The 50812-nt window shown below is 68.5% G+C and carries 51 protein-coding genes and 2 tRNA genes (1 of these 53 cut by a window edge); 29 read left to right on the forward strand and 24 right to left on the reverse strand.

What is annotated here, in order from left to right; all coding sequences use genetic code 11:
• From mobF to G1H10_RS27100, 3 genes are all read left to right on the forward strand, one after another.
• Positions 1–396 carry the end of a MobF family relaxase gene (gene mobF / locus G1H10_RS27090; RefSeq protein ID WP_163743855.1) on the forward strand. Its footprint begins 3153 nt before the window's first position, so only the last 396 of its 3549 coding nucleotides appear in the window; the start codon falls outside the window, past its left edge; its stop codon occupies positions 394–396.
• A 302-nt stretch (positions 397–698) separates the two neighbouring features.
• The gene (locus tag G1H10_RS27095; RefSeq protein ID WP_163743856.1) at positions 699–1022 is read left to right on the forward strand and encodes a hypothetical protein; all 324 of its coding nucleotides are present in this window, start codon (positions 699–701) and stop codon (positions 1020–1022) included.
• Positions 1022–1789 carry a nucleotidyl transferase AbiEii/AbiGii toxin family protein gene (locus tag G1H10_RS27100; protein WP_163743858.1) on the forward strand — a complete coding sequence of 256 codons (768 nt, stop codon included), beginning with the start codon at positions 1022–1024 and terminating at the stop codon, positions 1787–1789. Before G1H10_RS27095 ends, G1H10_RS27100 begins: the two co-directional genes overlap by 1 nt.
• Positions 1790–1821: 32 nt before the next feature.
• Here G1H10_RS27100 and G1H10_RS27105 read toward each other — a convergent pair whose 3' ends face one another.
• Complete coding sequence (locus G1H10_RS27105; RefSeq protein WP_163743860.1) at positions 1822–2061, reverse strand: hypothetical protein; 240 nt, start codon at positions 2059–2061, stop codon at positions 1822–1824.
• A 239-nt stretch (positions 2062–2300) separates the two neighbouring features.
• Between G1H10_RS27105 and G1H10_RS27110 the strand changes: the two genes are divergently transcribed.
• The 5 genes from G1H10_RS27110 to G1H10_RS27130 all read left to right on the forward strand — a co-directional run bounded on the left by G1H10_RS27110 (position 2301) and on the right by G1H10_RS27130 (position 4719).
• Positions 2301–2609 (forward strand): hypothetical protein, encoded by a 309-nt coding sequence (locus G1H10_RS27110; protein ID WP_163743862.1) that lies wholly within the window; start codon positions 2301–2303, stop codon positions 2607–2609.
• Positions 2606–2746, forward strand: coding sequence for a hypothetical protein (locus G1H10_RS27115; protein WP_163743864.1), 141 nt, complete (start codon positions 2606–2608; stop codon positions 2744–2746). The genes G1H10_RS27110 and G1H10_RS27115 overlap by 4 nt, the downstream gene beginning before the upstream one ends.
• Positions 2743–3045, forward strand: a complete 303-nt coding sequence (locus G1H10_RS27120; protein ID WP_163743866.1) for a winged helix-turn-helix domain-containing protein — start codon at positions 2743–2745, stop codon at positions 3043–3045. Before G1H10_RS27115 ends, G1H10_RS27120 begins: the two co-directional genes overlap by 4 nt.
• Positions 3042–3503, forward strand: coding sequence for a hypothetical protein (locus tag G1H10_RS27125; RefSeq protein WP_163743868.1), 462 nt, complete (start codon positions 3042–3044; stop codon positions 3501–3503). The genes G1H10_RS27120 and G1H10_RS27125 overlap by 4 nt, the downstream gene beginning before the upstream one ends.
• A gap of 73 nt (positions 3504–3576) precedes the next feature.
• Entirely contained in the window at positions 3577–4719 is a 1143-nt protein-coding gene (locus G1H10_RS27130) for a tyrosine-type recombinase/integrase (protein WP_163743870.1), read from the forward strand.
• Positions 4720–4889: 170 nt separating this feature from the next.
• Here G1H10_RS27130 and G1H10_RS27135 read toward each other — a convergent pair whose 3' ends face one another.
• The 5 genes from G1H10_RS27135 to G1H10_RS27155 form a co-directional block, all read right to left on the reverse strand.
• Positions 4890–5357: a hypothetical protein gene (locus G1H10_RS27135; protein WP_163743872.1), complete on the reverse strand. Its 468-nt coding sequence runs from the start codon at positions 5355–5357 to the stop codon at positions 4890–4892.
• A 4-nt stretch (positions 5358–5361) separates the two neighbouring features.
• Positions 5362–6297, reverse strand: coding sequence for a TIR domain-containing protein (locus G1H10_RS27140; RefSeq protein WP_163743874.1), 936 nt, complete (start codon positions 6295–6297; stop codon positions 5362–5364).
• Positions 6298–6525: 228 nt separating this feature from the next.
• Positions 6526–6603: transfer RNA gene (locus G1H10_RS27145), tRNA-Asp, on the reverse strand.
• A gap of 57 nt (positions 6604–6660) precedes the next feature.
• Positions 6661–6733: transfer RNA gene (locus G1H10_RS27150), tRNA-Glu, on the reverse strand.
• A 133-nt stretch (positions 6734–6866) separates the two neighbouring features.
• A complete protein-coding gene (locus tag G1H10_RS27155; protein ID WP_163743876.1) occupies positions 6867–8486 on the reverse strand; it encodes a metallophosphoesterase in 1620 nt (539 codons plus the stop codon).
• A gap of 38 nt (positions 8487–8524) precedes the next feature.
• On the opposite strand from G1H10_RS27155, the gene G1H10_RS27160 reads away from it, so the two are divergent.
• Positions 8525–8899 (forward strand): metallopeptidase family protein, encoded by a 375-nt coding sequence (locus tag G1H10_RS27160; RefSeq protein WP_174264705.1) that lies wholly within the window; start codon positions 8525–8527, stop codon positions 8897–8899.
• 233 nt (positions 8900–9132) lie between these two features.
• On the opposite strand, the gene G1H10_RS27165 is transcribed toward G1H10_RS27160, so the two are convergent.
• The 3 genes from G1H10_RS27165 to G1H10_RS27175 all read right to left on the reverse strand — a co-directional run bounded on the left by G1H10_RS27165 (position 9133) and on the right by G1H10_RS27175 (position 11147).
• Positions 9133–9762 carry a hypothetical protein gene (locus G1H10_RS27165; protein ID WP_163743880.1) on the reverse strand — a complete coding sequence of 210 codons (630 nt, stop codon included), beginning with the start codon at positions 9760–9762 and terminating at the stop codon, positions 9133–9135.
• A 33-nt stretch (positions 9763–9795) separates the two neighbouring features.
• The gene (locus G1H10_RS27170; protein ID WP_163743882.1) at positions 9796–10425 is read right to left on the reverse strand and encodes an MBL fold metallo-hydrolase; all 630 of its coding nucleotides are present in this window, start codon (positions 10423–10425) and stop codon (positions 9796–9798) included.
• 107 nt (positions 10426–10532) lie between these two features.
• The gene (locus tag G1H10_RS27175) at positions 10533–11147 is read right to left on the reverse strand and encodes a cob(I)yrinic acid a,c-diamide adenosyltransferase (RefSeq protein WP_163743884.1); all 615 of its coding nucleotides are present in this window, start codon (positions 11145–11147) and stop codon (positions 10533–10535) included.
• 106 nt (positions 11148–11253) lie between these two features.
• Here G1H10_RS27175 and G1H10_RS27180 point away from each other — a divergent pair, with 106 nt between their 5' ends.
• The 4 genes from G1H10_RS27180 to G1H10_RS27195 all read left to right on the forward strand — a co-directional run bounded on the left by G1H10_RS27180 (position 11254) and on the right by G1H10_RS27195 (position 14225).
• Entirely contained in the window at positions 11254–11778 is a 525-nt protein-coding gene (locus G1H10_RS27180; protein WP_216853706.1) for a hypothetical protein, read from the forward strand.
• 171 nt (positions 11779–11949) lie between these two features.
• Positions 11950–12711, forward strand: coding sequence for a YcnI family copper-binding membrane protein (locus tag G1H10_RS27185; RefSeq protein ID WP_216853707.1), 762 nt, complete (start codon positions 11950–11952; stop codon positions 12709–12711).
• Positions 12712–12889: 178 nt separating this feature from the next.
• Complete coding sequence (locus G1H10_RS27190; RefSeq protein WP_163743887.1) at positions 12890–13426, forward strand: VOC family protein; 537 nt, start codon at positions 12890–12892, stop codon at positions 13424–13426.
• Complete coding sequence (locus tag G1H10_RS27195; RefSeq protein WP_163743889.1) at positions 13419–14225, forward strand: MerR family transcriptional regulator; 807 nt, start codon at positions 13419–13421, stop codon at positions 14223–14225. The genes G1H10_RS27190 and G1H10_RS27195 overlap by 8 nt, the downstream gene beginning before the upstream one ends.
• 115 nt (positions 14226–14340) lie before the next feature.
• On the opposite strand, the gene G1H10_RS27200 is transcribed toward G1H10_RS27195, so the two are convergent.
• From G1H10_RS27200 to G1H10_RS27240, 9 genes are all read right to left on the reverse strand, one after another.
• Positions 14341–16248 (reverse strand): IucA/IucC family protein, encoded by a 1908-nt coding sequence (locus G1H10_RS27200; protein ID WP_163743891.1) that lies wholly within the window; start codon positions 16246–16248, stop codon positions 14341–14343.
• Positions 16249–16368: 120 nt separating this feature from the next.
• Positions 16369–17823, reverse strand: a complete 1455-nt coding sequence (locus G1H10_RS27205; protein WP_163743893.1) for a lysine N(6)-hydroxylase/L-ornithine N(5)-oxygenase family protein — start codon at positions 17821–17823, stop codon at positions 16369–16371.
• A gap of 339 nt (positions 17824–18162) precedes the next feature.
• Positions 18163–18789, reverse strand: a complete 627-nt coding sequence (locus tag G1H10_RS27210) for a GNAT family N-acetyltransferase (RefSeq protein WP_163743895.1) — start codon at positions 18787–18789, stop codon at positions 18163–18165.
• On the reverse strand, positions 18786–20639 hold the full coding sequence (locus G1H10_RS27215) for an IucA/IucC family protein (RefSeq protein ID WP_163743896.1): 1854 nt from the start codon (positions 20637–20639) through the stop codon (positions 18786–18788). The genes G1H10_RS27210 and G1H10_RS27215 overlap by 4 nt, the downstream gene beginning before the upstream one ends.
• Before the next feature lie 2 nt (positions 20640–20641).
• The gene (locus tag G1H10_RS27220; protein WP_163743898.1) at positions 20642–22333 is read right to left on the reverse strand and encodes a pyridoxal phosphate-dependent decarboxylase family protein; all 1692 of its coding nucleotides are present in this window, start codon (positions 22331–22333) and stop codon (positions 20642–20644) included.
• Positions 22330–23781, reverse strand: coding sequence for a diaminobutyrate--2-oxoglutarate transaminase family protein (locus tag G1H10_RS27225; RefSeq protein WP_163743900.1), 1452 nt, complete (start codon positions 23779–23781; stop codon positions 22330–22332). Before G1H10_RS27225 ends, G1H10_RS27220 begins: the two co-directional genes overlap by 4 nt.
• A gap of 180 nt (positions 23782–23961) precedes the next feature.
• A complete protein-coding gene (locus G1H10_RS27230) occupies positions 23962–25194 on the reverse strand; it encodes a class I SAM-dependent methyltransferase (RefSeq protein WP_163743902.1) in 1233 nt (410 codons plus the stop codon).
• Complete coding sequence (locus G1H10_RS27235; protein WP_163743904.1) at positions 25194–26396, reverse strand: M20 metallopeptidase family protein; 1203 nt, start codon at positions 26394–26396, stop codon at positions 25194–25196. The genes G1H10_RS27230 and G1H10_RS27235 overlap by 1 nt, the downstream gene beginning before the upstream one ends.
• Positions 26397–26480: 84 nt before the next feature.
• Entirely contained in the window at positions 26481–28304 is a 1824-nt protein-coding gene (locus tag G1H10_RS27240) for a serine/threonine-protein kinase (protein ID WP_163743906.1), read from the reverse strand.
• Between the two features lie 415 nt (positions 28305–28719).
• Between G1H10_RS27240 and groES the strand changes: the two genes are divergently transcribed.
• The 8 genes from groES to G1H10_RS27280 all read left to right on the forward strand — a co-directional run bounded on the left by groES (position 28720) and on the right by G1H10_RS27280 (position 36099).
• Entirely contained in the window at positions 28720–29019 is a 300-nt protein-coding gene (groES, locus tag G1H10_RS27245; protein ID WP_129668963.1) for a co-chaperone GroES, read from the forward strand.
• Positions 29020–29146: 127 nt separating this feature from the next.
• A complete protein-coding gene (gene groL, locus G1H10_RS27250) occupies positions 29147–30766 on the forward strand; it encodes a chaperonin GroEL (RefSeq protein ID WP_163743908.1) in 1620 nt (539 codons plus the stop codon).
• 255 nt (positions 30767–31021) lie between these two features.
• Positions 31022–32038: a TIGR03557 family F420-dependent LLM class oxidoreductase gene (locus tag G1H10_RS27255; RefSeq protein ID WP_216853708.1), complete on the forward strand. Its 1017-nt coding sequence runs from the start codon at positions 31022–31024 to the stop codon at positions 32036–32038.
• Between the two features lie 98 nt (positions 32039–32136).
• Positions 32137–33105, forward strand: a complete 969-nt coding sequence (locus G1H10_RS27260) for a quinone oxidoreductase family protein (RefSeq protein ID WP_163743910.1) — start codon at positions 32137–32139, stop codon at positions 33103–33105.
• A gap of 135 nt (positions 33106–33240) precedes the next feature.
• A complete protein-coding gene (gene ulaA / locus G1H10_RS27265) occupies positions 33241–34677 on the forward strand; it encodes a PTS ascorbate transporter subunit IIC (protein ID WP_163743912.1) in 1437 nt (478 codons plus the stop codon).
• An 80-nt stretch (positions 34678–34757) separates the two neighbouring features.
• Entirely contained in the window at positions 34758–35066 is a 309-nt protein-coding gene (locus tag G1H10_RS27270) for a PTS sugar transporter subunit IIB (RefSeq protein ID WP_163743913.1), read from the forward strand.
• 1 nt (position 35067) lies between these two features.
• The gene (locus tag G1H10_RS27275) at positions 35068–35541 is read left to right on the forward strand and encodes a PTS sugar transporter subunit IIA (protein WP_163743915.1); all 474 of its coding nucleotides are present in this window, start codon (positions 35068–35070) and stop codon (positions 35539–35541) included.
• Positions 35542–35628: 87 nt separating this feature from the next.
• Positions 35629–36099 carry a nitroreductase/quinone reductase family protein gene (locus tag G1H10_RS27280; RefSeq protein WP_163743918.1) on the forward strand — a complete coding sequence of 157 codons (471 nt, stop codon included), beginning with the start codon at positions 35629–35631 and terminating at the stop codon, positions 36097–36099.
• A 43-nt stretch (positions 36100–36142) separates the two neighbouring features.
• Here the strand turns inward: G1H10_RS27280 and G1H10_RS27285 are convergent, their stop codons facing one another.
• The 3 genes from G1H10_RS27285 to G1H10_RS27295 are packed head-to-tail and all read right to left on the reverse strand — an operon-like array spanning position 36143 to position 39275.
• On the reverse strand, positions 36143–37018 hold the full coding sequence (locus tag G1H10_RS27285; RefSeq protein ID WP_163743920.1) for an ABC transporter ATP-binding protein: 876 nt from the start codon (positions 37016–37018) through the stop codon (positions 36143–36145).
• The gene (locus G1H10_RS27290) at positions 37015–38151 is read right to left on the reverse strand and encodes a putative F420-0 ABC transporter permease subunit (RefSeq protein ID WP_174264706.1); all 1137 of its coding nucleotides are present in this window, start codon (positions 38149–38151) and stop codon (positions 37015–37017) included. The genes G1H10_RS27285 and G1H10_RS27290 overlap by 4 nt, the downstream gene beginning before the upstream one ends.
• An 11-nt stretch (positions 38152–38162) precedes the next feature.
• Complete coding sequence (locus G1H10_RS27295; RefSeq protein WP_163743922.1) at positions 38163–39275, reverse strand: putative F420-0 ABC transporter substrate-binding protein; 1113 nt, start codon at positions 39273–39275, stop codon at positions 38163–38165.
• 383 nt (positions 39276–39658) lie between these two features.
• Between G1H10_RS27295 and G1H10_RS27300 the strand changes: the two genes are divergently transcribed.
• Entirely contained in the window at positions 39659–40882 is a 1224-nt protein-coding gene (locus G1H10_RS27300; RefSeq protein ID WP_163743923.1) for a pyridoxal phosphate-dependent aminotransferase, read from the forward strand.
• Between the two features lie 29 nt (positions 40883–40911).
• Here the strand turns inward: G1H10_RS27300 and G1H10_RS27305 are convergent, their stop codons facing one another.
• Positions 40912–41871 carry a hypothetical protein gene (locus G1H10_RS27305; protein ID WP_163743925.1) on the reverse strand — a complete coding sequence of 320 codons (960 nt, stop codon included), beginning with the start codon at positions 41869–41871 and terminating at the stop codon, positions 40912–40914.
• A gap of 237 nt (positions 41872–42108) precedes the next feature.
• Between G1H10_RS27305 and guaB the strand changes: the two genes are divergently transcribed.
• From guaB to G1H10_RS27330, 5 genes are all read left to right on the forward strand, one after another.
• A complete protein-coding gene (gene guaB, locus G1H10_RS27310; RefSeq protein ID WP_163743926.1) occupies positions 42109–43632 on the forward strand; it encodes an IMP dehydrogenase in 1524 nt (507 codons plus the stop codon).
• A 181-nt stretch (positions 43633–43813) separates the two neighbouring features.
• Positions 43814–44923 carry a GuaB3 family IMP dehydrogenase-related protein gene (locus tag G1H10_RS27315; RefSeq protein ID WP_163743928.1) on the forward strand — a complete coding sequence of 370 codons (1110 nt, stop codon included), beginning with the start codon at positions 43814–43816 and terminating at the stop codon, positions 44921–44923.
• A 126-nt stretch (positions 44924–45049) separates the two neighbouring features.
• A complete protein-coding gene (locus tag G1H10_RS27320; RefSeq protein WP_174264707.1) occupies positions 45050–45832 on the forward strand; it encodes an enoyl-CoA hydratase/isomerase family protein in 783 nt (260 codons plus the stop codon).
• Positions 45833–45864: 32 nt separating this feature from the next.
• Complete coding sequence (locus G1H10_RS27325; RefSeq protein ID WP_163743930.1) at positions 45865–46785, forward strand: hydroxymethylglutaryl-CoA lyase; 921 nt, start codon at positions 45865–45867, stop codon at positions 46783–46785.
• Between the two features lie 223 nt (positions 46786–47008).
• Positions 47009–47998, forward strand: coding sequence for a cation diffusion facilitator family transporter (locus tag G1H10_RS27330; protein ID WP_163743932.1), 990 nt, complete (start codon positions 47009–47011; stop codon positions 47996–47998).
• 105 nt (positions 47999–48103) lie between these two features.
• Here the strand turns inward: G1H10_RS27330 and G1H10_RS27335 are convergent, their stop codons facing one another.
• Complete coding sequence (locus G1H10_RS27335; RefSeq protein WP_216853709.1) at positions 48104–48664, reverse strand: GtrA family protein; 561 nt, start codon at positions 48662–48664, stop codon at positions 48104–48106.
• A 198-nt stretch (positions 48665–48862) separates the two neighbouring features.
• Here G1H10_RS27335 and G1H10_RS27340 point away from each other — a divergent pair, with 198 nt between their 5' ends.
• Both G1H10_RS27340 and purE read left to right on the forward strand, forming a co-directional pair.
• A complete protein-coding gene (locus G1H10_RS27340) occupies positions 48863–50017 on the forward strand; it encodes a 5-(carboxyamino)imidazole ribonucleotide synthase (RefSeq protein ID WP_216853710.1) in 1155 nt (384 codons plus the stop codon).
• On the forward strand, positions 50010–50537 hold the full coding sequence (purE, locus tag G1H10_RS27345; protein ID WP_163743936.1) for a 5-(carboxyamino)imidazole ribonucleotide mutase: 528 nt from the start codon (positions 50010–50012) through the stop codon (positions 50535–50537). The genes G1H10_RS27340 and purE overlap by 8 nt, the downstream gene beginning before the upstream one ends.
• An 84-nt stretch (positions 50538–50621) precedes the next feature.
• On the opposite strand, the gene G1H10_RS27350 is transcribed toward purE, so the two are convergent.
• Positions 50622–50812, reverse strand: a 191-nt coding sequence (locus G1H10_RS27350) for a CoA-binding protein (RefSeq protein WP_174264708.1), incomplete at its 5' end; no start/stop codon positions are given.

Raw genomic sequence — 50812 nt, forward strand, 5'->3', positions numbered from 1 at the left:
ATCCCGCGCGCCACGGGAGCAATGACCGACGAGATGCGAACCGCGCTACTCGAACGCGAACACCTCATCGAACAACGCGCCCGCTTCCTTGCAGAGAACGCCATCCGTCGCCGCGAACCCTGGACACGACACCTCGGCCCGCCCCCTCTCGGCGGCCAGCAGCGCAACGCGTGGCTGGACGCGGTCACCACAATCGCGGCCTACCGAGACCGACACGCCATCACCGAACCGTTGCCCCTCGGCCCGACCGGGACCGACGACCACCGGCACATCGACACCGCCTATGCCCGGGCCGCACTCGACGACCTACGCCGACTCGCCAACACCCACCAACCGACGTCGACAGAGCCGATCTCCCGGCCGCAACCCGATCGAACCATCGGACCAAGCCTGTGAACCAGATGCAGCGGTGCTTGTCTCCGACGTCTTGCCCGTTCCCCTCAGTCGCCCCATTCTCGGCCTCCGCTGTGCGCGTCAAGAGCGCTCGCTGGGCTCGCGTCACTCACGTGATGATCTTCGATCACCCTTGACCCGCTTCGCTCCGGCCTACAAATGGCAGCGATCAGGGAACGTCTCAGAGTGGCCATCGTGCGTCATCGATACACGCCCCCCGCGTTCCTCGAGCGTCTCGCACCCACGATGGATGCACACCAACGCGTCTTGTGGTCATCGGCATCGTTGTGGGGCAGACTAGAGGTATGAGCCAGGCCATGAGACGGTTCACACGGCCTTACGTTGCCGCGGAAGCGCTGGACGAGCTGCGCGGGCCGACGCGTGGCATACTCACCTTGCCTCGCCGCATGGACTGGGGACCACAGCGTCCGTTCGATCTCAGCAACGATCGCCACTTGGTGATCATGTACGAGACAGTGCTGAACGAGGCACGCCAGATCGGCGACGTTCGGCAATACATTAACGGCGAGACCCTGGTACGGCTCTGGGACCGCCTCACGCTTCCGCCAGATGTTCGCCGTCTGTGGGAAGAGCGCATACCCGAGTTGCGTAAGCGCTTCGCCGCGTAATGGATGCGTTCCACCGCAGGCTGATCGAGATCGGTCTGAGCGCCGCCGCCCAGCACGGCTTTGCCCTGGCCGGCGGATACGCCGTGCAAGCGCATGACGTCGTCGACCGAGTCAGCGAAGACGTCGATCTCTTTGCTCCGTACGAGCGTCGTGCAGAGATGAACGAGGCGGCAGAGCACACGATCCAGGCGTATCGAGCCGCCGGATTGACGGTGGACACAGAGGTCAACACCGAGACCTACGTCAGGTTGTGGATATCGGACCCCACGACGAATCCCACGGCCGACCCGGAGTACGCGACCAAAGTGGAGCTTGTCGCCACACCGTTGGTTCATGCCCCCGTGCAGCTGAGTATCGGCCCGGTTCTTCACCGCGACGACATCGCCACTGGGAAGATGGGCGCGCTGTACACGCGCGCCGCAGCACGCGACTACATCGACGTCGCGTCGTTGCTGATCGGCGGGCACTACACGGCCCAGGAATTGATCGATCTCGCCACCGCTGATGACGTCGGCTTCGACAAGACCTACTTCGCCCAGATGCTGGCACGCATCACACGCTTCGACGACGAAGACTTTCTGCGATACCAGATCACACCCGCGTACCTGCACGACGTGCGAACCCAAATCGCGGCCTGGCACCGAGATCTGACGGAGGGCAATCACGACGGCCGGCCTCGCACCAGTCAACTGCGACACAACGTCTCACCCAGCGCCCAGCCACCTCAGCACCCACCGTCATCCATGCCCGGGCCAAGCCTGACCTGATTCGAGGACGCCAGGCCCGATGACGGTCGCCTTCAGCGCGACCTTCCCTCGGCAATCTGCTGGACCCTGTTTCGATGCAATCCGAGAGCCTGTCCGATCTCGCCGTAAGAGTTGCCACGTTCGCGTAGCTGGAGCACGGCCTCGCGACGCAACCGGAGAAGCTCCTCTTCCAGGCCGACGACGTCGTTCAACATCTTTGCGATCTCTATCGCGCGTTCCAACGGGTCCTCAAGGGCCTTGAGGCGTTCAAGATCAGACTCCGGATTCTCCACGCAGCGAGCCTAATCGCTCACCAAAGTGTAGCGGCCCCTTGTCGTGCGCGATGGAGCGCGCTACATTGTTCCGCGTAGCGGGGCCGCTACAATCCGACCCGACTTCGGTGCAAACTCCGACCGCGGGGCTCACGCATCCAGACAGGAGGGTCGACCTATTGCCAGGCGGGACCGTCACGGAGGTGCAACTCCGTGACGATCCCTTGATCCCCTCACTGAACACAGCAGGAGGAGACCCGATGAGCAGAATATCGGTGACCACACTCGACGACCGGATCAGCGACACGATCAAGCTCGATGCACTCCAGCAACGGCTGGTCTCGGACCTGATCGCCTGGGACGGCGGGCGATTCGACCCGGAATGCCGCCGCCAGCGCGACGCAGCATCAGAAGCCGTCGAGACGATCGACACCATGCGGCGCAAGCTCGATCAGCTGCGCACCGAGCTTGTCACCGAGATCCGCCGGTACGACGACGAATCAGCTCGGCGCACCGACGAGCTGCTCGCCCGTGTGCGCGCCGAGCGGAACGCGCGGGTGCCTCGATGAGTGACCCACAGATCCGCGAGCAGGTCGAACGCATCGGCGAAACGTACGCCGAGGTGAAGAACGCCATGGCAGACCTCGACCGAGAAATGGTCCGGCTGGAAATCCTGCTCTCCCCGTGGGGTGGCGATAAGCCATGACGGCGAACACCTTCGACCCCAACGCCGGGGGACCAGGCTACATCTACCTGAAGCTCGCCGACCACGTCGTCGCCCTGATCGACGCAGGCCGACTACGGCCTGGTGCCCAACTGTGGCCCGAGCGGCAGATGGCCACCCGATTCCGCGTGTCCATCGGGACCGCTCGCCGCGCCACCGAAGAACTTCGCCAGCGCGGACTCGTCGTCACCCTGCCCGCCAAAGGAACCTACATCACGTGCCCGGCCGGACCCACCGAGCCGGACCCGGAGCAACCGAGCAACGGGCAGGGCTCACGATGACCGAGACCGACGTCGACGGGACGGCTCTTGTGTCCGGCGACGAGCAGGCCCGACGGGTGTTCACGTGTACCCCGGAGCGCGACGGCGATCACTGGCTGGTCCGGTGTGATCAGTACCCGGGCGTCTGTACCCGAACACGAGCCCTCGCCCAAGCGATCGACAATCAGCGACGAAGCCTCGCAGCCATTCTCGATGTCCCACCGGAACACATTGCCGTCGAACTGCGACCGAGACTCCCGGGCGACGCCGCTGAACACGTGAGTAGGGCACGCGAGCTACGCAGCACCGCCGCCTGGGCCAACCACGCCGCCGCACAAGAGATCCGCGCCGCCGCCCGCATCCTGGCCGAGGCCGAACTGTCGCTGCGCGACATCGGCACCATCCTCGGCATCTCCTACCAGCGCGCCCACCAATTGGTCCACAACCGGAAAGCACTGCACAAGCGCAGGCGGTGTTGATGGCGCCCCAGCCGAGGGCTCGTCCTGCGTACCTACGAGATGCGACCCGCATCCGGCGAATGGTGAGCTGTCCATGTCCAGTATTAAGAAACGATCGAACGGTAAGTGGCGGGCACGCTACCGCGATCCCGCAGGCAAGGAGCACGCACGCCATTTTGACCGCAAGGTCGATGCGCAGCGCTGGCTCGACGGGGTCACGACGAGCCTGGTGACCTCTACCTACGTCGATCCCAAACTCGGCGGTATCACCGTGGCGGAGTGGGCTGAGCGCTGGTTGACCACGAAGGTCAACATTGCCAAGTCCACGGTCGACCGATACCAGGGCATCGTGGCCACGCACATTTCGCCTATCTGGGGTGAGGCCAAGATTGCGGACGTGACTCATGACGGCGTCCAGCGGTGGGTTTCCGACCTTTCTGCGGCCGGGCAGTCTCCGGCATCGGTCGTCAAGATTCACCGAGTGTTCAGCCAGCTTCTCAAGTACGCCGTGAAGTCAAAGCGACTCACCGCGAATCCGGCGGAGGGGGTGAATCTGCCCAGAGTCACTGTCCCTGAGAAGCGTTACCTCAGCGCCGTTCAGGTAGACGCATTGGCTCGGGCGGTGGTCGCGATTCGTCCTGAAAGTGGCAGGGCTATAGAGCCGCGAGTACAGCGTGGGCGTGCCACGATGGTTTATGTTCTCGCGTACTGCGGACTCCGATGGGGTGAACTTGCCGCGCTCCGAGTATCGCGTACTGACCTGTCCAGGCGGCGCCTGCATGTCGCTGAGAACGTCGTCGAGATCGAAGGTGGCAAGCTCGATTGGAAGCTCCCCAAGGGCAACGAACGTCGCTGGGTACCGATTCCACAATTCCTAGTACCTCTCATCACGGAGCAGCTGGACGGCAAGGACCCCGGTGATTTAGTCTTCACTTCGACTGAAGGCGCGGTCCTGCGAGTGGGCGGTGCGCGTCGATCGTGGTTCGACCGAGCCGTTGTCGAGTCTTCCGCACCCCACGGTTTCCACCCTCATGAACTACGCCACACGTCGGCGTCCCTGGCCGTCTCCGCGGGAGCGAACGTCAAGGCGCTGCAGCGGATGCTCGGCCACGCGAAGGCGTCGATGACCCTCGACGTTTACGCCGACCTGTTTGACGACGACCTCGAAGCTTTGGCCGAGCAGCTCGACGCGATCGCTCGACGGTCCGCCGAGACTGGTGGTTGGACATCCTGCTGAGTACGCCAGATACGAGACGACACTCACCTGAACCACCGAGCCTTGATCGCAAAGCACCAGAGAGATGTCATAGCGCAATGCACGATATGTCGAAGCTGGTCCACGATTGGGTGAACCTTCACCCACGACCGTTACTGCTGGTTGGTGACCTTCAGCCAAGTGTCCTATATTCAGGCCGCGAACGGCTCGCCGCATATAAGGCAGTGGATGTGGCCGGTTGAGTCTTCGGGCACCTTGACCGGCTCATTGGGATGGCACGGCGGTTCGACGATGACCATGTCATCGGGTTCGTGGAGAGGTTCGGGCGTGGGCAAGTCGAGGCTGAAGTTGCGGTTTGGCTTGAACTCGATGTTCTTCGCCCCCTTGAACATGTCCGCCATAGAGTCCTGGACGATCTGATCGATCTGTGGACCAGCCATCCCTTGGGCGTGATCTAGCTGCGCCGGTGTCCACCACGAGTCCGTATCCGCAGATACGCCACACAACGGGCAGAAATACTGGTCCGCCAATTCAGCATCCGTGTCGCCCTCATCGTGGCTGAACCACTTGAACTCTCTTTCGCATGTCGGGCACTCTCGGCGCAGGAAGCCGTCCGAGTCGAGGGGAAGGCTTACAGATACCCGGATCTCGTCATCCATCGGATCATCCGTTCACATCGAGGAACACATCTTGCGAGAATCGCTCGCCGCTCTCTGTGCGGGCAGTGATCGTCAGGTCGAAGGCACTCTTGAGATGAGATCCCCCGAAGAACCGGTTCTGATTCATGGCATCAACGGTCACGTACTTGCCTTCGCCGGGGATTTTGTCAATGACGTCAACTCGTTGGAGGTCGAGGGCTGTTTCAGCGGGCGCGGACAGGGCGACCTCGTAAGCCGTCTCAGTTCCTCGGTTGATGATCTGGAGCTTTCCCAGCTTGTTGCCGCCCTGATCCAGGTACTTGACATCGAAGTCGATCGCTGACCGCGTACGGCCCGTGCTCGGCACACGTCGACCAAGTGGTAGCCCATCGCCCGGCGGCGGTGGAGCGGTGAAATCCCCTGTGGACTGCCAATCGGTGCCGTTCAAGTCGACGGGGCATCCGGCCGTCTTTAGCCGGGCGGCCAGAGCCTGACGCTGGGCAACGTTGTCGGACAGGCGTACGGTGTGCCGGCCAGCCACGTCGCTGAAGGGGCGGACAGTTCCTACTTCGACCAGGACGGTTCGGTCGGGACTTCGTCCCAGCGCCATACCCGCTTCGAAGAGCACGTTCGGACGAGCCTGTGCCGCCGCATGAATGTCTGGATCATCCTCGCCGTGCCCGTAGCGGGGCTGGAGGTATGCCACCTCGTCAGGAGTCATAAGGACAACAACAGCCTGTGCATGAGTGAACGCCGCATCGAGGATCTCGCCGATGTACGGAGAGCCTTTTCCGGTGAGTTCGACGGCGCGTGTCCACTCCATCGGCTTGAGATCGATGCTGCGGAGGAAGTCGAACAGTGCTTTCCTCAGCGCTTCATTGCGTCCGTGAACCACGAAAACGCTCCGCTTGTCGATCTTCGTGATCAGTTCAGCGGCTGTGCCGTCGTTGGTAGTGGCCATGTCTTCGCTTCCGTCGAGAGATCGCCCGTGTTGGTCTCGCGATGAGACCGCAACAACCATAGCTGTCGGCCCCGACAGAATTGTGGCGACCGATATCGGCTGCCTCTGATACCACGGCGGACGGCGTGCGAATGTAGACCGCTGGGCATCTTGCGGACTGTGTGCGGACTGCGGCGGATATGAGGAGAGGCCCATCGGAATCGATGAGCCTCTGACCTGCGGTGATGCTGGCGGTCCTGACGGGACTTGAACCCGCGACCTCCGCCTTGACAGGGCGGCGAGCACTCCAGACTGCTCCACAGGACCTTGCTTGCATGCATGTGACTGCCGCCCCAGTATGTCATGCCACTGAGAGGCACCCAGCATCCCCAACGGGATTCGAACCCGCGTTGCCGCCTTGAAAGGGCGGAGTCCTAGGCCGCTAGACGATGGGGACTAGCCCATTGACGATGTGGCCCTTGGCTCATCGCCGTCGGGGACTCATGAATCATAGGATGCCGAGGCGCGGAAATCCAAACCGACAGCGTACGGGCCTGCGACCAGGGATTTCGCCTGTTCAGCGGCTCGGCTCACGGGCTGGGGTCCGGGTTCGGCTCGGTCGTGTTCTCGGCTTGGTCCTCGTTCGGCGTCGGAGTCGGGGTCGGGGTCGGGAGCTCGAGGTCCTCCTCCTGCTCGTCGTCGCCGGTCTCCTCATCGGCACCGTGGCGTTCGATCTGCGCCGTCGTCAAGCCCAGCCCGCCCAGCGTGATGTCGTCCCATGCGACGAGCTCCTTCGACTCCCGGTTGAAATAGAGGACGCTGAGCATCACCGGCGTCGGCTCCTCGCCTGCCACGCCTCGCAGCCCGGCACCGCCGGTCGAGCCCTGCATCATGACCCGGGTGCCCTCGTCGAGCACGTAGGTGTTGCGGCGATGGCCGTGACCCGACAGCACCAGCGGCGCCACGCCGTCCAGGAGCTGTGCATGCGACGGGTCGTGGTAAACGAGGACATCCGCCGGGGGATCGAGGTCGCGCGCGAGTTCGGCGAACTCCTCCGTGCCGGTGAGGATGTCCTGGGAGGCGGTACCGCGCGTCTCCTGGTCCGGCGTGAAACGCGGGTCTGGCGCGCCGAAGAAGCGCAGGCCGGCCACCTCGACCGGCTCTCCATCGAGCACGATCGCGTTGGGCTGCGCGGCGACAGCGGCCGCCGTCGTGACCGAGTCGTGGTTTCCCTTGACGAAGATGTACGGCCGGTCCAGGTTGCCGATCGGGCGGACGTAGCTGTTCTCCAGCGGCGTCCCGTGGTCGGCGATGTCACCGGCGTCGACGATGACGTCGACGTCGTACTGCTCGGCCACGGAGTCGATGATGCTCCACGCCGTTGCACTCAAGTGCAGGTCAGCGACGTGAAGGACGCGGATGGAGTCGTCGTTGGGGGCGAACGTCGGCAGCGACAGCGTGGTGTTGTACAGGGCGCTGACATTCGTCACCAGCGCCGCCAACTGCTCAGCGTAGGCGTCCACGTTGGCGGCGATGAACTCGGCGTTCTCCACCAACCCAGGCGCAGCCGTGATCAGGCCGGTGTAGGTCGGCGTGCGGGCGGCTTCAGCGTCGAACGTCGCCGCAGCCAGGCCGTACGACCCGCCCACGGCGCCGAGCGCGACCGCTCCGGCCAGCAGCGCGCGGCGGACCGAGCGCATCACCAACGCCACGCCGACGGTGGCGCCGATCATCGCGACGATCGCTCCCCGGATGCCGGCGGCGATGATGACGCCTTGCAGGTCATCGACGACTTCCTCGTCCAAGGACGCGAACGTCGTCGGATTGTCGATGATCTTCCGGAGCCCGGTCTCCTCCACTGCGCGGACGCTGATGTCCAAGGTGAGCGGCGCGCTGTGCGAATCGATGTGCAACGCGCCGATCGGGTTGACCCGCACGATCGACTTGCCGTCGAACGACGGCTCGATCGACGCATCGACGACGAGCGGCCCCACCACACCCTGCGCCGTTCCGGCGACCGCGAGCGCGATCCAGGCGCCGCTGAACGCCAGCACGATCGTCACCAATGTCGCGCCGTGCCGCTGGAGGAATGGGGGTATCGGCGGGCGACGGAGGTGCGGGTGCAAGCGCTCCCATTGCTCGCGCCACCTCCGAAGGCGGCTGCGCTCCTGGGGAGGCACCTGCCGCTCGTCTTCGGCAACCACGTCCACGGTACCGTGGTAGCACATGCCAGCACGTATCTACACTGATGCAGTTCAGACGGGGTTGTTCGAGGGTGCTTGAGCTGACCGAGGATGAGTTCGAGGCGCTGGTAGCCGATGCCCTCGATGAGATCCCAGCCGAGCTTTCCCAGGTCATGGACAATGTCGTCATCATGGTGGAAGACGAGGCGCCTGACGAGGAGCCGGAACTGCTCGGGCTCTATGAGGGCACGCCGCTGACCGACCGCGGCGATTACACGGGCGTGCTGCCGGACGTCATCCGGCTGTTCCGTCTCCCGATCCTGCGGATCTGCGAAACCCACGAGGATGTGCTCGACGAGATCGCGATCACGGTGGTGCACGAGATCGCCCACCACTTCGGGATCGACGACGACCGTCTGCACGAACTCGGCTGGGCGTGACCACGCAGCTCACGCATCACGAATGGACACGCCGGCCGGGAGAAGAATGGTACGGACGCCGGACCGGGAACGCCTCTCGGCGCAAAGGCCGCTCGTAGCGGCTAATAAGTGGGACCCGGGGTTACCACGGTCCGACGCCCAGCGAGGGCCCGAAGGCTGTCGCCATCAACGAAGTTACCCGATTCGCCCGGCGATCTCGAAATCGAAGCGGACCCGTCTCGCTGGGTGAGCCTTCAGTGCAGTTCGTCTCTGCGCCACAGTTTCGCTGCATGCTCCAGCTCTTCGGCCATGCGCAGGTTGCCTCCCGCCAGCCGCACCTGACGGTCCCGCTCGTCGTGGTCCGTGGCGTCGTCGGCGACGTGCGCCCGGCCGGTCGCCACCACGCGGCAGAAGGCTCCGGCGCGCTCTAGCGCCACGGCGAAATCACCGTCGAACGCGCGGCTCAGGACGGTGTCGCCGAGGGTGGCGACCTCGCGCGGTCCCGGGGGTTGTTCCACCCCCGCCACCGCCATCGACACCTCGGCGGTGAGCTGCCCGGCCGTGAACAGTCGGGCGGCCTCTTCCCCGTTCCGGTGCACCCAGCTGCGCAGTAGATACAGCGACCACAACGTCCCCGGCAGGGTGGCCGGGCCAGACTCCCGCCACAGTTCGGCGAGCTCGTCCAGTCCGACCTGATCGGCCAGCCTTACCAGTCGCTCGGTGGTGCCCGGGCTGGCGTCCTGCGCGCGGCCGGCGTTCAGCACCGCAGCGGCGGTGGCATGGGCCAACGCGATCCGGTCGGCGGGGTCGGGGTCGCCGGGCAGATTGGGCATGTCGCCGCGCAGCGACGGGCGACGGGGCTGCCGGTAATCGTCATTGTTCATATCGCGTCGCAGATATCGGATCGAGGGCGGCCGTCAGAGCGTGACCGTGTCTGCCGTCTCGAGCAGGCGGAGCTCCGTCCGTTCCGGCCCGAGCCGCTGGAAATGCCCGTAATACAGCTCAGGCTTGGCGAGGATCGCCTGGTGGATCGGGATGGCCACGGCCGGTGACACGGCGCGGAGGAAGTCGATCGCCTCGGAGAGCTTCTGCCACGGTGCCGCGGTCGGCAGGCCGAGGATCTCCACGTCCACCGGTGGCGGAGTGAATGAGTCGCCCGGGTGGAAGAACCGCCCGTCGAACAGGTAACCGACGTTCGGCACAACGGGGATCTCCGGGTGGATGACGGCGTGCTGCTCGCCGTGGACGTCGACACCGACACCCAGGTCGAGGTGGTCCCCGGCCTGCACGGTGGTGGCCTCGATGTGCATGCCGGCGAGGACCTCGGCCGTGCCTGGGTCGGTGTACAGGGCGGCGTCCGGGTTGCGGTCCAGCACCTGTGGGAGCCGCTCGACGTCCAGGTGGTCCGGGTGCTGATGGGTGACGAGCACCGCCGTCAGCCCTGTGAGCTCCTCGAAACCGTGCGAGAAATTGCCCGGGTCGACCAGCACGCGTGCGTCACCGTGCTCGACGAGAACGCAGGAATGCTCGTACTTCGTCAGCTTCATTCCCTCGAGTCTATGGCCCACCGGGGACACTGACGACGGGTCGCCGCCGCCGATCGACGGCACGGCCGGCCATCCGGTCCGCCCGCCGGAGAGCCGCGGTCGGGTGATCACTCCGCGTCGCGGCCGCCTCCCGGCTGCCACAGCACGTCGCCCGCGTGCCGGTTCGCGTAGCGGGCCATGATGAACAACAGGTCCGACAACCGGTTGAGATACTTCGCGGTCAACGGGTTGACCCCGCCGTCGTCGCCGTCGCCGTAGGTCTGCAGGGCGTGCCAGGCGGAGCGCTCGGCCCGCCGTACCGTCGTCGTAGCGACGTGCAGGTGCGTGGCCGTGACGGTTCCACCGGGGAGGATGAACGAGCGCAGCTTGGGCAGGTCGGCGTTGAAACGGTCACAGTCGGCTTCGAGTTCGTCGATCCACTCGGAGTGAACCCGCAGCGGCGGGTGTTCGTAGCTGGGCTTCAGCGGCAGGCACAAGTCTGCTCCGACGTCGAACAGGTCGTTCTGCACCCGGGTGAGCGACGCGAGCGCGTCCTCGCCCAGCTCACCGCCGCCGCTGCCGCTGCGTTCGGCCGCGACCGCCACCCCGATGGTGGCGTTGGCCTCGTTGGTGTCCGCGTACGCCGCCAGGCGCGGGTCGGTCTTGCTGGTGCGGCTGAAATCGCCGAGGCCGGTGGTGCCGTCGTCTCCGGTGCGCGTGTAGATCTTCGTCAGGTTGACCACACCACTCACACTACGACTGCTCCGGTGAGCATCAAGCGTTGAACGGACGATGACCGGGCCAACTGTTGATGATCACGCGACCGGGCGGGTGGTACGCTCGCCAGCTGTGATGGGTCCCGGTCAGGGTGTGGCGCGCGTGGCGCGTGGCTCCGTCCTGGCCGTGTGCTGCCTCGCGATGTCCCTGGTAGCGCACGCGGCCGCCGGCGGCGCCGTCCACGTCACGTCCGGTACCGTCGTCGGCGGGTTGGCGTTGTCAGGTATGTGCATCGCCGCCGCAGACGCCCGGCGCTCGTTCGGTGGCATCCTCACCGTGGTGCTGCTCTCCCAGATCGGTCTTCACCTGTTCGCGGGTGCGGGCGGCCACCACGTCGAGTCGTCCGGCTACGGATGGAGCCCGGGCATGGTGGCCTCGCACGCCGTTGCCGCTGTCGCGGTCAGCGTGCTGCTGGCCCACGCCGAGCGCCTGGTGTGGGCGTTGTGGAGCCTCACCCGGTTGCCCCGCGTGCCGTTGCTCGGTGATCCGGCGCCGGCGCTGAACAGTCTGATCATCGTCCGCAGCTATCGGCCGAAGCCAGTCGCCTGCAGTGCGCTCTGGCTCGGCGGTCCGGGAACGCGCGGACCTCCTCGTTGACAGCGCGCCCGACGGGCCACTGCGGCGACATCGCTGCGGTGCGCTTGCCGGGCCGTTCTTGCGTTACCGCCGCGCCACCGGTGCGCCGTCGACGAGTGCCGCCGCTCGGTCCGCGCTCGGCGGTGCGCGTATCCGATCGCGCGATCAACCTGTCTTTCGAGGAGCATCTCCATGTCTATCTCCATGTCCACCCGCGCCCGCCGCACGGCCCTCGCCCTCGCCGGAGCCTCTGCACTGGTGTTCGGCGGAGCCGCCATCGCCGGTGCCCACGTCACCGTCAGCCCAGAGGAAGCGTCGGCCGGGTCTTATACGGTGCTGACCTTCTCGGTGCCGCACGGCTGTGACGGTTCGGCGACGACGGAGGTCGCCATCGACATCCCGGACGCCGTGGCGGGCGTTACGCCGACGCTCAACCCGAACTGGGATGTCGAACTGTTGAAGGATGACGGGTCACCGGCCGAGGGTGAACCCGCGTCCCGGATCGTCTACACCGCACACGAGCCGCTTCCGGACGACTTGCGGGACGCCTTCGAGCTGTCCGTCGCCATGCCGGACCAGGCCGGTGAGACCCTGGCGTTTCCGGTGATCCAGACCTGCGAGCAGGGCCAGACCGCCTGGGACGAAATCCCCGAGGACGGTCAGGACCCGCACGAGCTGGAACGACCGGCGCCCACCGTCGTCGTGGTCGAGGCCGAGGACGACGGGCACGGGGGCGCTTCCGACGGTTCCGGCCACGGCGGCGACGGCTCCGGGGGCGACGGTCAGACCGACGAAGGAACGGCCGACGACGTCGCCGCGGGCGACGGAACCGCGGGCGACGGATCGGACACCGACGCGCTGAGCGTGGCGGGTCTAGGTGCAGGCGTCGTCGGCATCGTGCTCGGCGGCGCCGCGCTCCTCTACGCGCGCCAGCGCATCCGCGCCCAGCACTGATCCGGCCGCGGTCCCGGCCGGGGCCCGCCTGTGTGCGGACGTGACCGGGGCCTGCCTGTGTGCGGACCTGGCCGGGGCCTGCCTGTGTGCGGTCCCGGCCGGGCCTGTCCGCGTTTCCGTCCAAGCTTGACGGTGCCGGCTTGACCCTCACGCTGCGTGAGGCCCGAGAGTGGGATGCGTGAGTGACTACTACAACGCGTTTGACATGAGTCCCGTGCCCGCTCCCGGCCCAGATGCGGTCCCGCCGGAGCCGTTCCGTGGCATCTACGGGATGCCCGCGTTCGTGACGATCCCCACGCGCGATATGGAGGCGTCGGCGGACTTCTGGATTCGTGGGTTCGGGTTCATCGAACTGTTCAGCATCCCCGGCAGGCTCGTACATCTGCGCCGGTGGGCGTTCCAAGACGTGCTCCTCGTCCAGGGGGCGAGCGTTCCGGAGCAGGCACCGGCGCTGAGTGTCAGTTTCGCGTGCGTGCTGAGCCAGATCGATTCCCTGGTCGAGAACTGTCGTGCGTTGAATCCGGAGTTGGTCGAAGGCCCAACGGACACCCCCTGGAACACGCGTGATGTGGAGGTGATCACACCCGAGAACGCGCGCATCGTGTTCACTGCGGCGAAGCCGTTTGATCCGGCGAGCCAGGAGGCGCGAAATCTCGAAGCCATCGGGATCGCCCCGCCGGGCGTCGGTCGCGGCGACAATGAGGAGCATGCCTGATCTCACTGACGATGATGGCTTGACCGTCGGTCAGGTCTCGACGCGTCTGGGCGTGACGGTCCGTGCGCTGCATCACTGGGATGAGGTTGGCCTGGCACGACCGTCACTGCGCACGGCTGCCGGATACCGGCTCTATACCGTTGCTGATGTGGAACGCTTGTACCGCGTCGTCGTCTATCGTGAGCTCGGTCTCGGACTGGACCGGATTCGGGCGATTCTGGATGACGCGGACACAGATGTGCCCGATGCGTTGCGTGCGCAGCGCACCCAGGTTGCTGAACGGATCAACCGCCTCCAGCAGCTCAGTGCCGGACTGGACCGGATGATCGACGCCCACGAGCGCGGCTTGCTGCTGACCGCCGAGCAGCAGGCCTCGATCTTCGGCTCTCATTGGAACCCGGACTGGCCTGCCCGAGCCCGTCAGCGCTACGGAGACACGACGCAGTGGCGGCAGTACGCCGAACGCTCCGCCTCTCGCAGTCCGGAGGAATGGCAGGCCATCGCCGACGCCGTTGCCGGCCTCGAACGTGTCCTCGGAGATGCGATGGACTCCGGAGTCATACCTGGTAGCCCAGAAGCGAATCAACTCGTCGAGCGGCATCGCGAGATGTTCTCGTCGTCGTACTTTCCGCTCACCAGGCAGATGCAGGTCTGTCTCGGCCGCATGTATGAGTCCGATCCGGCATTTGCGGCCCACTACGACGGCATCCGCGCCGGCCTTGCCACGTGGTTGCGTCGCAGCATCGACGCCAGCGCACGCGCCCACAGCATCGATCCCGACGCTGCGACCTGGCAGTAGAGCGCGGCCCGACGGCAACCGACTGTAGAGCACCCGATGCGGCGTACTTCCCCGGCGCTCCCGACGGCCTCTGCAATCCCTTGGTGGTCGTAAGGACACGCCCACCCGCCTGCGCCTATCCGGGCGGCGCGAGCGGGTTCCGGACGACGCCGGCGGCCGAGATGACCGGCCGCTCGGCGTCGTCCGCGTATCCCCGCTCGAACAGCCGCAGCCGGTTCAGGCAGAGCTTCGGGAACGTCGGCGTCTCCAGATCGAACAGGGCGAACCGCTCCGCGAGTTCGTCGCCGAACCGTCGCCGGTAGTCGACGAGTTCCTGCCGTACCTGCGTCCAGAACGACGTCTCCGGCAGCCCTAGGCGGTCCTCGGCGATCTCGGCGAGATAGCGGTAGACGCAGATGAGCAGCCCGTTCTGCAGATATTTGCGCAGCGTCTTCGCGTCCAGGGTCACGTCGTCGAGCGCCGATCGCACCTGCGGTGTCAGCCCTTGGTGCTCGGGCAACGTCTCGGAACAGATCGCCACGTCGTCGACGAAGTCCTTGACCACCAACCGGGTCGGGACACCGTCCCGGTGCGCGATCATGCAGTTCTGGCCGTGCGGAGAGAACATTGCGCCGTACCGGTACAGCACGTGGAACAGCGGCGGCAGCACGGCATGGTGCAGCCGCCGGAACCACTCGTCGACGGACAACCCGCTGCGGGCGATCAGCTCTCCGGCGAACGGCTCGCCGGCGGCGTCGACATGCAGCAGGGCTGCGAGCGATACCGCGCGTTCGCTGGCGTCGAGGTAGCCCTCGACCGACTCGCGCCAGATCGCGCCGAGCATCTCGGTGTGTTGATACGGAACGTCCGGAATCGACTCGTACGTCCGGTGGGCAACGCTTACCGAGGACACCTCGCCGAGCAGGATCAGTCCGCTCTCCTTCAGGAACGGATCGGCATCGACGACGCCACACAGCCACTCGGTCAGCGCCGGCGCCGCCAGCGTCCGCTCCCGCGGCAGGCCCCGGTAAACCGACGTGTTCAACACCGACACGGGCAGCTTCAGGTAACGGCGCTCCGGGTGGTCAAGGTCGGTGAGGGTCCGGATCGCCAGTTGCGGCCGGTATCGTGCGCTGCCTTCGCCGAGCGGCACCAGTTCGCCACGGGCGATCTCCGCCGCGTGCAGGGGCAGGATCCGGTTGGTCCATTGCCACGGATGTACGGGCAGGTAGACGCATGAATCCGGGTCCAGGCCGGCGAGCTGGGCGTGCGCACGCAACCGTTCGAACTCCGCGTCGCCGACCTGTTCCCGTACCACCATGTGGTTGTCCAGCCCGGACACCGACCGTGTGTCCGCCACCGACGGCACCGCCGCCAGCCACAACAGGTGGACGTCCCGGCCGGCCTCCGGTGCGTAGGTGAGCAGGTCGTCGGCGCTGAAGCCGACCCGTCCCTTGCCGGCGACGATCCATGGATGCCCACGCAGCTCGCTCTCGACCAGGACCGGTTCCAGGCCGGTGATCTCCGCACTGGGCCGCCCGCGCGCGAGCAGCCACGCATCGGAGAGCAGGGTGGAGTGGAGCTCGGAGACGAGGTTCGCCACCACCGCCGGTGCGACACCGTGCGCCGTCAGGAGCTGTGCGAGCAGCGGCACCGCGCCGGGAACGTCGGCCTTGGCACGCTCGCCAGCCTCGGCGTGCTCGTCGGCCTCGTCGCGCTCGCCAGTCTCGTCCGACGCCGCGCCGCCGGTGCTGTCAACGCGTGCGCTGTCCGCACGTGCGCTGCCCGTCGGCGTGCTGTCGACCCAGGAGATCGAGTCGGGATCGACCCGCCACCAGCCGAGCGCGCGGCGCCGGACGGTGGCAGTCAGCGTGCCACCCCCGATGTCGCAGGTCAGGTTGGCGTCGTCATCGATGGCGGGGTCGATGATCTCCTCGTACATGAACTCGGTCAACGCCTTGGCCAGGAGCTCGCGGTTGGCGCGATCCCAGCACCGGGCGTCGAGCCAGGTCGGGAAGGTGGTTGCCGATTCGTCCAGGTTCATTGCTGTTCTCTCAGCCGTTCTTCGGGAGGGCGGTACGGGAAGAGCCGTGCTCATCGAGGAGCATGCATTGCGGTCGTGATCGCGACCACAATGTCGTCTTGTTGTCGCATCGTCGGCGGTTCACCGGCTGCTCAGCGGTGCGGGTGCGTCGGCGGCCAGGGCAGCGGTACCGAACCGTTGGAAGACGGTGCGGTCACGGATCGGATAGACCTCGCGACCGGCGATGGCGTTGGCGATGACCGAGCTCCGGTAGGCGCCCAAGCCTAGGTCCGGCGTTCCGACCCCGTGCGTATGCATCTCTGCGTTCTGTACGAACAGCGACGACGCCCGCCCCGCCGTGCCTGGACCCCCGTCGTCGGCGATGCGAAGCCGGTAATCGCCGGTGACGTCCGGCCGTCCCCGCTCGTCGGAGACGAGGAGCCCGGGCGGTACGGGCAGCGGCGCCGGCTCGTATCCGGTGCCGAGAATGACCACGTCCGTGTCGCGGGTGAATGTCCGATCCTCGTCGCCGTGCCGCCAGGTGAGCCTCCAGCGGCGGCCGGGAACCGGCGACGGTTCGAGCGCTGTCAGCTCGCAGCGGGCCGCGTACGTGACGGGCGGGTCGGCGGCGTCGACGGTGGCTTCGTAGAGCAGGTCGTAGATGCGCTCGCTGGTCTCGGCCGAGAGCCCCTTGTACAGCAGGTCCTGCCCGGCGCGGATTCGATCCCTGGTGGGTTCCGGCAGGTTGCGGAAGTATGCGGTGTACTCGGGGGTGAAATGCTCCAGGCCGAGCTTGGAGTACTCCATCGGCAGAAAACCCGGACCTCGGGTGAACCAGTCCAGCGCCTTGCCGGTGGCGTGTCCGTTCGCCAATCGTGCCTCGAGCAGATCCGCGACAACCTCCCCGGCGCTCTGCCCTGATCCGACGACGGTCACCACGTCGGCGTCGATGGCCTTGTCCCGCAGCGTGAGGTACTCCGACGTGTGGAAGATATCGTCTCCGAGGAGGTCACGGACGACGGCTGGAACACGCGGCCGGCTGCCGACGCCGAAGACGACGGAGCGCGCGCGCAACGTCGTGATCGACTCGGAGGCGCAATCCGAGACCGGGATGTCTCCCTCGTCGCGTGGTCCGGCGGGGCGGCCGGAGCCGCTACGACCCGGTACGACCCGGACCGTCCACGTGCCGTCGTCGTTCGGTTCCACGCTGTCGACCCGATGCCCGAACCTGCACGATGGCAGGCTCTGCGCCACCCAGCGGGCGTAGGCGTCGTATTCGCGACGGGGGATGTGAAACCGCTCGTAGAAGTAGAAGCGGTAGAGCCGGTTGTGCTCGTGTAGGTAGTTCAGGAACGAGTACCGGTTGGTGGGATCGGCCAGTGTCACCAGATCCGCCATGAACGGCACCTGGAGCGTCGTACCCGGGAGCATCAGGCCGGGATGCCAGGCGAACGATGGTGCTGCCTCGAGGAAGACCGCGTCAACGTCCGGCACCGGGTCGAGAAGCGCTGCCAGCCCGAGGTTGAACGGTCCGAGACCCACCCCGACGACGTCGAGGGTGCGGCCCGGATCGTCGGTCAGGCGTGGAGGTGTCATATGCATCTGCCTTCTCTGAAGTGTTGTTCCGGAGGCTTTGCAATGCGCACATATACGCAGCGGATGGACCGGAGTGTGTCGGGTGGACCGGGCACCGGAATGCGTCGGTGGGGCCGATCGGGTGTGGGGCCGATCGGGTGTGGGACCGATCGGGTGTGTCGGCTGGATGGGGTGGGATCGGATGCGTCGGGCGGGCCGGGCATCGTTGCGTCGGCTGCCCCGTATCCGGGCCCACCGCGGCGTCGTTCTTCGGTGTTGCATATATGTGTGCATTGCAAAGGTGGTTCAGGGAGATCCGTCGGGGCGAGGGAGGCACGCGTCGTCGCAGAGCGCGTTCGTTCACGGCCGGGCGCCGTGGCGGACGGCATCTTCGCGTGCGCAGACCATGAGCAGCGCCCGTTTGTCCGGCAGGTCGACCTCGCCGATCGAATGGAAGCCGAGGCTCCGGCAGAAGGCGTGCATCCGCGTGTTCCGGATGTCCGGCTCGCAGACAACCCGGTCGCCACGGTGCGGGCGCGCGTCGTCGCCCGTCTTCGCAGTCGGCAGGCCAAGCTGGAACGCCAGGAACGCCCTGCCGAGCAGCCGTGGTATCCCGCTGCCCAGAAACCGCTCCGGTCCCACCAGCAGATGCCAGCCGACGTCCGTCGGGCGCACCGGATAGTAGGCCGCCAGCGCATCCTCGCCGACCCGGTAGGTCTCCACATAGCCGAACGGTTCGCCGTCTGCGGACACCACCCACGGCTGCAGGTGTGTCAATCCGTCCAGATAGGCGCAGACGTCCTCGAGCGGCTTGTCCAGCTCCCACCACGGAGCCACGTGCGGCCGGTTCATCCAGCCGTGGATCAGCGCGCCATGCCGTTCGATGTCCACCGGCGCCACGTCGATCCGGACCGGGCCGGGACCACCGCCCGGTGCCTCCCGACCGTAGACGGCGGACCAGGGACGAGGCGTTGTCCGTGCGTTCATCCGGCGGCCTCACACAGCGGGTTGGGCAGGGTCACATAGACCGACTGCGTAGAGATGTCGCCCACCAGCTCGTCCATGTCGTGCACCCGGGTGAGCAGGTTGGCCTTGCACGGCCACTGGTCGTCGTCGAGCAGCCGGTCCAGAAGCGAGGCAGGGTAGCGCCCGCCCGCCGCGCGCTCACGTTCCAGCAGGCCACGGAGGTCACGCAGCAGCTGTTCCTCTTCGACGCACGGCCCGAGCGCGTTCACCACGCCTAGTGTGAGGTTGACGAACAGGTAATACACCAGCCGCTCGTCGGCGAGCGCTTCCGGGAAGATCGATTCGGTGGCCTCGCCCAGCCCGGGGATCACGCGCGCCAGGTCGGCGTGCGCGGCCTCGCGGTGGAAGTAGCCCTGGCTGTCCCGGTACACCCCGCGTACCGGCCACCCGTCGTCGAGTTCCACCAGCGTGTTCTGCTGGTGCGCCTCGAAACACAGCCCGACGTCCAGATAGAGGCGGACGAGGGACCGGACGACGACGTCGCAGAAACGCGCGAACCACTCCCGCGCGACATCGCTCTGAGCCCGGCCCTGCCGCTCGGCCGACGCCGCGACGATCGCCACCAGGCGGCTCCGGCCACCGTATGGATGGTCCTGACACAGCGTGGTCAGCGCGCTGACGTCCCGCGGTCCCTCGGCGGTCCACCGGTTCTGCCGAAACAGCACGGAGAACCCGTCGATGGTCCGCCCGTCATGCACAACCGTCAGGTAGGCCGGGTCCTGCAGTAACGTGAAGCTCGGCGCGGCGGCGGCCACACGGTGCCCCACCTCGGTGCCCGCCAGCCTGGCCGACTCCACCGCACGGTCCAGTTCCTTGGGCAGCGTCACCCGCATCGAGTTGGTCACCCGCACGTGCAGCGAGAACTTCAGCTGCCAGGGAGAGTCCTGTCGATACACGGTCCGTATCGAGGTGGTGGGCAGGTACGCCGAGCCGAGCACACCGAGATCCACGACTGCTCCGCTGTCGAACAGCTCAGCGGTGGTGGGATCGGCGGCCAACCGGTCCGCCTCGAACGGGTGCGCCGGCAGCAGCACCCGCGGGCCGACGGCGGTTATCATGGCGTCCAGGGTCGCGGTGTCCGTGTGCGGATCCGAACGCAGCAGCTGCTCGGCGAGGTCCGGCGCCTGCGTGCCGGTGGCGCTGTCGTGCCGGACCAGCTCGGGCTCGATCGCCAGCCAGCGCAGCGGGAACCGTCCGCCGGTCTCGGGTGAGTAGACCCGTCGCTGGGCCTCTGTCATCTCGCCGCGGCTCTTCGGCGTGGGATGAACCATGTGTCCGAGCAGCAGTGCCTGTTCCGTCTCGCCGAAGGTCAGCGGCTCGGGACTCCACAACCGGTCCACCTCGCCGGTCCGGTCCGTCAGGTAACCGTGCACCGCGGACGAGCTGTCCAGGACGCGGCCGAGCAAGGCCTTGACGTCAGCGTCCGGACCGTCGAGTTCGTCGGCGAGCAAGGTCGCGAGCGTCGATAGCCCGATCGGGCGGGCCGGAAGACCGCCGACGACGATCCGGGGCGGCAGAGTGAGCTCGTGCCGGAACGTCGCCGAGACCCGGGCGACGTCGACGTCGACATGGCCGCCCCACCGTTCCAGCGGAATCCGCAGCACGGCTTCGCCGACGGAGGCATCCGACGTGCGCGGAACGAGCGCCCAGCCGGTCGTCTCGCGGATCCAGCAGCTGAGCAGAGCGTGCATCGTGGCGTGGTCGGCGGCCTCCGCGGGATCGGCGGCTTCTGGGTGCCGGGACGATGCGGACGGCGTGGACGGCGTGGACGGCCGCGGGAGTTCGAGGGTCGCTTCGGGTGTGTCGATCATGGTCAGTGTCCTCCGATGACGCGTGTGGCGCTGCCGGCCCGCGTGGACATGCCGGAGTCAGCGTGCTCGACCGGGCCGTCCTCACCGGCAGCGAGCTCGTGGACGGTGTGCGCGCGTGCGGTGTGCTCACCGGCCATGCTTCGCGCGGTCGCGGCGATCAGATCCAGCAGGCCGGTCACGTCGTCGATGCCGGTCAGTGGGTTGACGAGGGTGAGTTTGAGCACCACCTGCCCGCGCCACCGGGTACGTCCGACGACGGCCTGCCCGCGAGCCAGCAGGGTGCGCTGCACATCGGTGTTGAGCCGGTCCAGGCCGGTCAGATGGTGTCCGGCTGAGCCCGTCCGCGCCGGGCGGCACCGGAACAGCACCGTCACGGTCTGCGGGTCGGCGACCAGCTGGAGATCCGGGTGGGACGCGATGTATCGGGCCGCATCGGCGGCGAGACCGACGATGTGCTCGACGTATCGACTGAGCCGTCGCCGGCCGGTAGCACGCAGCGACACCAGGACCTTGAGCGCGTCGAACCGCCGGGACGTGTCGAGCGAGCGGTCGACCAGATTGAGCACACCGGTGTCTTCCTGCCGGTTCAGATACGCGGCGGGTTCGCGAAAGCCGTGCAGGGTGCCGATGTCGCGCACCAGCAGCGCGCTGGCGCCGATCGGCTGCCACCACAGCTTGTGCAGGTCCGCGGTGATGGAGTCCGCATGCTGGATCCCGTCCAGCATCGGCCGCAGCCGCTCGCTGAGTGCCAGGCCGGCCCCGACTGCTGCGTCGACATGCAGCCACGCGCCGCATCTGGCCGCGCGGTCGGCGAGGACGTCGAGGGGGTCGACCGAGCCGGAGTCGGTGGTGCCCGCCGTACCGACGATGGCGATCACCCGCCCGCCGGTGCGCTCCACTTCGTCGAGGGTCTGGTCCAGCGCGTCGGCACGCATGCGGCCGGCGTCGTCGGTGGTGACCGGAACAACGGCGTCGCGGCCCAGGCCCAACACGGCGCACGCCTGACGGATGCTCACGTGCGCGGCATCCGACGCCAGCACGCGCCAGCTCGCGGCGTCGGCGGGCAGGCCGGAGCCGCCAGACCCTTCGGTCCGGCCGGTCCCGGCAGACCCTTCAGACCTGCCAGACCTGACAGCGGCGCGGTCGCGGGCCAGCAGCAGGCCGAGCAGATTGGACGAGGTGCCGCCCGATGTCAACACCCCTCCGCCGGTCGAGCCGGGGCCGCCGATCTCCGGCTCCTCGCCGTCCGGCAGACCGAGCAGCCCGGCCAGGGAGCGAACCAACCGGTCCTCGGCGTAGGTGGCGGCCGGTGCCTGGTCGAACGAGTCCATGGACTGGTTGGTGACCCCGATGGCCAGTTCGGTGGCGGCCGCGGTCAGCAGCGTGGGGGAGTGCAGGTGCGCTGCGCACCACGGCTGAGCCGGCTTCGCGTCGTTGGCCAGGACGTCCCGGGTCACCTGGGCCAGCACCTCGTCCAGCGGCGCACCTTCGTCCGGGAGCGGGTCCACCGCGTCGATCTGTGCCTTCAGCTGCTCCGGCGCGATAGCCGGGAACGGCGGGCCGGGCCGGCTGGACAGCACGGCCTCCACCACGGCAGCTGCCGCCCGGCGCAGTGCGTCGTCCGCTTCGGCGCTGCCGTCCAGGAAGTCGACCGCAGCGGAACCATGATCATCGTGGATTTGTGGTGTGATCACGCCGCGGATCCTCGATGATCATGGTGCGGCCGGGCCGCTGAGAGCGCTGTGGCGAACGTGTCGACCACGCGGTCGATCTGTTCCTCGCTGACGATCAGCGGCGGCAGGAACCGCACCACGGCGTCCTCGGGACCGCCGGCCTCCACGATGACGCCGTTCTCGAGCATCGTGCGCTGGACGGCGGCGGCGAGCGCTCCATCCGGCCGGGGTACGCCGTAGCCGTCGGCGGTCTCGGGGTCCACCACCTCCACGCCGACCATCAGGCCGGGTCCGCGGATATCCCCGACGCGCGGATCGTCGCCGACGGCGGCCCGCAGGCCATCGGAGAGCCGGCGACCGAGCTCACCGGCCCGTTGCGCCAGCCCGGCGCGCGCCACCTCGCGGATCGTCGCCGCGCCCGCGGCCAGCGCCAGCGTGGAACCGCGGAAGGTCCCGGCGTGCGCGCCCGGTTGCCAGGCGTCCAGCTCGCCACGATGCACGATCACCGCGAGCGGCAGCCCGCCGCCGACGGCCTTGGACAGCACGAGGATGTCCGGGTCGAACCCGATCCGCTCACTGGCCCAGAGCGTGCCGGTGCGGCCGAGCCCGGTCTGCACCTCGTCGGCGACGAGCACGGCGCCGGCCTCTGTGGTGGTGGAACGCAGCGTTGTCGCGAATGCGGGAGGCATCGGGTGCACGCCTCCTTCGCCCTGCACCGGTTCGGCGATGACGGCCGCCGGTGCGGCGATGCCGCTGTGGTCGTCGCAGAGTGCCCACCGGACCAGCGAGCCGGCCAGCTCGGCGCTGGTGGTGGCACCCGATACGGCCTGGCCGCCGGGACCGCCGGGAGCGGACGCCGGCCCGTGTGCGCGCAACGGCGTCCGGTACGCGGTGGGAAACGGCAGGTGGTGGATCTCCGGTAGAAGCGCTCCCAGCGGCTCCTTGGCGGATCGTCGGCCGGTCAGCGCGAGGGTTCCCTGCGTCATGCCGTGATACCCGCCGCCGAACGCCAGCACGCCGCTCCGGCCGGTGGCCGTCTTGGCCAGCTTGATCGCCGCCTCGACCGCGTCCGCGCCGCTCGGGCCGCAGAACAGGATCCTTCCGTCCTGCAGCGGTGCCGGCAGGACGGAGAAGAGCTGGTCGATGAAGCGGTCGCGGTACGGCGTCGAGAGGTCCAGCGTGGAGAGCGGGGCGCCGGCGTCGAGCGCTTCCCGCAGCGCCTGGTCCACCACGGGGTGGTGGTGTCCCAGCGCGAGCGCTCCGGCCCCGGCCAGGCAGTCGATGTACTCGCGGCCATCGGCGTCGCGGACGGTGGCGCCACGGGCGGACACCAGGGTCAACGGCAATCGGCGGTGGTAGGCGCGAGCCGACGAGTCGCGTTGTCCGACGACGGGGCGCTGCCCGGGTGCGTCGGCGGTGGGCACGGGCATATGGGGGTCGGTCAGTGTGAGGCCCTCGAGCGCAGTCACAGGGCGGTGTCCTTCCGATTATGGCGATTTCGGGCGAATTTAGGCATGCCTAACCTAGATGAGCCCAGCCTTACCTAATCTACGTGCTCGGCGCAAGTGGTTCCACGTCACGAGTGACCATGATCATCGAGGATCTGCGGGATCATCACCCCGCTGATCCTCAACAGAACCGAGGCGCGGTCAGACCAGCAGCGGCCGGGCGACGAGCACCGTCGCCTTGCCCTGCACCCGGGTGACGATCAGCGTCGCCGCCGCGGTGCCGCGCGGGCGCAGCGTCTTGCGCAGCGACTCCGGGGTGACGTCGACGCCGCGTTTCTTGATCGTGAGGATGCCGACCTGATGCTCGCGGACGTAGCGTCGCAGCCGTTTGACGTCGTAAGGCAGAGCGTCCGTGATCTCGTACCCGCGGGCGAACGGAAGATCCGCGCGGGTGTCGCTGCCGACATACGCGATGGACGGATCGACGAGCCAGCCGTCGACCGACCGGGCCACCGCCGTCACCAGGCCGGCGCGGATCACCGCGCCGTCGGGCTCGTAGAGGAAGCGTCCCGGAGCGCGCACGTCCGCCTCACCTGGATCGTCCACGTCGGTGAGCGTGTGCGTACGTCCGCCGGTCAACAGCGTCGCTCGCCGTCGGACACGTCGCCGCGCTGGGCCCTCGTCCGGATCCGCCTCCGCGAGCGCGCCGGCCCAGAGCGCCGCCTCCTTCACCTCGCCGTCGACGGAGACCCACTCGGCCTCCACGTCCGTTGGGACCCGGTCATGCGGGATGCCGGGGGCCACCTTGACGCAGGCCGTCCCCTCGAGCAACTCCTGGATGAACGGCCAGGCAGGCCGGTAGGAGTCCGGATCGAAGACCCGTCCGCGGGTGGTGCGGCGCGCCGGGTCGCAGAACACCACGTCGTATCCGCTGCGCTCGACGGACGTCGCGTCGGCGGTATGGACCCGGGCGTCCCGTTGCAGACCGAGTGCGGTCAGGTTGTGCCGGCCCACCTCGGCCGTCACCTCGTCGATCTCGATCCCGGTGACGTCGAGCCCGGCCCGGGCGAACGCGATCAGGTCGGCGCCGATCCCGGTGCACAGATCCAGCACCCGGGCCCGGCTCGAGTCGCGCCGGCTGATCCTGCCGGCGATCCGCGCCGCCCGGTGCTCGGCGACCGGCGCCCGAGTCGCTTGCTCGTATCCGTCGACGGTGAACAGCATGCGGGCCGCATCGGCCGGGGCGAACTTCTCGATGGCACGCCGCCGCAACCGGGCCTGGGTCAGCGCGGCCGCGACCAGCTCGGACGGGTGTTCCCGGCGCAACCGGCTGCCCAGGGTGAACTCGTCCTCCACCCCGTATGAGCGGGTCGCCTCGTCGAGCAGGGGCGCACCCTCGGCGGACGCCAGGACCCGCAGAACAGCGAGATCCACTACCGATGCAGTGCGTCGAGAGCGACGGCGGCGTACACGGCGACGCCGGCGGCCAGCGCATCCTCGTCGAAGACCACCAGATTCGAGTGGTTCGGCGCGGCGTCGTCGGGATCCACGCCCGGCGGGCACGCGCCGAGGAACGCCATCGCCCCTGGGTATTTCGCCAGCACGTAGGAGAAGTCCTCCGCGCCCATCAACGGCTCGGCCATCTCGATCACCTGCTCCGCGCCGACCACGGCGGACGCCGCGGCCCGCATCCGGTCCGTGGCCGCCGCGTCGTTGACCGTCACCGGATAGCCCGGGACGATGTCGACGTCGGCGCTGAGCTCATGGGCGGCGGCGACGCCGGCGGCGACGGTGCGCAGCCGGGTGTGCACCTCGTCCCGGGTCTCCTCGGAGAACGTGCGGATCGTCCCTTCCAGCTCCGCACTGGCCGGGATGATGTTGGAGGTAGTTCCGGCGGCGATCCGCGCCACGGTCAACACGGCCGGGTCGAACGTGCTGATCCTGCGCCCCAGGACCGTCTGCAGAGTGGTCACCAGCTCGCATGCCGCCGGTACCGGGTCGTTCGCGTTGTGCGGCGCCGACGCGTGGCCGCCCCGGCCGGTCAGCACGACCCGGAACGTGTCGGCGGCCGCCAGGATCGGGCCGGGGCGGACGTTGATGGTGCCGGTCTCGAACTGGCTGGTGATGTGCAGCGCGAACGCACCCGCCACGTCCCCGTCGTCGTCGAGCAGCCCCTCCTCCAGCGCATACCGCGCGCCGTGGTACGACTCCTCGCCCGGCTGGAAGAACAGCAGGATACGGCCGGCGATCTGCTCGCGCCGGGCAGCCAGAAGGCGTGCCGCTCCGGCCAGCATGGCCACGTGGGTGTCGTGTCCGCACGCGTGCATGGCGCCGTTCACGGCCGACGCGAACGGCAGCCCGGTGTCCTCCTGCAGCGGCAGCGCATCCATGTCGCCCCGCAGGATCACGGTCGGACCGGGTTGCCCGCCGTCGAGCTCGGCCACCACCGCCGACGTGGTCTCCGACAGCCGCGTCGGCAGGCCCAGATCGGCGATCTCGTCCAGCACGGCCTGGCGCGTCACCGGCAGGTCGAGGCCGATCTCCGGAGTCCGGTGCAGCTTCCGGCGGAACGCGACGGTTCGCTCCTGAACGGCGTCGGCCTCGGTCTTCAATGCGGCGAGCGGAGAGGGCGTCATGCGTGGAGTATGTCGAACGGAGCGGACATCGGCGAGTTCCGGGGGTGTCCGGGTAGCCGGCGCCGGGCGGCGGCCACGCTGCCGCTAGCCGCTCCCGTCGCGCAGCGGCCGGAGCACGCTGAGCGCCTGCTGGCCGAGTGTGACGTCGATCTCCCGGTCCGCGATCCAGCGCTCCACGTCGTCCACCAACCGGTGCGCCTTGTCCGCCCGCTGGAACGTGCTCTCCGTGCCGAGCAGGTCATGCAGCGCGGAGAGCAGCCGGTCCGCGCGCTCGCCCCAGTCGGCCGGTGCGGCGGCGACCTCGACAGACAGTGCGCTGACCGGCTCCAACCCGGGGACGTCGGGCAGGCTCTCCTCGGCGAGCACCTCGATCGTCTCGCGGCCGAACTCGGCGTCGAGCTCGTACTGGGTGAGCCACACCGACACCCGCTCGATCAGCATGCGCGAGTCCTCGGCCCGCACCGTGTCGTCCTGCTCGTTCCGGATGGCGCGCAGCCGGTTGAACAGATCCTCACCGCGTTCCCCGGCTGCCGACGAGTCGACCGCCAATGCGGTGATCAGCGCATCGATCCCCTCGGGCTGCATGAACGCGGTGGCGCGGGTGCTCGGGCTCGAGTTCGGCTGCTCGTCGGCGTCGCCACGGACACCCTCGATGATCAGCAGCGCAGCGGCGGCGAGGACGGCGAGCCCCACGACGATGGCCAGCACGAGCCAGACACGTCCGGCGCCGCGCGGGCCCCCGGCGCCGGGCATCGGCGCGGACGCGGGGTGGGGCGTCGTGCCTGGGTGAGGCGTCGTGCCTGGGTGTGGTGTCGTTCCCGGGTGGGGTGTCGTTCCCGAATGCGGGGTCGTCTCCGCGAGGCCCGGCACGCCGCTCTCCGGGGTCAGCACGCGGGTGTGACCGGTCGCGGGGTAGGCCTGGGCCGGGCCCTGTGCAGAAGGGCCGGGCAGTGGCGGGGTGGCTGCGGCCGGCCACGGTGTGGCTCCGTGCGGCGGGGAGACGGCGCCCGGCGTCGACCCTGCCGACGCTGCCGACGGTGGCGCCGGCGACGGTGGCGGCGGTGGCGGGCCGGGCTGCCCAGGCGCGGGCGACACCTCGGCAGCCGCCCACAGCGCCGCGCGCATCGCGCCCGCATCGGGGTATCGATCTGCCGGATTCTTAGCCAGCGCGCGCTCGATGACCTCGGCGAGCGCCGCGGAAACGTGCGGTGCGAACTCCAGGAGCGGCGGCACCGGCTCGCTGTGGTGCGCCATCATCAGCGCCAGCGGCGACTCGGCCCGGAATGGCGGGTGACCGGCGAGGCACTCGTACATGACGACGCCCAGCGAGTAGATGTCGCCGGCCGGGGACGCGGGCTCGCCCGCGGCCTGCTCCGGGGCCAGGTAACGCGGCGACCCCAGGACCCGATCGGTGCCCGTGAGTCCGGTGGTGGTCTCGGCCAGCGCCTTGACGATCCCGAAGTCGGCGAGCTTCACCCCACCGGCGTCCGGCAACAGGATGTTGGACGGTTTGACGTCGCGGTGGACGAGTCCGCGGTCGTGCGCCATCTGCAGACTGGTCAGCACGGCGTCTGCGATCGTGGACGCCCACTCCACGGGCAGCCAGCCGTCGTCGTGGAGCAGTTGGGCGAGGCTACGGCCGCGGATACGTTCCATCACGATGAACGGTCGGCCGTCCGCTTCGCCGACGTCGAAGACCATGACCGTGTTCGGGTGGTGGAGTCCGGCGGCGGCACGGGCCTCGCGTAGCATGCGTTCGCGGCTGACCGGATCGCCCGCGTAGGCGTCGTGGATCAGCTTGATGGCGACGTCGCGCTGCAGCACGTGATCATACGCCGCGACGACGCGCGCCATACCTCCCGAGCCCAGATGCTCGGCGAGCTCGTAGCGGTCGGCCAGCACAGCCATCGAACCTGTCTCTCGTCCCGGTGACCTCGTCACACTCTCGTCGGCAGTTCTCAGTTGTCATCGTCCATCGTCTGTGGTGGTGAGACGCCACGTCGGGTTTCGCCCACCCGACGACGTGCGTTCCGTCACAGCGCGCAGGGCCTGAGTCGAACGAACGGCCATGGCGTCGATGAGTTTAATGGCAAATGTCTGATCCATCCGTGGCGCATCCTGTCGCCGCATCCGACCGAGCCGCCGGCGAACAACGTGACTAGCACTCACCTTGACCGAGTGCTAATGCGTTGCTAAGTTCAGCATTGGCACTTTCATACCGAGAGTGCCAGCGGTCGATCCCGCCGGCACCCGCGACGACGGCGGCATGCGGCCAGTCCATACGAAGCATCCGTGACATCCCGCGAAAGGGGAGGTCAGACTAGTGTCGGTCTCCATCAAGCCACTCGAGGATCGCATCGTGGTCAAGCCGCTGGAGGCGGAGCAGACCACGGCATCCGGACTCGTCATCCCGGACACCGCGAAGGAGAAGCCCCAGGAGGGCGAGGTCGTCGCCGTCGGCGAGGGCCGCTGGGACGAAGACGGCGAGAAGCGCATCCCTGTCGACGTCAAGGTCGGGGACGTCGTTCTGTACTCGAAGTACGGCGGCACCGAGGTCAAGTACGGCGGCGACGAGCTGCTGATCCTGTCCAGCCGCGACGTGCTCGCCGTCGTCAACAAGTGACAGCACGACGCTGACGTATCGGTGCGACGCCCTGGCGCGGCACGGAGCCTGACAGGCTCACCGGCTCGTTCTCGCGGGCTGGTGCCGGCCAGGGCGTCGTCCATTGACGTGGAAGGATCATCTGCCCATGCCCAAGATTCTCGAGTTCGACGAGACAGCTCGGCGTAGCCTCGAGCGAGGCGTCGACGCGCTCGCGAACACCGTGAAGGTGACGTTGGGCCCGCGCGGCCGCAACGTCGTCATCGACAAGAAGTTCGGTTCGCCCACCATCACCAACGACGGCGTCACCATCGCCCGTGAGATCGAGCTGGACGACCCGTACGAAGACCTCGGCGCGCAGCTCGCCAAGGAGGTCGCCACCAAGACCAACGACATCGCCGGTGACGGCACCACCACCGCCACCGTCCTCGCCCAGGCCATGGTGCATCGCGGCCTGCGGGCCGTGGCGGCCGGTGCCGGCCCGATGTCCATCAAGCGCGGCATCGACGCCGCGGTCGAGGCCGTCACGAACCGGCTGCTGGAGACGGCCAAGCCGGTGGACGAGAAGTCCTCGATCGCTTCGGTCGCGGCCATCTCCGCGCAGGACCCGACCATCGGCGAGATCATCGCCGAGGCGTTCGACAAGGTCGGCAAGGACGGCGTCATCACCGTCGACGAATCGCAGACCTTCGGTACCGAGCTTGAGTTCACCGAGGGAATGCAGTTCGACAAGGGCTTCCTCAGCCCGCACTTCGTCACCGACGCGGAGCGGCAGGAGACCATCCTGGAGGACGCCTACATCCTCATCACGCAGGGCAAGATCTCCTCCATGGCAGATCTGCTGCCGCTGCTGGAGAAGGTCGTCCAGGCGGGCAAGCCGCTGCTGATCGTCGCCGAGGACGTCGAGGGCGAGGCGCTGTCCACCCTCGTCGTCAACAAGATCCGCGGCACGTTCACGTCGGTGGCCGTGAAGGCTCCGGGCTTCGGCGACCGCCGCAAGGCGATGCTGCAGGATCTGGCTGTGCTCACCGGCGGACAGGTCGTCGCCGAGGAGGTCGGCCTCAAGCTGGACCAGGTCGGCCTGGAGGTGCTCGGTAGCGCCCGTCGCATCGTCGTCACCAAGGACGACACCACGGTCGTGGACGGTGCCGGCTCGGCTGCCGACGTGCAGGGCCGGGTCGACCAGATCCGTGCCGAGATCGAGAACACCGACTCCGACTGGGACCGGGAGAAGCTGCAGGAGCGGCTGGCCAAGCTGGCCGGCGGCGTCGGCGTCATCCGGGTCGGCGCGGCCACTGAGGTTGAGCTCAAGGAGCGCAAGCACCGCATCGAGGACGCCGTCTCGGCTACCCGCGCGGCGATCGAGGAGGGCATCGTCTCCGGTGGAGGCGCGGCGCTCGTCCACGCCCGTTCGGCGCTCGACGGTGACCTCGGCCTGGACGGCGACGAGGCGGTCGGAGTCAGCATCGTGCGGGACGCGCTGAGCGAGCCGCTGCGGTGGATCGCCGAGAACGCCGGCGAGAACGGCTACGTCGTGGTCTCCAAGGTGTCCGAGGGCACCCCGGGACACGGCTTCAACGCCGCCACCGCGACCTACGGGGACCTGCTCGCCGACGGCGTGCTCGACCCGGTGAAGGTGACTCGCTCTGCGGTCGCCAACGCCGCGTCGATCGCGGCGATGCTGCTGACCACTGAGGCGCTCGTCGTGGACAAGCCGGAAGAGGACGAGGACGCCGGGACCGGTCACGGTCACGGCCACGGCCACTGAGATTCGGCGTCGACCGTCGGCGTCGAAGGGATCCGGTCGACAGAGCCGGTCCTCGCGTCGAGGGTGACAGGGCCCGTCCCACTGCCGTGCGCGGTGGGACGGGCCCTTGTCTGATGGGCCGGCCGGCTCCGTGGCCGCTCCGACTTGTGACTTCCTGAGTTCAGGTAACGCATGGGGACGCAGCGGGCGGCTCCAAGTGTTATCTGAACTTAGGAAGATCTCGAGAGCCGCGCATTGAGGGCGAGGGACGGGTCGATGGCAGGTACGGACGGGTCGATGGCGAACACGAAGGCGCGCGTCGGATACGCCGCGATGCTGGCGCGTTTCCATCCGTCGGAGGCGGTCCGGCTCGCGGCGGAAGCGGAGGACGCCGGGTTCGACGGGGTGATGGCCGACGACCACTTCCAGCCGTGGACGCCGCACCAAGGTCAGGCCGGGTTCGTGTGGAACGTGATGACGGCCATCGCCGAGCGGACCCGGGGATCGGTCGGGGTCGGTGCGACCTGCCCCACGTTCCGGTGGCATCCGGCGGTGGTGGCTCAGGCCGCTGCCACCCTGGAGGCGATGTACCCGGGTCGGCATTGGCTCGGGATCGGCTCCGGGGAGGCGATCAACGAACACGTGGTCGGCGGCTACTGGCCGGAGGCGCCGCAGCGGATCGCGCGGATGTTCGAGGCCATCGAGATCATTCAGAAGCTCTTCACCGGCCGCGACGTCCGCCACGACGGCCGGTTCTTCACCCTGGAACGTACCCGGCTCTGGACCCGGCCGGATACCGCCCCGCCAGTGTATGTCGCTACCTCCGGCCCGGTGACGGCACGGCGCGCCGGAGCCGCGTGCGACGGCATCATCACCCTGGCCACCACGCCGGAGAAGGCAGCGTCGCTGTTCGCCAGGTTCGACGACGGCGCCCGCTCGGCCGGCAAGGATCCGTCGTCGTCGGCGAAGATCGTCCAGCTGCACTTGTCCTGGGCCCCGGACGCCGACGAGGCTGCGGCGCAGGCGCTGCGCGAATGGCCGAACGGGGCGATGCGGTTCTCCAAGGCGGACATCCGCTCCCCGCATGACGTCGAGCAGATGGCCCGGATGGTACGGGTCGAGGATTTCGACGGACAGCTGCTGATCTCCGCCGATCTCGACGAGCACCGCCGCGAGATCCAGCGCTACCTCGACGCCGGCGCTACCCATGTCTACCTGCACAACGTCGGAGCGGATCAGCGCACCTGGATCAAGGTGTTCGGCCGCGAGGTGCTGCCGCGTCTCTCCCCCTGACGTACTCACCATCCATCTGCAGGACGCCACTGCAGGACGCCACGGGCGCGGATCGGGGCCGGCCGACGGATGCGTACGATGTGCGACGAGGTGATTGAATGCGCGCGATACAGGTACGCGAGGTCGGTGGCCCGGAGGTTCTGGAACTCGTCGAGGTGGGGGAACCTCAGCCGGGCGACGGTGAGCTGCTGGTGGACGTCGGCGCCGCCGGCGTGAATTACATCGACACGTATCAGCGCGGCGGGATCTACCCGCTGGCGACGCCGTTTGTGCTCGGGATCGAAGGTGCCGGCACCGTGCGGGCGGTCGGTGCGGGCGTCGACGGTGTGGCGGTGGGGGACCGGGTCGCCTGGAAGGACGCGCTGGGCTCGTACGCGGAGCAAGCTGTGGTCCAGGCGTCCGAGGCGGTACCCGTACCGGACGGCGTCTCCGACGAGGACGCCGCGGCGCTGCTGCTGCAGGGCATGACCGCCCACTATCTGGCCACCTCGCTGTACCCGGTGCAGCCGGGCGACTGGGTCGTGGTGCACGCCGCGGCCGGCGGCGTCGGTCTGCTGTTGACGCAGATGGTGAAGATGCGCGGTGGCAACGTGCTCGCGACCGTGTCCACACCGGAGAAGGCGGAGCTGGCGCGAGGCGCCGGGGCGGATGAGATCGCTTCCTACGAGGATTTCGCCGACCGCGCCCGGGAGCTGACCGGCGGCACCGGCGTGGCCTGCGTGTATGACGGCGTGGGCAAGACGACTTTCGATCGCGGCCTGGACGCGCTGCGAGTGCGTGGCACGATGGCGCTGTTCGGCGCGGCCAGCGGTCCGGTGCCGCCGTTCGACCCGCAGCAGCTCAACGCCAAGGGAGGCCTGTTCCTCACCCGGCCGACCCTCGGGCACTACACCCGCACCCGGGAAGAACTGGACGCCCGCGCCGCCGACCTCTTCGGCTGGGCCGCCGACGGCAAGCTGGACGTCCGGATCGGTGGCCGGTACCCGCTGGCGGAGGCGCGGCGCGCGCACGAGGACCTGCAAGGGCGCCGTACCACGGGCAAGCTCCTGTTGGTCCCTGGCGAGTGATGTCGCGGCGGCTCACGCCGTAGCGGTGAACCGGAAGCCCGGAATCCATTGTCCGAGGTGGTCTAGGCCAGTACAGTCCTGCCTGTAACTCGTCACAGGCACCTACATCTGGCGACCTCTGGGAGGGATTCGGCCGTGGACGTGCTCGAGTTCATCGCCAACAACCTGTTCAACGAAGTGGCGATCCTCATCGGCGTGATCACCATGATCGGGCTTGTGCTGCAACGCAAGCCGGTCGAGGACGTGATCGGTGGCGCGGTCAGGGCGACCATCGGCATTCTGATCCTCTTCATCGGCGTGGACGTCTTCGTCGGCGGTCTCGCGTCGTTCCAGGCCATCGTCAGCAGCGCCGTCGGGCTCGATCCGCCGGAGTCGACCAACACCCTGGACGAATTCCTCGGAACCCATGGCAGCGACGTCGCCATGATCATCACCTGCGGTTTCATCCTGCACCTGGCGCTGGTCCGGGTGCTGAAGACCCGCTATGTCTACCTGACCGGGCACCTGCTGTTCTGGATGGCCCTTGTGGTCGCGGCGTGTCTGGTGGAGGCGTTCGGTGATCTCGACCGGTGGCAGCTGGTGCTGGCCGGGTCGGTGGTGGTCGCCTGTTACTGGACGATCCAGCCCGTCTTCATCGCCCCGATGATGCGCAAGGTGATCGACTCCGACGACTGGGGGTACGCGCACACCAGCTCGTCGGTCGCGTGGCTCGGCGGCAAGGTGGCGCCGCTGCTGGGCGATCCGGAGCGGCAGAACGTCGAGGAGATCAAGGTCCCGCGGAAGCTGTCGTTCTTCAAGGACATCACCGTCTCCACGGCCGTGGTCATCGGTGTGATCATGCTGGTGGCGGTCGTCTTCGCCGATCAGGACGTCGCCGCGGAGCAAGCCGCCACCTACAGCGACGACATCAACACCTGGGTGTGGGCGGTGATCGCCGCGTTCCAGTTCGCGGCCGGCATCGCCATCCTGCTCTACGGCGTGCGCATGTTCCTGGCCGAGATCGTGCCCGCGTTCACCGGCATCAGCCTCAAGGCGATCCCCGGGTCCCGGCCGGGCCTGGACGTGCCGACGATCTTCCCGGTGGCCCCGACCGCGGTGATGGTCGGCTTCATCTCCACTACGGCGACGTTCCTGATCCTCATGGGCGTCTTCGCCGCGTTCGGGTGGTTCGTGTTGGTGCCGCCGATGATCATGCTGTTCTTCGTCGGTGCCGGGGCGGCCGTGTACGGTAACGCCTTCGGCGGCTGGCGCGGGTCGGTGGTGGCCGGCGTCATCACCGGCTTCTCGCTGGCGTTCGGTCAGTGGGCGGCGTGGAACATGCTCTCGGACACGGCACCCGAGCTGGCCACCCTCGCCGATCCGGACTGGTACCTGATGATCCTGGTGGTGCTCGGGCTGGGCGAGGCATTCTCGGGGCTCGGCGGTGGTGCCGCGTTGCTGGTGGCGCTGGCCGTGGCGGTTGTCTTCGCGGTATGGCTGTGGACGGTGCAGCGCATCCACCGGCGCGCCGGCGAACCGGTGACCGGTACGGAGAGCGAGTCCGAGCTGGCCGGCGGGACGAACGAGGAGTGACCATCGCCGGCTGTGCCGACGCCGGCACGGATACGCCACCGAGAACGGACACACGTCATGGAAGGTAGGGGGAGGCCCCGATGAACCAGACCGGACCCGACCGTGAGCTGCGGGTGCTCACCGTCTGCGGGGTTGGCATGGGCAGCAGCCTGATTCTGCGGATGAACGCGGAGAAGGCGCTGAGCTCGCTTGGCGTGGCGGCCAAGGTGGAGCACACCGACGTGTCGTCGGCCCGCGGAATGAAAGCCGACGTCGCGATCGCGCAGGGCTTGCATACCGACGAGCTGGCCGGCGTGGCCCCGGTCGTCATCGCGATCTCCAACTTCATGGACGTCGACGGCCTGCGTCGCCAGCTCGACGAGGCGCTGCGCGCCCAGGAGTGGCTCTGACGTGCAGGCGGACGAACCCCGGCCGGTAGGCGTGGCCCGACCGGTGGTGGAGGCGTCGACGGCGGTCGATGTGGAGGACTGGCGGGCGGCAGTGCGCGCGGCGTGCCGCCCGCTCGCCGCGGCCGGGGCGGTGGACGACCGGTACGCGGAGCGGTGCATCGAAATCGCCGAGGAACACGGGCCGTACATGGTGCTGGCGCCGGGTCTGGCGCTGGCGCACGCCCGCCCGGAAGACGGCGTGCACCGGCTCTGCCTGGCCTCGGCCACCCTGGCGGAGCCGGTGCCGTTCGGGCACGCGGACAACGACCCGGTCGACCTGGTGCTCGCGTTCGGCTCGCCGGACGACAGCAGCCACCTGCGCCTGCTTCAGGCCGTGGCTGAGCACCTGCTGACCGGGCTTGCGGAGACCCTGCGGGAGACCCCTGATCGCGAGCGCGCGCTGATCGTGCTCACCGACGTCGTGCAGCAGATGTGACCGGGGCACTCTCAGGTAGGTCATGTCCCACCGGCGCTGCCGTGCGTAGATGGGGCTAGGGTTGGTCGATCCGGAGCAGGGGGTGCGATGTCCGACGGAGGCAAGCAGCGGGCGTGGCTTCCGCCGCGGTGGTTCGTCCGTCTGGCCTGGAGGATGCATCGCGCGCAGTACCGGGCCACGCGTGGGCGGGCCGGTCTGTGGGCGCCGAGGGCCGGCCGCTGGGGCACCCTGCGGCTCACGACCATCGGACGTCGCACCGGCCAGGAACGCAGCGTGATCCTCGGTTACTTCCAGGACGGTCCGAATCTGGTCACGCTCGCGATGAACGGCTGGGCCGCACCCGACCCGGCATGGTGGCTGAACCTGCAGGCCAGTCCCGAAGCCGAGGTCGATCTTGTCGACGGCCGACGCAGTGTCCGGGCACGCGCGGCCACCGCCGGCGCTGAGCGGGAGCGGCTCTGGGCGCGGTGGCAGGAGCTGGACAAGAAGCTCGACGCCTACGCGGCGCGCCGCCCCGGTGAGACCGCTGTCGTGATCCTCGAGCCTACGGATCCATGATCATGAACACTAACCGTACACAGAGAACGGTTAGTGTTCATGATCATGGCAGTGGGGTGAACATGAGGACGGGACGGCCGGTGCGCGGGTTGATGTGCACGTCGCAGTCGACGTTGAACACCCGGCGGATCACCTCCGGCACCAGCACGTCCTCGGGGGCGCCTGCGGCGGCGACGCGCCCGTCGTCCAGGACCACCACGTGATCGCAGTAAGACGCTGCGAGGTTGAGATCGTGCAGTGCCGCCAGTGACGTCACTCCCAGTTCGCGCACCTTCGCCAGCAGCGACAGTTGGAAGTGGACGTCCAGGTGGTTGGTCGGCTCGTCCAGCAGGAGCAGCTCGGGCTCCTGCACCAGAGCGCGGGCCAGATGCACCCGCTGGCGCTCGCCGCCGGAGAGTGTGTGCCAGTCGCGCTCCGCCAGGTCGTGCATGCCGACCGTGTTCAGGGCGTTCCGGGCCAGGTCGTCGTCGTGTTCGGTGGCCTTGTGCGGGGTGCGGCCGAGCCGAACGACGTCGAGCACGCGCAGCGGTACGTCGGTGTGTGTCTCCTGCTCGACGACGGCGACCCGGCGGGCCCGCTCCCGGCGCCGCATGCCGAGCAGGTCCTCCCCGCCCAGGTTGACCATGCCTCCGTCCGGGCGGGTCATGCCGGCGATGGTGCGCAGCAGGCTGCTCTTGCCGGACCCGTTCGGGCCGAGCAGCCCGGTCAGCGACCCGGCCTTGGCCGACAGGCTCACGCCGTCGACGATGAGCGCGCCGTCCACGGACCAGGAGACGTCGAAGACGTCCAGCGAGTCGCGACGTCCGTCCGCCGGCTCGCTTCCATTCGCCCGGTCGCGTCTCCGGGCACCGTCGATGGGGGCAGCGCTGCCGTCGACGGGGCCCGTGGTACTTGCGACGGTCGTCTTGCGCAGCGTCATTGGCCTACCCTCCGTCGGCGGAGCAGAACGGCGAACACGGGCGCGCCCAGGAACGCGGTCACCACGCCCACCGGAAGCTCTCGCGGGTCGAACAAGGTGCGCGCGATCGTATCCGCCCAGATCATGAACGACGCCCCGGTGAGCGCCGCCAGCGGCAGCACCCGACGGTGCGCCGCACCTACCACCAGGCGCACCCCATGCGGCACCATCAGCCCGACGAACCCGATCGCGCCGCTGACCGCCACCGCCGCCCCGGTCAGCAGTGCGACCAGGATCAGCAGGGTCCACCGGGTCCTGTTCACATCGATGCCGAGCGTGGACGCGGTGCCGTCGCCGAACGCGAACGCGTCCAGGGTGCGGCTCCGCGACAGCAGCGCGGTCCCGATGACGGCGACGGCCAGCACCACCACGGCCACGTCGTTCCAGGCGGCGCCCCCGAGCGAGCCGAGCAGCCAGCTGAGGATCCCGCGGTAGGAGTCACCGGTCGCGGACCAGAAGATGATGAACGACGTGGCGGCCGAGCACAGGTAGGACACCGCAAGCCCGGCCAGCACGGTCCGCGTCGGCGGGAGCTCACCGCGGCGATTCGCCAGGGCCAGGGTCGCGGCGAGCGCAAGCAGCGCCCCGGCGAACGCGGCCACCGGCAGCCCGAACCAGCCGACGCCGAGCACCAGCACCAGGACAGCGCCGACGGATGCCCCGGAGGACAGGCCGAGCAGGTACGGCTCGGCCAGCGGGTTGCGGGTGAGGGTCTGCATGACGGCGCCGCAGATCGCGAGTGCGGCGCCGACCCCGGCGGCGGTGAGCACCCGCGGCAGGCGAAGCTCCCAGACGATGCCGTCACGCAGCGTGGACAGCGGCGACGAGTCCAGGCCGAGCCGGTCCAGGCCGAGATGCGCCCCGATCGAGCGCCACACATCGAGCGCACCGATGTCCGCCGAGCCGATGGTGACGGCCAGCGTGATCGAGACGACGAGCAGCCCCGCCATGCCGGTGATCCAGAGCGCCGCCGACGCCGTCGAACGGGCTGCCTGCCGAACCGCCGGCCTGAAGCCGCTCCTGCCGTTGGCCGGCGGGGTCTCGTTGGCTCGGGCGCGCCCTCGCGGTGGCGCTGCCGTGCTCTCGGCGGGCATCGCGCTCCCCTCTACGAGCCCGCACCGGTCTGGGTCGGCTCGATTCCGAGCTCCTCGAGCTGACCGGCGAGGTCGACGACGGCTTGGGCGTTGCGGACTCCGGCTTCCGCGGCCGGGAAGGGGAGCGTCAGGTACCGCTGCTCCTGCACGGCCGGCAGTGCGGCGGTGGCGGCGTTGGACTCCAGCAGGTCGATCTTGTGCTCCGCGGTGTTCCAGGCGGCGTCGACCAGGATGAGCACGTCGGGGTTGCGATCGACGATCTCCTCCCAGCTGACGTTGGACCAGGTGTCGTCGATGTCGGCGAAGATGTTCTCGACGCCCAGCTGACGCATCATCATCGCCGGTGCCCCGATGTCCCCGCCGACGTACGGGGCGTCCTCGCCTGAGCTGTACCACAACGCGGTGAGGCCCTGTCCGGGCGCATCGACCTGGTCGAGCAGCGCCTTCTGCTCGGCCACGAATTCGTCCGCGCGGTCGGGCACGTCGAAGATCTGGGCCAGCTGGTGGATGTGGGCGAACAGCGCATCGAACGTCATCGGATCCGGCTGGTATGCGGGCTCCTTGCATGCCGACGGTGCGACGTAGGTGTCGATGCCGAACTCGGCGAGCGCCGCCCGTTCGCCCGCGGCGTCGACGGCGAAGTTGCTCTCCCAGCCCCCGAAGACGAGGTCCGGTTCGACCTCGAAGAGCGCCTCCTGGCCGGGTACCTGGTCGGCGAGTACCGGCACGTCGGCGACGTCATCGGCGTACTGGTCGGGGACGGGGCCGTCGGCGAACGCGGTGCCGACCAGCCGGTCCGCCAGGCCCAGCGCCAGCATCATCTCGGTCGTCGTGGACTTGATGGTGACCACCCGCTCCGGTGGGCCGTCGATGGTGATCTCGAAACCGCAGTTGTCGATGGTCAGCGGAAACTCTGTGTCGGGCGACGGCTGGTCGGTGCCGGTGTCCGCCGCGGTGTTCTCGGATGCGGCCGCCTGTGGCGAGTCGTCCGAGGTTGCGCCGTCGTCGCCGCACGCGGCGAGGATCACCGCGACGGTGGCGCCGAGGACGGCGAGCGTCGCCGACGAGCGGCGGAACGGGAGAATGCGGCTCGAACCGGGATCCGGGCGTCCGATGGAAGGCATGGGTACGCGTCTTTCCTCAACGTGAGCGCCGGGGAACCGGAGCCAGGAGGAACATGCGGCCCGGAACGCACGGCGAAATGGCAGGACAATCAGCGGTGGAACGGCCAAGCCGGCCGTCGTACCAGCTACCCACTCATCGGGCAGACACATCGGGACACAGGCGATGCCCCAGGGTCTTCGCCTCATCATATCTGTCGACTCGTCGTATTCGCCAAGATCCACCATGTCCTCCGGTGCGCGCGGTGGGTCCGGTCGTCGGGGCTGCCGGGACCGAACGACATCTCGGGCACTTGGGCGACCGAAATGTATGTCGACTCGTCCTGAGGAACCCCCCGGCCGCCTTCGTGTGTGGCATCTCGCTGAGATTCCGTATCGTGACCTGCATGAGTGAGCGTCGCCCATACCTGAATGCGCGGATGGCCCCCTTCACGTCCACGATCTTCGCGGAGATGTCGGCGCTCGCCGTGCGGACCGGGGCGATCAACCTCGGGCAGGGCTTCCCGGACACTGACGGTCCCCAGTTGATCCTGGACGCGGCGAGCGAGGCCATCCACGGCGGCGCGAACCAGTACCCACCCGGTCCTGGCATCCCCGCGCTGCGGGTGGCCGTGGCGGAGCACCAGAAGCGGTTCTACTCGCTCGACCTCGACCCGGACACCGAGATCCTCATCACGGCCGGGGCAACCGAGGCGATCGCCGCCACCATCCTCGCCCTGTGTGAACCGGGTGACGAGGTGGTGACCTTCGAGCCGTACTACGACTCGTACGCGGCCTCGATCGCCTTGGCCGGCGCCGAGCGACGCACGGTCCGGCTCCGGCCCCGGCCGGCCGGCGCAACGTGGGAACGCGACGACGCAGCCGACGGGCGGGCCGTCGGCTTCCAGTTCGATCCGGATGAGCTGGCGGCGGCGTTCTCCGACCGCACCCGGCTCGTCCTGCTGAACACGCCGCACAACCCGACCGGCAAGGTCTTCAGCCGGGATGAGCTGGAGCTGATCGCGAGGCTGGCGACCGAACACGACGCCGTTGTGGTCACCGACGAGGTCTACGAACACCTGACGTTCGACGGGCGGCCGCACATTCCGATGGCGACGTTGCCGGGGATGGCCGACCGCACGGTGACGATCTCGTCCGCCGGGAAGACGTTCTCGGTAACGGGCTGGAAGATCGGCTGGCTGCACGGACCCGCCGAGCTCGTGGCCGCCGCTCGCGCGGTCAAGCAGTTCCTCACCTATGTCAGCGGAGGTCCGCTTCAGCCGGCGGTGGCGGCGGCGCTCGGCCTGGACGACGCCTTCTACACGACGCTCGCGGCCGATCTGCAGCGCAAACGCGACCTGTTGAGCGCAGGGTTGCGAGCCGCAGGCTTCGATGTCTTCGCCACCTCCGGTACGTATTTCGTCATCACCGACGCTGCCCCGTTGGGATTCGACGACGGCATCGAGCTGTGCCAGCGGCTGCCGGAGCTGATCGGTGTGGCCGCCGTGCCGGTCTCGGTCTTCTGCGACGACAAGGACTCGACGCGGTCGCTGGTGCGGTTCGCGTACTGCAAGCGCGACGAGGTGCTGCGCGAGGCAGTCGACCGGCTGTCCGGGCTCAGCGTGCGCTGAACCCGGACCGTGCCGCGGGGCGCGCGAGGTCAGCCGTGGAAGCCGCCCTCCGGGGGCGTGTGAATCGCGTATGAGACGTCGGCGACCTCGACCACCAGGCGGGCCGGCGCCTGGGGGCCCTCGACGGTGATGACCAGTTCGTAGAGGGTGACGGTCCACCGCTCGTAGCCGCCACGCAGATGATCGAAGAGACGGATCGGCTTGCCCGACGGCGTCAGCGTGGCGGTCACCTGAACGTCGCCGAGTTCCTCGCCGCCTTCGGCGAGTAGGCGATGCGTGCCGGTCCATGCTCCCGAGCTCAGGTCGAGGGCCCCAGCCGTGCTGGCTTCGGCGTCGGCGAACTCGACATTGAGTCCGAGGTCGTCAAGCGTCCCCTCGAGAGAGTAGTCGGCGATGTTCTCCGTGCTGGCGTCGCCGAAGGCCAGATATTGTCCGCGCGTCACATAGGTCGCCGGGTTCGTGTAGAAGAGTGTGCCCACCTCGTGCTCTCCGCCGGTGAATCCGATCTCCCATTCCGCGCCGTCGAGCGTGACCGCGACGTCGTCGATCGCCAGCTCGGTGAAGGTGTGGTCCATGTGCACGCGGACGTTGCCGTCGTTGAACTTCTGTACGTTCTGGATGGGCTCCCCGGCCGGGGCGTACGAACCGTTCACGTTCACGGTACCGGCGGCGCGCCCGTCGTCGTCGAAGACCTCGATCGTGGCGCGGAACGTCGTCTCCTGCCACTCGCTCGTCGACCAGCCCTCGGCGATGTGTTCGCCCTCGGGCCCACCCGACAGGCGTGCGTACGCCTGGGTCCCGGCTGCATCGGATCGCCACAGTCCGATCTCCAGGCTGCGGTCGCCTTCGCTCGCCTCGATGAAGGCCGAGGTGGTGGTGTCGCTCACTCGAGTAGGTGACTCTGCGGTGGCCGGAGCGGCGGTCGCCAATCCGATCACGGCGATGCCGAGCGCCGCGAGTGCGCCCATGCCTGGTCTGAACCCTCTCATGGTGGATCCCCCCTGCCTGCGACGTCCGCGCAGGCCGTTGACGGTGTATGTCGACAGGATGGACCCGCGACGCGGTATTCCGGTTGCATCCGTGCCGGTTTTTTGGGCGAGTATGCTCAGCGGACCCGTTCGAGCGGCGCGTCGGACCGATGTCCAGACGGCCCATACGGGGTGTGGCGGTTACGGCATACCATGGAACTCACCGCCCGAGCGCTCACGTATGAGGATCACACTTCCATGGAGTTCAGGCCGCACGAGGTGCCCGACAAGTTCGCCCCCATCGGGCTGACGTTCGATGATGTCCTGTTGCAGCCCAACGAGTCCGATGTCATTCCCAGCGAGGTCGATACGACGTCCCGGCTGACCAGGAACATCAGCGTTCGCATCCCGTTGCTGTCCAGCGCGATGGACACGGTCACCGAGTCGCGGATGGCGATCGCCATGGCGCGGCAGGGCGGCGTCGGCGTGCTGCACCGGAGTATGTCGATCGACGATCAGGCCCGCCAGGTCGACCAGGTGAAAAGGTCGGAGTCCGGGATGGTCACCGATCCGGTGACGACCGGTCCCGACGTCACCCTCGCCGAGGTTGACGCACTGTGCGGGCATTATCGGGTCTCCGGCCTTCCGGTGGTGGACGACGACGGTGTGCTGCTGGGCATCGTCACCAACCGGGATCTGCGCTTCGTCCCGACCGACCAGCACGACATCCGGCTGGTACGCGAGACCATGACGCCGATGCCGCTGGTCACCGCACCGGTCGGGATCAAGCCGGAAGACGCGATGGCGCTTCTGGCCAAGCACAAGATCGAGAAGCTGCCACTGGTGGATGACCACGACCGGCTCCGCGGGCTGATCACGGTGAAGGACTTCGTGAAGTCCGAGCAGTTCCCGCATGCGACCAAGGACGCCGAAGGGCGGCTCGTCGCGGCCGCGGCGATCGGCTTCTTCGGCGACGCGTGGGAGCGGGCGATGGCCCTGGTCGAGGCCGGCGTCGACGTCCTCGTCGTAGACACCGCGCACGGGCACACGAGCGCGCTGCTCGATATGGTGCGCCGGCTCAAGGCGGAGCCGGCCGCGGCCGGCGTGGAGATCGTCGGCGGCAATGTCGCCACCCGGCAGGGTGCGCAGGCGCTGGTGGACGCCGGCGCCGACGGCATCAAGGTCGGCATCGGGCCCGGCTCGATCTGTACCACGCGGGTCGTCGCGGGTATCGGCGTACCGCAGGTCACGGCGATCTACGAGGCCGCGCTGGCGGCGGGTCCGGCCGGCGTTCCGGTGATCGGCGACGGGGGCCTGCAGTACTCCGGGGATATCGCCAAGGCCATCGTGGCCGGCGCGGACACGGTGATGCTCGGGTCGCTGCTGGCGGGTGTCGCGGAGAGCCCGGGTGAGCTGATCTTCATCAACGGCAAGCAGTACAAGTCGTACCGTGGCATGGCGTCGCTGGGTGCGTTCACCAAGCGTGGGGCGGCCACGTCGGGCACCCGGGACCGCTACTTCCAGGCCGACGTCACCAGCGACGACAAGCTCATCCCGGAAGGCGTCGAGGGACAGGTGCCGTTCCGGGGGCCGCTGTCCAGCGTCACGCACCAGCTGGTCGGCGGTCTGCGGCAGTCGATGTTCTACACCGGCTCCAAGACGATCCCCGATCTGAAGGAGCGCGGCCGATTCGTCCGCATCACTCCGGCAGGGCTCAAGGAGTCGCACCCGCACGACATCCAGATGACCGTCGAGGCGCCGAACTACGCGTCGCGTCGCTGATCGCGGGCGCGTCCCGGCGCCGAACGCGCGCGCCGGGCTGACCGGCACACGCCGAGGCACCCGCGGCGCGCGAGGACGGGCTCGTCGCGCCCGCTCGGTGCCGGTGCCTTCGGGCAGCGATCGGACACGGTGAGGCGTGTGCGATGTGAATCGCCGGGGTATGTCCCGGTAGCCTGTCGGGGTGGCAGAAGTTGAGATCGGCCGAGGGAAGCGCGGCCGCGAAGCGTATGCGTTCGACGACGTAGCGATCGTCCCGTCCCGTCGGACCCGGGACCCGGAAGAGGTCTCGACCCACTGGCAGATCGACGCCTACCGGTTCGACACCCCGCTCATCGCCGCGCCGATGGACTCGGTGATGTCTCCGGCCACGGCGATCGCCCTGGGACGTGCCGGTGGCCTGGGTGTGCTGGACCTGGAGGGTCTGTGGACCCGCTACGAGGACCCGGAGCCGCTGCTGGAGGAGATCGCCGGGCTCGAAGAGGGCAAGGCGCTCACCAGGCTGCAGGACATCTACAGCCAGCCGGTCCGTGAGGACCTGATCGCGCAGCGGCTGAGCGAGATCCGGAATGCGGGGGTCACCGTCGCCGGATCGCTTTCGCCGCAGCGGGTCAAGCGCCACTACCAGGCCGTCATCGACGGCGGCGTCGACCTCTTCGTCATCCGGGGCACGACGGTCTCCGCCGAGCACGTGTCGGGCCAGGCCGAGCCGCTCAACCTCAAGCAGTTCATCTACGAGCTCGACGTGCCGGTGCTGGTCGGCGGCTGCGCCACGTACCAGGCCGCGCTGCACTTGATGCGCACCGGAGCCGCCGGCGTGCTGGTCGGGTTCGGCGGCGGGGCCGCGCACACCACACGGTCCGTGCTGGGTGTGACGGTTCCGATGGCGACCGCCGTCGCCGATGTCGCCGCCGCCCGGCGGGACTACCTGGACGAGTCCGGTGGGCGCTACGTGCACGTGGTGGCCGACGGTTCGATCCGGCAGTCCGGCGACATCGCGAAGGCGATCGCGTGTGGCGCGGACGCCGTGATGGTGGGGTCGCCGCTGGCGCGTGCGATGGAGGCGCCCGGCCGTGGCTGGCACTGGGGATCCGAGTCGCACCATCCGTCGCTGCCGCGCGGCGAACGGATGTGGGTCGGCACGGTGGCGCCGCTGGAGCAGATTCTGCACGGTCCGTCGTTCGTCGCCGACGGCGCGATGAACCTGATCGGAGCCTTGCAGCGGGCCATGTCCACGACCGGGTACACCGAGCTCAAGGAGTTCCAGCGGGTCGAGGTCACCATCCTGCGTTGAGCCGTCGGAGGTGTCGGCCGGCTCGCTGGGGAGGCGTGGCCGGACGTTGCGCGTAGGGGGCCGAACACGCTTCCACGTGCACCACGAGGCCACGACCTCTGTCCGGATGGCGGATAGAGTCGGCGGATGGTGACTGTGAAGGTTCGGCGGATGGAGCCGTCGGGCGTCGTCGAGATCGTGTTGAACCGGGTCGACGCGCTGAACGCGATCTCCACCGAGCACGCGCGGGCGATCACTTCTGTGGGGCGAGGGCTCGCCGACGACGAGACGATGCGGGCCGCGGTGCTGACGTCGGCGTCGGACCGCGCATTCTGCGTCGGTGCCGATCTGAAGGAGCGACGCGATTTCACCGACGACGACCTGCGCCGGCAGCGCCTGGTCACCCGGGAGACGTACCGCAGCATCCTCGATCTCCCGGTGCCTACCGTCGCTGCGGTGCACGGCTATGCGCTGGGCGGCGGGCTCGAGCTGGCGCTCTGTTGCGATCTGATCGTCGTCGAGGAGGACGCGGTGCTCGGGTTGCCGGAGGTGTCGGTGGGGCTGGTTCCGGGAGGTGGCGGAACCCAGTTGCTGGCCAGGCGGATCGGCTGGGGGCGAGCGGCCGACCTGACGTTCACGGCGCGCCGCATCGACGGCGAGGAAGCGTACCGGCTGGGCGTCGCCGACCGGCTGGTGATGGCTGGGGAGGCGCGGGAGACGGCGCTGCAGCTGGCCCGGCAGATCGCCGGCAACTCGCCGGTGGGTGTCCGGAACGCGAAGCGCGCCATGCGGCTGGGTATGGATGCACCGCTGGCCTCTGGGCTGGACATCGAGGACGCGGCGTGGCGCGCGACGGCGTTCAGCGCGGATAGAAAAGAGGGTATAGCTGCGTTCAATGAGAAGAGAGAACCGAACTGGCCGGGTGTCTGACACCGTCATCCGGCCGACGGTAGGGAGCGGTCATGAGTGATCTACCGAAGCGGGTGAGTCTGCGTGAGGTCGGTCCGCGCGACGGCCTGCAGAACGAGGACCCGATTCCGACAGCTGCCAAGATCGACCTGATAGATGCGCTCTCCGAGACCGGACTGCGGCGGATCGAAGCCGTGTCCTTCGTCCATCCGCGGGCGATCCCGCAGATGGCGGACGCGGACGAGGTGTGGTCCAAGGTGCGGCGGAACGATGCCGTGCGCTACTCCGCGCTCGTGCCGAACCGGCGTGGGCTGGAGCGCGCGCTTGCCGCGGGGTTCACCGACCTGGAGGTGGTGATCTCGGCGTCGGACACGCACAACCGGGAGAACATCAACCGGTCCACCGCGGAGTCGTTGGACGCGCTGCCGGAGCTGACCGAGTTGGCTCACGGTTCGGGCGCGACGCTGCAGCTGATCGTCTCCACCGCGTGGGGATGCCCGTATGAGGGTGAGGTGCCTGAGGAGCGGGTGCTGTGGGTGGCCGGCCGGGGCGTCGCCGCTGGTGTGGACTCGCTGGTGTACGGCGATACCACCGGGATGGCCACGCCCACCCGCGTCGTGCGCCTGGTGGGCGAGACACGCTCGGCGCACCCGGAGTTGCCGCTCGGCCTGCACTTCCATAACACCCGGGGAACCGGACTGGCCAACCTCTACGCCGCGCTGCAGCTGGGCGTCGACGACTTCGACGCGGCCGTCGCCGGGCTGGGCGGTTGCCCGTACGCGCCCGGTGCCTCCGGCAACATCGCCACCGAGGAGGTCGTCTCCATGGTGGAGGATATGGGCGTGGAGACCGGGGTCGACCTGGATGCCCTGCTGGACGTGGCGGAGATGGCCGAACGGTTCGTCGGGCACGCCGCGCCGTCGCAGGTCCTGCGGGCCGGGCCGCGGAGCCGGACGGTCCCGCCGTCGTCGTAGCGATCGTCGTCGTGAAGAGCGCGGCTGGCAGTTGGCGGCACGGCGTGGCAGATGAGATGCGGATTCGGGGCGCTATAACGCCCTAAAGCCGCATCCCATCGCGGTTCCCGGGTGTGTCGTGCCGGGGTTGAGGTCGTCGCCGGACGCGCGTGGTGCAGGATGATCCGCGGAGGCACCTGTATCCGCACGTGCTCTCGTTCACCGCGCTGAGCGAAAGGCGACCATGGCAACCGAAGGCGGCACCAAGGCGGTCCTGGCCGCTCTGCTGGCGAATGTGGGCATCGCGGTCACCAAGTTCGTGGCATGGGCACTGACGGGAGCGTCGTCCATGCTGGCGGAGGCGATCCACTCGGTCGCAGACTCGGGTAACCAGGTATTGCTGCTGGTAGGTGGTCGGCGGGCGCAGCGTAAGGCGACGCCCGAGCACCCGTTCGGCTACGGGCGGGTGCGGTACGTGTTCGCGTTCATCGTCTCGATCGTGCTGTTCAGCGTGGGCGGGTTGTTCGCCCTGTACGAGGCGTTCCACAAGTACGAAGAGGTGCACGCAGGGTACCCGAACGAGCTGCTGGAAAGCTCGTGGTGGTGGGTGCCGGTCGTGGTGCTGAGCGCGGCGATCGTCATGGAGACGCTGTCCTTCCGCACAGCGATCCGTGAGTCGGACAAGGTGCGCGGCAAGCGGTCCTGGGTGCAGTTCGTGCGCCGGGCGAAGTCGCCCGAGCTTCCGGTGATTCTGCTGGAGGACCTGGGCGCGCTGGTCGGGTTGGTGCTGGCGCTGGCCGGCGTCGGGATGTCACTCATCACGGAGAACGCCTACTGGGACGTTGCCGGGACGGCGGCGATCGGCCTGCTGCTGGTGGTGATCGCGGTCATCCTCGCCGTGGAGATGTCCAGCCTGCTGATCGGCGAAGGTGCCGTGCAGGAGAAGGTCAACGCGATCGCGCAGGCGGTCGGCGAGAGCGAGAGCGTCACGCGACTTATTCACATGCGCACGCTGTACACCGGCCCGGAGGAGTTGCTGGTGGCGGCGAAGTTCGGCGTCTCCGCGGCGCACACCGGTGAACACATCGCAGCGACGATCGACGACGTCGAAGCGCGCATCCGGCGAGCGGTTCCGGAAGCCGTGCACATCTATCTCGAACCGGACCTCGATCGGACGCCGCGGGGTACCGGTGAGGAACCTGGAGGTTCCAGCGCGCGCTCGGCACAGAGTTGACAGGCGCGGCGTTTGGGGCGTGACGTGCACGAGGGCACGTGCGGGTTGCGCTGGGTGCTGGGGTGCGAGCGGACGGGGTGGTCGGGGGCGTGCATGCCGAGAACGTTATGCGGCGTTCGATGACGCCGGGACGTCCGTGGAGGTGCGCGTGGTCGGGCGGGCGTTGGCCGGGAAGATCCACGTCCGGTACGACCAGTAGCGGAACAGGGTTCCGAGGGCCAGGCCGACGACGTTGGCGGAGATGTTGTCCGCGAGCGGACCGGACAGGTCGAGGACGTACCGGGAGAACCATAGGCACGACAACGCGATGCCCAACCCGATGCCGTTGAACAGGAAGAAGAGTGGATACCCGCGGGAGTGCTTGATCCGCGTGCGGTGTCGGAAGGTCCACGCGCGGTGCCCGATGTACGTCACGATGGTGGCCGCGGTGACCGAGATCGTCTTGGCGACCAACGGCAGGTCATGCAAGGGGCCTTCGCCGCCGCTGAAGAGCAGGGCGTTGAAGAGCCCGATGTCGACGACGTAGCCCATGCCGCCGACGGCCGCGAACTTGAGCCCTTCGCGGATCAGCCGGTGCATCCGGTACCAGCTACGCAACGCTCTGCGAAGCAGCGTCACGTGCCTGGGTTGTGATGCCCGGCGTTCGGCCAGCTGTGTATCGAGCACCCGCCAAGGGTAAGCCACATCGGCCGGATCCGGACAGTGGTGGGATAAACGGACCAATTCTCGGCGGTGGGCGCGCGAAGAGACATGCATTGTGGTCGTTCCTGCGACCACAACGTCGTTCGTTGCGCGGGCGCCACTCCACTCACTCCTCACCTCACCGCGCGGGTTGGTGGTCGCGCTCGGGTACCCTTGCAACCTGTGAGTGATGCGTTCTGGCCGGTCGTAGGGATTGTCGGTGGTGGGCAACTGGCGCGGATGACGCAGCCGGCGGCCGTCGCGCTCGGCGTGCGGCTGTCGGTCCTGTCCGCGGGCCCGGACGAGTCGGCCGCACAAGTCATCCGTGACCCGGTAATCGCGGACGAGAAGGCCCTGGACGACCTGATGTCCTTCGCCAAGGCGTGCGACGTGCTCACGTTCGACCACGAGCAGGTCCCGCCGGAACACCTCACCGCGCTCGAATCCGCCGGCGTTGTGGTGCGGCCCGGATCGCACGCGTTGCTGCACGCCCAGGACAAGGGCGTCATGCGGGCCCGGCTGACTGAGCTCGGGATATCCTGCCCGGCACACCGCATCGTCGATGACGCCGCCGATGCCCTGTCCTTTGCGGCAGAACACGGTGGGCGTGCCGTGCTCAAGACCACGCGCGGAGGATACGACGGCAAGGGCGTGTGGGTCATCGACACAGACACGGCGCGGGAGGCCGTCGACGAGCCGTTCCGTGCCGGCGTACCGGTACTGGCCGAGGAACGCGTCGAATTCACACGCGAGCTGTCCGCCGTGGTCGCCAGATCGCCGCACGGTCAGGCGGTGGCCTACCCCGTGGTGGAGTCGGTGCAGCGAGACGGCATCTGTGTGGAGATCATCGCGCCCGCTCCCGGCATGTCGTCCGACTTCGCGGTGGAAGCGCAGCGTATCGCGCTGTCGATCGCGGCGGAGCTCGGCGTCGTCGGGATCCTGGCCGTCGAGATGTTCGAGACGGTCGACGGGCGGCTGCTGGTCAACGAGCTGGCCATGCGGCCGCACAACTCCGGGCACTGGAGCATCGACGGAGCGGTGACCAGCCAGTTCGAGAATCACGTCCGAGCCGTACTGGACCTGCCCCTCGGCGCCCCGGACGCGCGCGCACCGTACACCGTCATGGTCAACATCCTCGGCGGCGATCTCACCGAGATCTACCCCGCATACCGCCACGTGATGGCTCGCGATCCCGGCGTGAAGGTGCACTGGTACGGCAAGGGCGTACGGCCGGGCCGGAAGGTCGGCCACGTCACCGTCTACGGCGACGACCTGGACTCGCTGCGCGAACGCGCGTGGCATGCGGCTGACTACATCCGAGGGGACATCGATGAATGACCTGGTGACGCGTCGGGGCGATGGCGATCCGCGGGTGGGGATCGTCATGGGGTCCGACTCCGACTGGTCCGTGATGTCGGCGGTCGGCGAGGTCCTCGATGAGCTTGACGTGCCGCACGAGGTGGGCGTCGTCTCCGCACATCGGATGCCGCAGGCCATGCTCGACTACGGCGCAAGCGCCGCGGAGCGCGGACTGCGCGTGCTCGTGGCCGGCGCCGGCGGGGCCGCACACCTCCCCGGCATGCTCGCGTCGGTCACATCGCTGCCGGTGATCGGCGTTCCGGTGCCGCTGAAGTACCTCGACGGCATGGATTCACTGCTGTCGATCGTGCAGATGCCGGCCGGAGTGCCGGTGGCTACCGTATCGGTCGGCGGCGCGCGGAACGCCGGTCTGCTGGCCGCGCGGATCCTAGGGGCCGGCGACGACGCCGTCCGCGCTCGCCTGGACGCGTTCCGCGCCGACCTGGAGAAGGCCGCGCGGGCCAAGGGCGACGCCCTCCGCCAGCAGCTCTCTCCGTGACCTGGTGATCAGCAACGGTGGGACCGGTCGTCGTCCGGCCACGAGTTGACGATCAGTGGTTGATCACGACGGGAGCGGGGGTCATCAGAGGCCGAGGCGCGGGCCCTCGATCGCGGGACACGTGTCCATGACGACGTCCAGCCCCGCATCTGTGGCCCGCTGCGCAGCGGCTTCGTCGATGACGCCGAGCTGGAGCCACACCGCGCGGATGCCGAGGCGCTCCCGTTCCGCGATGGCGTCGTCGATGACGGCTCCGACCCGCTGGCTGTTGACGA

Source organism: Phytoactinopolyspora halotolerans (assembly GCF_010550675.1).
In the GTDB taxonomy this organism is placed as follows: Bacteria; Actinomycetota; Actinomycetes; order Jiangellales; family Jiangellaceae; genus Phytoactinopolyspora; species Phytoactinopolyspora halotolerans.

Bases quoted from the DNA above. Each gene is read 5' to 3' on its own strand.
- G1H10_RS27330 (WP_163743932.1), top strand. From the start codon at position 47,009: ATGGCAACCGAAGGCGGCACCAAGGCGGTCCTGGCCGCTCTGCTGGCG.
- G1H10_RS27235 (WP_163743904.1), bottom strand. From the start codon at position 26,396: ATGACGCCCTCTCCGCTCGCCGCATTGAAGACCGAGGCCGACGCCGTT.
- G1H10_RS27210 (WP_163743895.1), bottom strand. From the start codon at position 18,789: ATGAACGCACGGACAACGCCTCGTCCCTGGTCCGCCGTCTACGGTCGG.
- G1H10_RS27120 (WP_163743866.1), top strand. From the start codon at position 2,743: ATGACGGCGAACACCTTCGACCCCAACGCCGGGGGACCAGGCTACATC.
- G1H10_RS27260 (WP_163743910.1), top strand. From the start codon at position 32,137: ATGCGCGCGATACAGGTACGCGAGGTCGGTGGCCCGGAGGTTCTGGAA.
- G1H10_RS27170 (WP_163743882.1), bottom strand. From the start codon at position 10,425: ATGAAGCTGACGAAGTACGAGCATTCCTGCGTTCTCGTCGAGCACGGT.
- G1H10_RS27280 (WP_163743918.1), top strand. From the start codon at position 35,629: ATGTCCGACGGAGGCAAGCAGCGGGCGTGGCTTCCGCCGCGGTGGTTC.
- G1H10_RS27240 (WP_163743906.1), bottom strand. From the start codon at position 28,304: ATGGCTGTGCTGGCCGACCGCTACGAGCTCGCCGAGCATCTGGGCTCG.
- G1H10_RS27270 (WP_163743913.1), top strand. From the start codon at position 34,758: ATGAACCAGACCGGACCCGACCGTGAGCTGCGGGTGCTCACCGTCTGC.
- G1H10_RS27110 (WP_163743862.1), top strand. From the start codon at position 2,301: ATGAGCAGAATATCGGTGACCACACTCGACGACCGGATCAGCGACACG.
- G1H10_RS27290 (WP_174264706.1), bottom strand. From the start codon at position 38,151: ATGCCCGCCGAGAGCACGGCAGCGCCACCGCGAGGGCGCGCCCGAGCC.
- purE (WP_163743936.1), top strand. From the start codon at position 50,010: ATGAATGACCTGGTGACGCGTCGGGGCGATGGCGATCCGCGGGTGGGG.
- G1H10_RS27285 (WP_163743920.1), bottom strand. From the start codon at position 37,018: ATGACGCTGCGCAAGACGACCGTCGCAAGTACCACGGGCCCCGTCGAC.
- G1H10_RS27325 (WP_163743930.1), top strand. From the start codon at position 45,865: ATGAGTGATCTACCGAAGCGGGTGAGTCTGCGTGAGGTCGGTCCGCGC.
- G1H10_RS27140 (WP_163743874.1), bottom strand. From the start codon at position 6,297: ATGGCCACTACCAACGACGGCACAGCCGCTGAACTGATCACGAAGATC.
- G1H10_RS27135 (WP_163743872.1), bottom strand. From the start codon at position 5,357: ATGGATGACGAGATCCGGGTATCTGTAAGCCTTCCCCTCGACTCGGAC.
- G1H10_RS27320 (WP_174264707.1), top strand. From the start codon at position 45,050: ATGGTGACTGTGAAGGTTCGGCGGATGGAGCCGTCGGGCGTCGTCGAG.
- G1H10_RS27295 (WP_163743922.1), bottom strand. From the start codon at position 39,275: ATGCCTTCCATCGGACGCCCGGATCCCGGTTCGAGCCGCATTCTCCCG.
- G1H10_RS27255 (WP_216853708.1), top strand. From the start codon at position 31,022: ATGGCAGGTACGGACGGGTCGATGGCGAACACGAAGGCGCGCGTCGGA.
- G1H10_RS27125 (WP_163743868.1), top strand. From the start codon at position 3,042: ATGACCGAGACCGACGTCGACGGGACGGCTCTTGTGTCCGGCGACGAG.
- G1H10_RS27115 (WP_163743864.1), top strand. From the start codon at position 2,606: ATGAGTGACCCACAGATCCGCGAGCAGGTCGAACGCATCGGCGAAACG.
- groL (WP_163743908.1), top strand. From the start codon at position 29,147: ATGCCCAAGATTCTCGAGTTCGACGAGACAGCTCGGCGTAGCCTCGAG.
- G1H10_RS27205 (WP_163743893.1), bottom strand. From the start codon at position 17,823: ATGACACCTCCACGCCTGACCGACGATCCGGGCCGCACCCTCGACGTC.
- G1H10_RS27160 (WP_174264705.1), top strand. From the start codon at position 8,525: ATGCAGTTCAGACGGGGTTGTTCGAGGGTGCTTGAGCTGACCGAGGAT.
- G1H10_RS27185 (WP_216853707.1), top strand. From the start codon at position 11,950: ATGTCTATCTCCATGTCCACCCGCGCCCGCCGCACGGCCCTCGCCCTC.
- G1H10_RS27215 (WP_163743896.1), bottom strand. From the start codon at position 20,639: ATGATCGACACACCCGAAGCGACCCTCGAACTCCCGCGGCCGTCCACG.
- guaB (WP_163743926.1), top strand. From the start codon at position 42,109: ATGGAGTTCAGGCCGCACGAGGTGCCCGACAAGTTCGCCCCCATCGGG.
- G1H10_RS27200 (WP_163743891.1), bottom strand. From the start codon at position 16,248: ATGAACCTGGACGAATCGGCAACCACCTTCCCGACCTGGCTCGACGCC.
- G1H10_RS27300 (WP_163743923.1), top strand. From the start codon at position 39,659: ATGAGTGAGCGTCGCCCATACCTGAATGCGCGGATGGCCCCCTTCACG.
- G1H10_RS27095 (WP_163743856.1), top strand. From the start codon at position 699: ATGAGCCAGGCCATGAGACGGTTCACACGGCCTTACGTTGCCGCGGAA.
- G1H10_RS27100 (WP_163743858.1), top strand. From the start codon at position 1,022: ATGGATGCGTTCCACCGCAGGCTGATCGAGATCGGTCTGAGCGCCGCC.
- G1H10_RS27305 (WP_163743925.1), bottom strand. From the start codon at position 41,871: ATGAGAGGGTTCAGACCAGGCATGGGCGCACTCGCGGCGCTCGGCATC.
- G1H10_RS27195 (WP_163743889.1), top strand. From the start codon at position 13,419: ATGCCTGATCTCACTGACGATGATGGCTTGACCGTCGGTCAGGTCTCG.
- G1H10_RS27165 (WP_163743880.1), bottom strand. From the start codon at position 9,762: ATGAACAATGACGATTACCGGCAGCCCCGTCGCCCGTCGCTGCGCGGC.
- G1H10_RS27130 (WP_163743870.1), top strand. From the start codon at position 3,577: ATGTCCAGTATTAAGAAACGATCGAACGGTAAGTGGCGGGCACGCTAC.